General features: G+C 65.6%; 50 protein-coding genes and 1 pseudogene (1 of these 51 only partly in view). 34 read left to right on the forward strand and 17 right to left on the reverse strand.

Annotated elements, in window-relative coordinates:
- Positions 1–136 precede the first annotated feature (136 nt).
- Positions 137–712 carry a 16S rRNA (guanine(966)-N(2))-methyltransferase RsmD gene (gene rsmD, locus EGK63_RS05090; RefSeq protein WP_125900223.1) on the forward strand — a complete coding sequence of 192 codons (576 nt, stop codon included), beginning with the start codon at positions 137–139 and terminating at the stop codon, positions 710–712.
- Here the strand turns inward: rsmD and EGK63_RS05095 are convergent.
- From EGK63_RS05095 to mutL, 3 genes are all read right to left on the reverse strand, one after another.
- The gene (locus EGK63_RS05095) at positions 695–970 is read right to left on the reverse strand and encodes a YjhX family toxin (RefSeq protein WP_125900224.1); all 276 of its coding nucleotides are present in this window, start codon (positions 968–970) and stop codon (positions 695–697) included. The genes rsmD and EGK63_RS05095 overlap by 18 nt on opposite strands.
- A 184-nt stretch (positions 971–1,154) precedes the next feature.
- Entirely contained in the window at positions 1,155–1,625 is a 471-nt protein-coding gene (locus tag EGK63_RS05100; RefSeq protein ID WP_125900225.1) for a low molecular weight protein-tyrosine-phosphatase, read from the reverse strand.
- Positions 1,626–1,661: 36 nt separating this feature from the next.
- Complete coding sequence (gene mutL / locus EGK63_RS05105; protein WP_125900226.1) at positions 1,662–3,584, reverse strand: DNA mismatch repair endonuclease MutL; 1,923 nt, start codon at positions 3,582–3,584, stop codon at positions 1,662–1,664.
- Positions 3,585–3,797: 213 nt separating this feature from the next.
- Here mutL and EGK63_RS05110 point away from each other — a divergent pair, with 213 nt between their 5' ends.
- The 10 genes from EGK63_RS05110 to EGK63_RS05155 all read left to right on the forward strand — a co-directional run bounded on the left by EGK63_RS05110 (position 3,798) and on the right by EGK63_RS05155 (position 14,071).
- On the forward strand, positions 3,798–4,511 hold the full coding sequence (locus EGK63_RS05110; RefSeq protein WP_125900227.1) for a YceI family protein: 714 nt from the start codon (positions 3,798–3,800) through the stop codon (positions 4,509–4,511).
- A 74-nt stretch (positions 4,512–4,585) separates the two neighbouring features.
- Positions 4,586–5,893 (forward strand): YceI family protein, encoded by a 1,308-nt coding sequence (locus EGK63_RS05115; protein ID WP_125900228.1) that lies wholly within the window; start codon positions 4,586–4,588, stop codon positions 5,891–5,893.
- A gap of 217 nt (positions 5,894–6,110) precedes the next feature.
- A complete protein-coding gene (gene serS, locus EGK63_RS05120) occupies positions 6,111–7,586 on the forward strand; it encodes a serine--tRNA ligase (RefSeq protein ID WP_125900229.1) in 1,476 nt (491 codons plus the stop codon).
- Positions 7,586–8,377 (forward strand): 5'/3'-nucleotidase SurE, encoded by a 792-nt coding sequence (gene surE / locus EGK63_RS05125; RefSeq protein WP_125900230.1) that lies wholly within the window; start codon positions 7,586–7,588, stop codon positions 8,375–8,377. The genes serS and surE overlap by 1 nt, the downstream gene beginning before the upstream one ends.
- Complete coding sequence (locus EGK63_RS05130; protein WP_125900231.1) at positions 8,374–9,018, forward strand: protein-L-isoaspartate(D-aspartate) O-methyltransferase; 645 nt, start codon at positions 8,374–8,376, stop codon at positions 9,016–9,018. Before surE ends, EGK63_RS05130 begins: the two co-directional genes overlap by 4 nt.
- A 126-nt stretch (positions 9,019–9,144) precedes the next feature.
- On the forward strand, positions 9,145–10,239 hold the full coding sequence (locus tag EGK63_RS05135) for a peptidoglycan DD-metalloendopeptidase family protein (protein WP_125900232.1): 1,095 nt from the start codon (positions 9,145–9,147) through the stop codon (positions 10,237–10,239).
- 146 nt (positions 10,240–10,385) lie between these two features.
- The gene (gene yajC, locus EGK63_RS05140) at positions 10,386–10,700 is read left to right on the forward strand and encodes a preprotein translocase subunit YajC (RefSeq protein WP_003165259.1); all 315 of its coding nucleotides are present in this window, start codon (positions 10,386–10,388) and stop codon (positions 10,698–10,700) included.
- Between the two features lie 39 nt (positions 10,701–10,739).
- Positions 10,740–12,338 carry a protein translocase subunit SecD gene (secD, locus tag EGK63_RS05145; RefSeq protein ID WP_125900233.1) on the forward strand — a complete coding sequence of 533 codons (1,599 nt, stop codon included), beginning with the start codon at positions 10,740–10,742 and terminating at the stop codon, positions 12,336–12,338.
- Positions 12,338–13,309, forward strand: a complete 972-nt coding sequence (gene secF, locus EGK63_RS05150; RefSeq protein ID WP_125900234.1) for a protein translocase subunit SecF — start codon at positions 12,338–12,340, stop codon at positions 13,307–13,309. Before secD ends, secF begins: the two co-directional genes overlap by 1 nt.
- A gap of 129 nt (positions 13,310–13,438) precedes the next feature.
- Entirely contained in the window at positions 13,439–14,071 is a 633-nt protein-coding gene (locus EGK63_RS05155; protein WP_125900235.1) for a squalene/phytoene synthase family protein, read from the forward strand.
- Here EGK63_RS05155 and EGK63_RS05160 read toward each other — a convergent pair.
- Positions 14,068–14,943, reverse strand: a complete 876-nt coding sequence (locus tag EGK63_RS05160; protein ID WP_125900236.1) for an MBL fold metallo-hydrolase — start codon at positions 14,941–14,943, stop codon at positions 14,068–14,070. The two genes, EGK63_RS05155 and EGK63_RS05160, sit on opposite strands and share 4 nt — an antisense overlap.
- 67 nt (positions 14,944–15,010) lie before the next feature.
- Here EGK63_RS05160 and EGK63_RS05165 point away from each other — a divergent pair, with 67 nt between their 5' ends.
- Together EGK63_RS05165 and EGK63_RS05170 are read left to right on the forward strand one after the other, a co-directional pair.
- Positions 15,011–15,328 (forward strand): helix-turn-helix transcriptional regulator, encoded by a 318-nt coding sequence (locus tag EGK63_RS05165; protein WP_125900237.1) that lies wholly within the window; start codon positions 15,011–15,013, stop codon positions 15,326–15,328.
- Between the two features lie 26 nt (positions 15,329–15,354).
- The gene (locus EGK63_RS05170; protein WP_125900238.1) at positions 15,355–15,888 is read left to right on the forward strand and encodes a rhodanese family protein; all 534 of its coding nucleotides are present in this window, start codon (positions 15,355–15,357) and stop codon (positions 15,886–15,888) included.
- On the opposite strand, the gene EGK63_RS05175 is transcribed toward EGK63_RS05170, so the two are convergent.
- Entirely contained in the window at positions 15,885–16,376 is a 492-nt protein-coding gene (locus EGK63_RS05175; RefSeq protein WP_125900239.1) for a MarR family winged helix-turn-helix transcriptional regulator, read from the reverse strand. The two genes, EGK63_RS05170 and EGK63_RS05175, sit on opposite strands and share 4 nt — an antisense overlap.
- Before the next feature lie 64 nt (positions 16,377–16,440).
- Between EGK63_RS05175 and EGK63_RS05180 the strand changes: the two genes are divergently transcribed.
- Positions 16,441–17,646 carry an MFS transporter gene (locus tag EGK63_RS05180; RefSeq protein ID WP_125900240.1) on the forward strand — a complete coding sequence of 402 codons (1,206 nt, stop codon included), beginning with the start codon at positions 16,441–16,443 and terminating at the stop codon, positions 17,644–17,646.
- Here EGK63_RS05180 and trmFO read toward each other — a convergent pair.
- A complete protein-coding gene (gene trmFO, locus EGK63_RS05185; RefSeq protein WP_125900241.1) occupies positions 17,643–19,049 on the reverse strand; it encodes a methylenetetrahydrofolate--tRNA-(uracil(54)-C(5))-methyltransferase (FADH(2)-oxidizing) TrmFO in 1,407 nt (468 codons plus the stop codon). The two genes, EGK63_RS05180 and trmFO, sit on opposite strands and share 4 nt — an antisense overlap.
- Before the next feature lie 109 nt (positions 19,050–19,158).
- Here trmFO and EGK63_RS05190 point away from each other — a divergent pair, with 109 nt between their 5' ends.
- Together EGK63_RS05190 and EGK63_RS05195 are read left to right on the forward strand one after the other, a co-directional pair.
- The gene (locus EGK63_RS05190) at positions 19,159–20,097 is read left to right on the forward strand and encodes a hypothetical protein (RefSeq protein ID WP_125900242.1); all 939 of its coding nucleotides are present in this window, start codon (positions 19,159–19,161) and stop codon (positions 20,095–20,097) included.
- 21 nt (positions 20,098–20,118) lie between these two features.
- On the forward strand, positions 20,119–21,009 hold the full coding sequence (locus EGK63_RS05195; protein ID WP_125900243.1) for a hypothetical protein: 891 nt from the start codon (positions 20,119–20,121) through the stop codon (positions 21,007–21,009).
- A gap of 205 nt (positions 21,010–21,214) precedes the next feature.
- Here EGK63_RS05195 and uvrA read toward each other — a convergent pair whose 3' ends face one another.
- Entirely contained in the window at positions 21,215–24,154 is a 2,940-nt protein-coding gene (gene uvrA, locus EGK63_RS05200) for an excinuclease ABC subunit UvrA (RefSeq protein WP_125900244.1), read from the reverse strand.
- A gap of 96 nt (positions 24,155–24,250) precedes the next feature.
- On the reverse strand, positions 24,251–24,814 hold the full coding sequence (locus tag EGK63_RS05205) for a group III truncated hemoglobin (protein ID WP_243637582.1): 564 nt from the start codon (positions 24,812–24,814) through the stop codon (positions 24,251–24,253).
- Positions 24,815–24,944: 130 nt separating this feature from the next.
- Between EGK63_RS05205 and EGK63_RS16445 the strand changes: the two genes are divergently transcribed.
- Both EGK63_RS16445 and EGK63_RS05210 read left to right on the forward strand, forming a co-directional pair.
- Positions 24,945–25,082 (forward strand): hypothetical protein, encoded by a 138-nt coding sequence (locus EGK63_RS16445; protein WP_165906539.1) that lies wholly within the window; start codon positions 24,945–24,947, stop codon positions 25,080–25,082.
- Complete coding sequence (locus tag EGK63_RS05210; protein WP_125900245.1) at positions 25,048–26,649, forward strand: ABC-F family ATP-binding cassette domain-containing protein; 1,602 nt, start codon at positions 25,048–25,050, stop codon at positions 26,647–26,649. Before EGK63_RS16445 ends, EGK63_RS05210 begins: the two co-directional genes overlap by 35 nt.
- On the opposite strand, the gene EGK63_RS05215 is transcribed toward EGK63_RS05210, so the two are convergent.
- The 4 genes from EGK63_RS05215 to EGK63_RS05230 are packed head-to-tail and all read right to left on the reverse strand — an operon-like array spanning position 26,622 to position 30,134.
- Positions 26,622–28,223, reverse strand: a complete 1,602-nt coding sequence (locus tag EGK63_RS05215; protein WP_125900246.1) for an EAL domain-containing protein — start codon at positions 28,221–28,223, stop codon at positions 26,622–26,624. The two genes, EGK63_RS05210 and EGK63_RS05215, sit on opposite strands and share 28 nt — an antisense overlap.
- 47 nt (positions 28,224–28,270) lie before the next feature.
- Positions 28,271–28,711: a flagellar basal-body protein FlbY gene (locus tag EGK63_RS05220; RefSeq protein ID WP_125900247.1), complete on the reverse strand. Its 441-nt coding sequence runs from the start codon at positions 28,709–28,711 to the stop codon at positions 28,271–28,273.
- Complete coding sequence (locus EGK63_RS05225) at positions 28,708–29,016, reverse strand: rod-binding protein (protein ID WP_125900248.1); 309 nt, start codon at positions 29,014–29,016, stop codon at positions 28,708–28,710. Before EGK63_RS05225 ends, EGK63_RS05220 begins: the two co-directional genes overlap by 4 nt.
- A complete protein-coding gene (locus EGK63_RS05230) occupies positions 29,016–30,134 on the reverse strand; it encodes a flagellar basal body P-ring protein FlgI (protein ID WP_125900249.1) in 1,119 nt (372 codons plus the stop codon). The genes EGK63_RS05225 and EGK63_RS05230 overlap by 1 nt, the downstream gene beginning before the upstream one ends.
- Positions 30,135–30,318: 184 nt before the next feature.
- Here EGK63_RS05230 and EGK63_RS05235 point away from each other — a divergent pair, with 184 nt between their 5' ends.
- The 4 genes from EGK63_RS05235 (at position 30,319) to gltX (ending at position 33,401) form a co-directional block, all read left to right on the forward strand.
- On the forward strand, positions 30,319–30,747 hold the full coding sequence (locus EGK63_RS05235; protein WP_125900250.1) for a flagellar assembly protein FliX: 429 nt from the start codon (positions 30,319–30,321) through the stop codon (positions 30,745–30,747).
- 187 nt (positions 30,748–30,934) lie between these two features.
- Positions 30,935–31,369 (forward strand): RNA polymerase-binding protein DksA, encoded by a 435-nt coding sequence (dksA, locus tag EGK63_RS05240; RefSeq protein ID WP_125900251.1) that lies wholly within the window; start codon positions 30,935–30,937, stop codon positions 31,367–31,369.
- Between the two features lie 130 nt (positions 31,370–31,499).
- Complete coding sequence (locus tag EGK63_RS05245; protein WP_165906540.1) at positions 31,500–31,874, forward strand: DUF4377 domain-containing protein; 375 nt, start codon at positions 31,500–31,502, stop codon at positions 31,872–31,874.
- Positions 31,875–32,066: 192 nt separating this feature from the next.
- The gene (gene gltX, locus EGK63_RS05250) at positions 32,067–33,401 is read left to right on the forward strand and encodes a glutamate--tRNA ligase (RefSeq protein ID WP_125900253.1); all 1,335 of its coding nucleotides are present in this window, start codon (positions 32,067–32,069) and stop codon (positions 33,399–33,401) included.
- A gap of 76 nt (positions 33,402–33,477) precedes the next feature.
- Here gltX and EGK63_RS05255 read toward each other — a convergent pair whose 3' ends face one another.
- Both EGK63_RS05255 and EGK63_RS05260 read right to left on the reverse strand, forming a co-directional pair.
- A complete protein-coding gene (locus EGK63_RS05255) occupies positions 33,478–33,771 on the reverse strand; it encodes a hypothetical protein (protein ID WP_125900254.1) in 294 nt (97 codons plus the stop codon).
- A gap of 115 nt (positions 33,772–33,886) precedes the next feature.
- On the reverse strand, positions 33,887–34,492 hold the full coding sequence (locus EGK63_RS05260; RefSeq protein ID WP_125900255.1) for a TIGR00730 family Rossman fold protein: 606 nt from the start codon (positions 34,490–34,492) through the stop codon (positions 33,887–33,889).
- Positions 34,493–34,603: 111 nt separating this feature from the next.
- Here EGK63_RS05260 and EGK63_RS05265 point away from each other — a divergent pair, with 111 nt between their 5' ends.
- A complete protein-coding gene (locus tag EGK63_RS05265) occupies positions 34,604–35,398 on the forward strand; it encodes a hypothetical protein (RefSeq protein ID WP_125900256.1) in 795 nt (264 codons plus the stop codon).
- Between the two features lie 100 nt (positions 35,399–35,498).
- Here EGK63_RS05265 and EGK63_RS05270 read toward each other — a convergent pair whose 3' ends face one another.
- Positions 35,499–36,119: a TetR/AcrR family transcriptional regulator gene (locus tag EGK63_RS05270; protein ID WP_125900257.1), complete on the reverse strand. Its 621-nt coding sequence runs from the start codon at positions 36,117–36,119 to the stop codon at positions 35,499–35,501.
- Between the two features lie 62 nt (positions 36,120–36,181).
- On the opposite strand from EGK63_RS05270, the gene EGK63_RS05275 reads away from it, so the two are divergent.
- The 6 genes from EGK63_RS05275 (at position 36,182) to EGK63_RS05300 (ending at position 44,633) form a co-directional block, all read left to right on the forward strand.
- Positions 36,182–36,967 (forward strand): Coq4 family protein, encoded by a 786-nt coding sequence (locus tag EGK63_RS05275; RefSeq protein WP_125900258.1) that lies wholly within the window; start codon positions 36,182–36,184, stop codon positions 36,965–36,967.
- 101 nt (positions 36,968–37,068) lie between these two features.
- Positions 37,069–39,423, forward strand: a complete 2,355-nt coding sequence (locus tag EGK63_RS05280) for an acyl-CoA dehydrogenase (protein WP_125900259.1) — start codon at positions 37,069–37,071, stop codon at positions 39,421–39,423.
- Entirely contained in the window at positions 39,423–40,733 is a 1,311-nt protein-coding gene (locus EGK63_RS05285) for a 3-oxoacyl-ACP reductase (protein ID WP_125900260.1), read from the forward strand. Before EGK63_RS05280 ends, EGK63_RS05285 begins: the two co-directional genes overlap by 1 nt.
- Positions 40,734–40,753: 20 nt before the next feature.
- A complete protein-coding gene (locus tag EGK63_RS05290) occupies positions 40,754–41,620 on the forward strand; it encodes a MaoC/PaaZ C-terminal domain-containing protein (protein WP_207896338.1) in 867 nt (288 codons plus the stop codon).
- On the forward strand, positions 41,620–42,906 hold the full coding sequence (locus EGK63_RS05295; RefSeq protein ID WP_125900261.1) for an acetyl-CoA C-acetyltransferase: 1,287 nt from the start codon (positions 41,620–41,622) through the stop codon (positions 42,904–42,906). The genes EGK63_RS05290 and EGK63_RS05295 overlap by 1 nt, the downstream gene beginning before the upstream one ends.
- Complete coding sequence (locus tag EGK63_RS05300; protein WP_125900262.1) at positions 42,903–44,633, forward strand: AMP-binding protein; 1,731 nt, start codon at positions 42,903–42,905, stop codon at positions 44,631–44,633. Before EGK63_RS05295 ends, EGK63_RS05300 begins: the two co-directional genes overlap by 4 nt.
- Here EGK63_RS05300 and EGK63_RS05305 read toward each other — a convergent pair.
- Both EGK63_RS05305 and EGK63_RS05310 read right to left on the reverse strand, forming a co-directional pair.
- Positions 44,630–45,508, reverse strand: a pseudogene (locus tag EGK63_RS05305) (bile acid:sodium symporter family protein); the annotation flags it as partial. The gene EGK63_RS05300 and the pseudogene EGK63_RS05305 sit on opposite strands and share 4 nt — an antisense overlap.
- Positions 45,509–45,538: 30 nt before the next feature.
- Positions 45,539–47,215 carry an FAD-binding dehydrogenase gene (locus tag EGK63_RS05310; RefSeq protein WP_125900264.1) on the reverse strand — a complete coding sequence of 559 codons (1,677 nt, stop codon included), beginning with the start codon at positions 47,213–47,215 and terminating at the stop codon, positions 45,539–45,541.
- Between the two features lie 310 nt (positions 47,216–47,525).
- Between EGK63_RS05310 and EGK63_RS05315 the strand changes: the two genes are divergently transcribed.
- The 5 genes from EGK63_RS05315 to EGK63_RS05335 form a co-directional block, all read left to right on the forward strand.
- Positions 47,526–50,495: a TonB-dependent receptor gene (locus EGK63_RS05315; protein WP_125900265.1), complete on the forward strand. Its 2,970-nt coding sequence runs from the start codon at positions 47,526–47,528 to the stop codon at positions 50,493–50,495.
- A 173-nt stretch (positions 50,496–50,668) separates the two neighbouring features.
- Positions 50,669–51,145: a protein activator of alkane oxidation PraB gene (locus tag EGK63_RS05320; RefSeq protein WP_125900266.1), complete on the forward strand. Its 477-nt coding sequence runs from the start codon at positions 50,669–50,671 to the stop codon at positions 51,143–51,145.
- Positions 51,146–51,353: 208 nt separating this feature from the next.
- The gene (locus tag EGK63_RS05325; protein ID WP_243637583.1) at positions 51,354–53,525 is read left to right on the forward strand and encodes a TonB-dependent receptor; all 2,172 of its coding nucleotides are present in this window, start codon (positions 51,354–51,356) and stop codon (positions 53,523–53,525) included.
- Between the two features lie 80 nt (positions 53,526–53,605).
- Positions 53,606–54,577, forward strand: coding sequence for a GAF domain-containing protein (locus EGK63_RS05330; protein ID WP_125900268.1), 972 nt, complete (start codon positions 53,606–53,608; stop codon positions 54,575–54,577).
- Positions 54,578–54,725: 148 nt separating this feature from the next.
- Positions 54,726–55,539: the 5' portion of an aldehyde dehydrogenase family protein gene (locus EGK63_RS05335; RefSeq protein WP_125900269.1), read on the forward strand. It continues 704 nt past the right edge of the window; 814 of the gene's 1,518 nt are visible here — the first part of the coding sequence; it begins with the start codon at positions 54,726–54,728; its stop codon lies off the right edge, out of view.

Below are 55,539 nucleotides of genomic sequence, written 5' to 3' on the forward strand. Positions count from 1 at the left end.
AACGCCGACGATCAGCGGACTGCTTCGTGCTTCCTCGACCGCAGTGAAGAAAGGCGAGGGGGGGGAACTTGAGAATCCGGCGTTCGACATGGGGCGACCGTTGCATTGCGCGCGTGCTCGGTCCAGAGGCGGGGCCATGAGAATCGTCGCTGGACAATATCGCGGTCGGGTCATCGTCACGCCCGAGGGACAGAACACGCGGCCGACGTCGGATCGAGCGCGTCAGGCGATCTTCAACGTGCTGGAGCATGCGCCGTGGGCTGAAGGTCTGCATGAGGCCCGGGTGATCGACCTCTACGCCGGTTCGGGCGCGCTGGGGTTCGAGGCGTTGTCGCGCGGGGCGGCCTTCTGCCTGTTCGTGGATACGGACGACGGGGCGCGCGGCGCGATCCGCGAGAATATGGACGCCTATGGCCTGTTCGGCCGGTGTCGGGTGCATCGGCGCAGCGCGACCGATCTGGGGCCGCGCCCCGGTTCGGCGGGCGAGGCCTTCACCCTGGCGTTTCTGGATCCGCCCTACGCCAAGGGCCTGGGCGAGCAGACGCTGGCGCGGCTGCTGGAGGGCGGTTGGCTGGCGCCGGGCGCCATCGTGGTGTTCGAGCGCGGCTCGGACGAGCCTGAGATTGACACGCCCGGCTATGAGCGGTTGGACGCGCGCGACTACGGCGCCGCGCGCGTCCTGTTCCTCAGAGCGTCAGAAGCTTCGACCTGAGGTCCGGTTGTCGGCCCGGCTGCGCAGGCGGCTGAGGCCGTCGCGGTTGACGACGTAGGGGCCGCCGTTTCGAGACTTGATGACGCCCTTGCGCTTCAGGCTGCGCCATTGATCCAGGGTGCAGCCGTCCAGCACCCAGCCTTCGCGGGTAAAGCAGCGGGCGGCCAGGATGCGGCCCTGTTCGTCGCGTTCCAGCAGGATGCGACCGCCCTGGGCGAGGGCGTGGAGCGTGCGTTGCTCCGCACGTGACAGGTTCATGGGATTGAGATTTCCAAGGCATGAGAAGACACGCGCCCGGCGCAACGGGGCGCGGGGCGGGTTCAGGTGGCCTCGGGACGATCAGCGTCCGGGCCTATGCCGTGGCTACAATCTCAAACATGGTTCGATCCCATTAGGGGAAGGGCGGGGCCTTTAACACAGGCGTGTCGCGAGGGCCAGCAGCTCAGATTTCGCGCGCCAGTAACCGGGCGACCAGAGCGCGGGCGCCGGCCGTGACGTAGGCCCAGGTGATGTCGAAACCGTCGTCCTCGCCGAAATAGGGATCGGCCACGGCCTGACCGGCGCGGCCCTCGACGTGATCCAGCAGCAGGGACAGCTCGGCCGTGGCATCGAGCGGGGCGAGGCGGCGCAGGTTGGCCAGATTGTCGTGATCCATCGCCACCAGATGGGTGAAGCGGCGGAAGTCGGCGGGCTTCACCTGACGGCCGCGCAAGGCCGAGATGTCGACGCCGTTTTTCAACGCGACCGCCTGCGCCCGCGGGTCGGGCGGAGAGTCGACGTGCCAGCCGCCCGTGCCTGCAGAATCGGCGACCACATCCAGCTTCAGGCGAAGCGCTGCCTCACGGAAGGCCGCCTCGGCCAGCGGCGAGCGACAGATGTTGCCGAGACAGACGAAGAGGACGGAAGGGGTCATGCCCTCAAGTAGCGAAGCGGTAGGGTGACGAAAAGATCATCGCCGCCCGAACAGCTTTTCCAGATCGTGCAGCTTCAGCTCCACATAGGTCGGGCGGCCGTGGTTGCACTGGCCGGAGTGTGGCGTGGCCTCCATCTGGCGCAGCAGGGCGTTCATCTCGGGCGCCGACAGGACGCGGCCCGAGCGCACCGAGCCGTGGCAGGCCATGGTGCCGCAGACCTCGGCCATACGCTCTTTCAGCGACAGGGCGGCGCCGTGTTCGGACAGGTCGTCGGCGATGTCGCGGATCAGGCCCTGAACGTCGGTGTCGCCCAGCAGGGCGGGCGTTTCGCGCACCAGCACCGCGCCCGCGCCGAACGCTTCGACGACCAGGCCCATCTCGGCCAGTTCCTCGGCCTTGGCGGCGACGCGCTCGGCCTCGGCGGGGTCCAGTTCGACGACTTCGGGCGTCAGCAGGGCCTGACGAGTGACGGCGCCGTCGGCCATCTGGGCCTTCATCCGCTCATAGACCAGTCGTTCGTGCGCGGCGTGCTGATCGACGATGACCAGGCCGTCGCGGGTCTGGGCCACGATGTAGTTGGCGTGCAGCTGCGCCCGCGCGGCGCCCAGCGGGTAATCGATCAGATCGACCGGGGCAGGGGCGCCCGGCGTGATCTGGCCCGCGTGTTCGGCCTGGATCTCGCCCAGGGTGCGGAAGTCGGGAGCAGCGGCTTCCCCGCTCCACGTATGCTCGACGCGGGCGGAGCGTTCGTTGAGGCCCGGCAGGTTCTGGGCGGCGGCGGCCGGTTGCGACCAGCCCTGCCAGCCGCTCCAGCCCGGCGCGGCATTGCTGAACGTCTGCGGCGCGGCCGGGTTGTAGAGGGCCTCGCCCGTATGCGGGCGGAACCCTGACAGGGCGTCGGCGGCGACTGTGGTCGAGGCGCGGTGTCCCGCGGCGTGCAGGGCGTGGCGCAGGGCGCCGACGATCAGGCCGCGCACCAGCGCCGGATCGCGGAAGCGGACCTCCGCCTTGGCCGGGTGGACGTTCACGTCGACATACAGCGGGTCGATGTCGATGAAGAGGGCCGCAGCCGGGTGCCGGTCGCGCGCCAGGAAGTCGGCGTAGGCCCCGCGCAGGGCGCCCTGCAGCAGGCGGTCGCGCACCGGGCGGCCGTTGACGAACAGGAACTGGTGCGCCGCATTGCCGCGTGAATAGGTCGGCAGGCCCGCATAGCCCGACAGGCGCACGCCGTCGCGCTCCTGATCGATCAGCAGGGCGTTGGCTTCGAAGTCGCGGCCCAGCAGGGCGCCGAGGCGTTTCAGCCGTCCCTCGTCGCCGGGGTGTTCGGCGGGCAGGCGCAGGGTCGTCTTGCCGTCGAGACTAAGGGTGAAGGCAACCGCCTCATGCGCCATCGCCTGACGCTTGATCTCTTCGGAGATGGCCATGGCCTCGGCCCGCTCGGACTTCATGAACTTCAGCCGGGCAGGGGTGGCGTAGAAGAGGTCGCGCACCTCGACCCGCGCGCCGTGCGGGCCGGGGAAGGCGGCGGGCGACAGGGGCCGCTGGGCGCCGCCCTCGACGGAGATGGCCCAGGCGTCGTTCTGAGGCTGGCCGGTTTCGGCGCGCGCACGGGTCGTGATGTTCAGGCGAGCGACCGAGCCGATGGAAGGCAGGGCCTCGCCTCGGAAGCCGAGTGTGAAGATGCGCAGCAGGTCCACGTCGCCCGCATCGTCCGGCTCCAGCTTCGACGTGGCGTGGCGTTCGATGGCGACGGGCAGTTCGTCGCGGGGAATGCCCTTGCCGTCGTCGGCGATCAGGATGCGGGTCAGGCCGCCGCCGTCCGCCTGAATCTCGATGCTGCGGGCGTCGGCGTCGATGGCGTTCTCGACCAGTTCCTTGATGGCGCTGGCGGGGCGTTCGACCACCTCGCCGGCGGCGATGCGGTTGACGGTTTCGGGGGGGAGGCGACGGATGGTCATGTGAGTCGCGAGGATAGGCGCCGTCGCCTGCGGACGCACCTCAATCCTTTTTTCGTGAGGTCAAAAGCGGATTTCGTGATCGGGGGGCTTGAAGCGCGCAAATGGCAACTTATACTGTTGCAGTCCGACGGCGCGGCCGGACGGACACTCCACCTGTTTCCGGACTGTCTGTCCAGTTTTCGTTTCAACCGCCTGATTGAGGTTTCCTCTCCCATGAAGATCAAAGCCGCCCTGATCGCCGTTTCGGCCGCCGCCCTGCTGGCCGCCTGCAGCCAGCCCGCCGACACCGCCGGCGCCCCGACGACCGACGCCGCCTCGACTGCCCCGGTGGCGCTGAAGGCCACCTCGGGCGTCTATGTGATGGACCCGACCCACGCCTCGCTGCAGTGGTCGCTGCCGCATAACTCGATCTCGAACTACACGGCGCGCTTCAACAAGTTCGACGCCAAGATCACTCTGGACACCGCCAACCTGGCCAACAGCATGGTTGAGGCGACCATCGATCCGGCCTCGGTCGACGCCAACTATCAGGGCGACTATGTCGGCACCCACGCCGCCACCGGCTTCAAGAGCTGGAGCGAGGACATCGCCAAGAACAAGGTCTTCCTGAACGCCACGGCCTTCCCGCAGATCACCTTCAAGTCGACCAAGGTCGAGCTGACCGGCACGCGCACCGCCAAGGTGACGGGCGACCTGACCTTCCTGGGCGTGACCAAGCCGGTGACGCTGGACGCCACCTTCAACGGCGACCTGGAGAAGCACCCGTTCGTGCCGGCGCCGGCCATCGGCTTCTCGGCTGAAGGCAAGTTCAAGCGCACCGACTTCGGCATGGCGCTGGGCCCGGTCGGGGATGAAGTGACGATCCGTTTCGACGCCGAGTTCATCAAAGAAGTCGCCCCGGCGGCTCCGGCGGCTCCCGCCGCCTGATAGGCTGCGACACGACGAGGGGGCGGGGCCGTTCGGTCCCGCCTCTTCATATTCAGACTGACGCGAGACCTCTCATGACCCGCCGCCGCCCCAGCCGATACAGCGCCGTCGCCATCACCCTGCACTGGTTGATCGCGATCGCCATTCTGTCGATGATCCCGATGGGCTGGTGGATGAGCGACGCCATTGTCGAGCCGGACAGCCAGGCGCTGGCCTATCGCGTCTTCCAGATTCACAAGTCGATCGGCTTCCTGATCCTGGCGCTGACGGTGCTGCGCATCGTGTGGCGGCTGACGCACCCGGTTCCGGCTCTGCCCGGCGCCATGAAGGGGTGGGAGCAGTTCGCCGCGCGGGCGACGCACGCCGCCTTCTACGCCCTGATGCTGGCCTTGCCGCTGACGGGGTGGGCCTATGTCTCGACCGGCTGGGCCGTAGTCACGGACACCCCGCTGGCCGTGGCGACCAGCTGGTTCGGCCTGTTCGCCATTCCGCATCTGCCCTTCATCGAGCATGCTTCCGAAGCCGCCCGCCGCGCGACGGCGTGGATGGCCATGGGCGCGCACAGCAAGCTGGCCTGGGGCGCGATCGTGCTGGTCGCTCTGCACGTCGGAGCGGCGCTGAAGCATCAGTTCTTTGAGCGCGACGGCGTGCTGTCGCACATGATCCCGGTCCTGCCGCATGGCGACGACGCGCATGGCGGCGCGCCCGAGCCGACGCTGGCCGTCCGTTGGGCCGAGCGGCTGGCAGGCGTGGCCTTCGTGGTCGTGATCGGCGCCGCCTTCGGCCTGGCCGCCAAGCCTGCGCCCAAGACGGAAGGGCAGGCGGTCGCCTCGGCGCCTGCCGCTGCGCCTGCGGCCGACGCCGCTGTGGCGCCGGGCACGGCCGCCGCCTGGACCGTGGATAAGGCCGCTTCGAGCATCCAGTTCACCGGAACCCACACGGGCAAGGCCTTCACCGGTCGATTTGAGCAGTGGGACGCGCAAGTCTGGTTCGACCCGGCCGATCTGGCTGGATCGAAAGCCGTGGTGACGGTCCATACCGGTACGGCCAAGACCGGCGACGCCACCCAGGAAGGCAGCCTGCCGGGCGCCGAATGGTTCGACACGGCGACCTATCCGACCGCCCGCTTCGAGGCGACGGCGTTCAAGGCGCTGGGCGGGAACCGCTATGAGGCGACGGGAACCCTGCGGATCAAGGCGACGACGGTCCCGGTCGTCCTGCCCTTCACCTTCGACGAGGCGAACGGGACGGCGACGGTCGCAGGCAAGCTGGAGCTGGACCGCACGGCGCTGAACATGGGCATGGCGTCCGACGCGGGCGGCGACTGGGTGTCTAAGGCCATCGGCGTCGAGATCAAGGTGACGGCGACGCGGGCGGGGTAAGCCTCAGAACCAAAACGCCGTCATCCTCGGGCTTGACCCGAGGATCTAGCTTTCGGCGTCTCGCCGGTCTGGTGTTCGGCGCCTGACCCTCGGGTCAAGCCCGAGGGTGACGAAGAGGAGGGGCGGGGCATGAAACCCGCCTCAGCATTTGCCCGACTCCGCGCGGGGCGCTACAGCCATCGGCTCTCCCTTCCTTGAGCGCCGAAAGAGCGACGCCATGCACGATATCCGAGCCATTCGCGACAATCCCGAAGCCTTCGTTGCGGGCTGGTCGTCGCGCGGCGTGGATGACGCCGCCGATGTCGTCGCGCGCATTCTGGCGCTGGACGTCGACCTGCGCGCCGCCCAGACGCGCGGTCAGGACGCTCTGGCCAGGCGCAACGCCGCCTCCAAAGCCATCGGCGCCGCCATGGGCAAGAAGGACATGGCCGAGGCTGATCGCCTGAAGGCCGAGGTCGAGGCGCTGAAATCTGAGATTAACCAAGCTGGGCTTTACGAGGAGGTTGCTGGCGATCAGTTACGCGACCTGCTGGCCGGTCTCAAGAACCTCGCCGCCGCCGACGTGCCGAACGGCGAGGACGAGAACGACAATGTCGAAGTCCTGAAATGGGGCGAACCCCGCACGACCGGCCTGACCAAAGATCACGCCGATCTGGGCGAGGCTCTGGGCCTGCTCGACTTCGAAGCCGCCGCAAAGATGTCCGGTTCGCGCTTCGCTGTGCTGAAGGGCCAATTGGCGCGTCTGGAGCGCGCCATCGGCCAGTTCATGCTCGACCTGCAGACGGACAAGCACGGGTATCTTGAGGTTAATCCGCCGTATCTCGTCAAAGGTGATGCGATGTTCGGCACGGGGCAGCTTCCGAAATTTAAAGAAGACCTGTTTGCTTCCCCAGTTGTCGATTTTGAAACGACGAACCCTTTCACGTGGGACGATACTCAACACCCCGCGGTTCGGTTCGAAGATGGTGAAACTCAACAACGACTGAACGAAGCGGTAGAGCTAGGCGGCACTTGGACGGCTGGCGGGACGCGGCGAGGTGATGTGCTGGAACACCATGTGAAGGTGCAGCGTGATTTTTATCTCATCCCCACCGCCGAAGTCTCCCTTACCAACCTCGTGCGCGAGCAGATCCTCTCTGAGGACGAGGTCGCCCAGCCCATGCGCCTGACGGCGCTGACGCCGTGCTTTCGGGCCGAGGCCGGGTCGGCGGGGCGCGATACGCGCGGCCTGATCCGCCAGCACCAGTTCTCCAAGGTCGAGATGGTCTCCATCTGCCGCCCCGAGGATTCCGAGGCCGAGCATGAACGCATGACCGGCTGCGCCGAGGCGGTGCTGCAGGCGCTGGAGCTGCCCTATCGCAAGGTGCTGCTGTGCAAGGGCGACATGGGCTTCTCTGCGCAGAAGACCTATGACCTCGAGGTCTGGCTGCCTTCGCAGAACACCTATCGTGAGATCAGCTCCTGCTCGAACTGTGGCGACTTCCAGGCCCGGCGCATGGACGCCCGGTTCAAGCGCGCGGGCGAGAAGAAGACCGAGTTCCTGCACACCCTGAACGGCTCGGGTCTGGCGGTCGGCCGCACCCTGGTCGCGGTGATGGAGAACTATCAGCAGGAAGACGGGACCATCGCGGTTCCGCCCGCCCTGCAGCCCTATATGGGCGGACTCAAGACTGTAGGCGTGGCGTCCAACTGATGCGTATCCTTCTGACCAACGACGACGGCATCGAGGCCGAGGGCCTGGCCTGCCTGGAGAAGATCGCCCGCGCCCTATCGGACGACGTCTGGGTCGTCGCGCCGCAGACCGAGCAGTCGGCCAAGGGGCGGGGCATCACCCTGACCGAGCCGCTGCGCGTCAATCAACTGGGCGACAAGCGGTTCGCCGTGACCGGCACGCCGACCGACTGCGTCATTCTGGCCGTCAACGACATCATGCCTCAGAAGCCCGATCTGGTGCTGTCGGGCGTCAATCGCGGCCACAACGTCGGCGAGGACGTCAGCTATTCCGGCACGGTGGCGGGCGCCCTTCAGGGCATGGCCTTCGGCATCCGCTCCATCGCCCTGTCGCAGTCGCTGGAGCGTTTCCACGACGAGGCGATCGCCCACTGGGAAACGGCCGAAGCCTTTGGTCCCGGCATCGTCGCCCGTCTGCTGGAGCAGAAATGGGAGGAGGGCGTGGTCATGAACGTCAACTTCCCGCGCCTGCCGCCCGAACTGGTCAAGACGGTCGAGGTGACGCGCCAGGGCTTCCGCGACATCGGCGAGATGCACGCCATCCGCCGCACCGACCTGCGCGGCCGCGACTACTACTGGATGGCCTTCCGCGGCGCGCCGCAGGAGCACGCCGACGGCACCGACCTGCGCGCCATGGACGAGGGCCGCATCTCGGTCACGCCGCTGCATATCGACCTGACGCACATGCAGTCGGTCAATGATCTGAAGAAGGTGCTGGGCGGGGCGCCGCCCAAGGGGCCGCAGGAAAAATGAGCCTCAGGGACGACCGCGCGGGCCGATTGATCCTGTCGCTGCGGCGTCAGGGGGTGACGGACGCGCGGGTGTTGAAGGCGATGGAATCCATCGACCGAGCGGTCTTCGTCCATGAGAAATTCCTCGATCAGGCGTGGGAGGATCAGGCCCTGCCGATCGACTGCGCCCAGACGATCAGCCAGCCCTATATCGTCGGCCTGATGACCCAGGCGCTGCAGGTCGGCCCGCGCCACCGGGTGCTCGAGATCGGCACCGGCAGCGGCTATCAGTGCGCGGTCCTCAGCCGGATGGCGCGTTTCGTCTATTCGGTCGAGCGCTACAAGAGTCTCTTAAATGAGGCTGAAAACCGATTGAAAATACTCGGCATCGATAATGTCTTCACTCGCCACGGCGACGGCGGGCAGGGCTGGATGGAGCAGGCGCCGTTCGACCGCATCATGGTCACAGCCGCTTCGCCGCACGAGCCGACGGAGCTGCTGAAACAGTTGAAGCCGGGCGGCGTTCTGGTCGCGCCGGTGGGACGCACCTCGGTGCAGATGCTGAACCGCTACACGGGCCAGCCGGACGGCAGTTTCCAGCGCGAGAGCCTGTGTGAAGTCCGCTTCGTGCCGTTGGTCGAGGGTACGGCGAAAGAGGGTTGAGGAGCGAAATCTCACCGCTCCATTAACCTTTCCGCCCCACTTTCGCGCGGGTTATTGGGTTGGATTTTGCGGCGGACCGGGGCAAACCGGGTTCGAATGCTGGACAAGGTTAATACGGAGAGACGCATGAGCGGCTTCACAGGCTGGATCAGGGCGGCGGTTGTCGTCGGCGGGGCGCTGGCGGTTACAGCGTGTTCGACCTATCCGAGCGAGCCGCGTTATTCGACCCGGCCGACCACGCCGGGCGCCTATCCGCAACAGCCGGGGCAACCCCAGGGCCGGCAGCCCGGCGCCTATCCGAACAATCCCTATTACCAGGGCCCGGCGACACAGCCGCAGCAACCTGCGCCTCCGCCGTACGAGGAAGGGCCGCGTGCTCCGGCCGGCAGCATCGAGGGCGGCGGTCTGCCCCCTCCGGGCGGCCCAGCCTATCCCTCGACCGGCGCCCCGGTCACGGTGACGCCGCCCCCCGCCGCAGGCAATCCCTCGATGCCTGGCGCGACCTATGTGATCCAACCGGGCGACACCATCTCGGGCGTGGGGCGTCGTTTCCGTACGCCGGTGCAGATCCTGATCGACCTGAACGGCCTGGGGCCGCGCGGCGCGATCTCGGCTGGGCAACGCATCATCCTGCCGGACAGCGCGGTGGACGCCGGGACTGATCCTTACGCCATGGGGCCGTCGCCTGTCGGCGTGCGTACGCCGAACAGCGGCGTGGTTCCTCCGCCTCCGCCGCCGCCCAGCGGTAATGCGCCGTTGCCGCCGCCTCGCACGCCCGCTGCGGCGACGCCTGCTTCGCCGGTTCGCACGCCCTCGACGGCGGTCGGTCAACCGCTGGCCCTGCAATGGCCGGTGCGTGGTGACATCCTGCGTCGCTTCGGTCCGGTGGGGATGGGCGAGCGCAACAACGGCATCAACATCGGCGCTTCGGCCGGAACCGAGGTCAAGGCCTCGGCCGACGGCACGGTGGCCTATGTCGGCGATGACATCGTCGGGCAGGGGCTGACGGTTCTGGTCGTTCACCGCGACGGCTGGCGCACAGTCTACGGGCATCTGGGCTCGGCCACGGTGCGGGACGGGGCGCAGGTTCGGGCCGGTCAAGCCATCGGCACGGTGGGTCTGACGGCGGGTGATGGGCGTCCGTCGATCCACTATGAAGTGCGTCAGATGCGCGGCGATGATCCGGTTGCTCTGGACCCGCTGACGGTGCTTCCGCGCTGATTGCGTGAAAAGGCGTGTCCGGGCGGCGACGCCCGGATGCTCTTGTCACTGCGTCGCGTTGCAAATCGGCCCGGCGCGCCCTAGGTTCCGCGCCTTGTTTTTGATGGGCCCCCGATGAAGGCGCGGCCCGCGTCGGGGAGTTTCCAATGACTGCAACCCAAGACGGCGGCCTGATGGCCCTAGTCATCCAGATCGCGCCGATCGTCGCGATCTTCATTCTGTTCTACTTTCTGATGATCCGCCCGCAGCAAAAGCGGATGAAGGCGCATCAGGCCCTGATCGCAGGCGTCAAGCGCGGCGACGAAGTCGTCCTGTCGAACGGCATGGTCGGCAAGGTCACCCGCGTCGAGGACGCCGAGGCCATGGTCGAGATCTCGCAAGGCGTGAACGTCCGCGTGGTCAAGGCGATGATCGCCGAAGTCCGCAATCGCACCGCCATCGCAGCTAACGACAAGGGCTGATAGCCCGGTCCCTGACCTTCGCCCGAAGAGAGCCCTGACATGATTCAGCTTGCGCGCTGGAAAGTCGTCCTGGTCGTGTTGTCGCTCGTCATCGGGCTGCTGCTGGCCTTCCCGAGCATGCTCAGCCAGGAGCAGCGCGATGCGCTGCCCGGTTGGCTGCCCAAGAACGGCCTGAACCTGGGCCTCGATCTGCAGGGCGGTTCATACCTGCTGCTAGAAGTTGACGTGCCGGAGATGCGTGAAAAGCGCCTCACCAACCTGATGGAGGACGTTCGCGTCACGCTCAGGGAAGAGCAGATCAACATCGCGAGCATGCAGCGTGAAGCTGGCGGCGTCGTCGTGACCGTGGCCGAGGGCGCGTCATACGACGCCGCCTTTAACGCCCTGCGCACCATGGCTCAGCAGGGCGCAGGCGCGACCGGCCAGCCGGATCGCGTGGCGACCAAGCTGGGCGGCGGCCGTATCCGCTATGCCTTCACCGATGTGGCTCTGAACAGCATGGGAGCCACGGCAGTCGATCAGTCGATCGAGGTCGTGCGTCGTCGCCTGGACAGCTCGGGCACCAAGGAAATCTCGATCACGCGTCAGGGGGCCGACCGCATTGTGGTTCAGGCCCCGGGCCAGAGCGATCCTGCCGAGTTGGAGCGCCTGGTGGGCCGCACGGCTCAACTGACCTTCCAGATGGTGGATACCTCGCCGACGGGGCTAAACGACGCCCTGGCCGGCCGGGTGCCGCCGGACGCCCAACTGCTGACCGATGACCTTGGCACGCCTTACCTGGTCAAGAAACGCATTCTGGTCTCGGGAGAGAACCTGACCCGCGCCGGCGTCGGAACGGACCAGAACCAGCGTCCCGCCATCGACTTCCAGTTCGACGGTCAAGGCGCCCGCCGCTTCGCTGAAGCCACCGCCCAGAACCTGGGCAAGCCGTTCGCCATCATCCTGGACGGCAAGGTGATCTCAGCACCAACCATCCAGTCGGCCATCACCGGCGGCAGCGGGCAGATCACCGGCAGCTTCACCATCGCTTCGGCTTCGGAGCTTGTGAATCTTCTGAACGGCGGCGCCCTGCCGGCCCCGCTGAACGTTGAAGAACGCCGCGTCGTCACCGCCGAACTGGGCGCTGACGCCGTGTCTGCGGGCATGGTTTCGACCGTCATCGGCTTTATCCTGATCTGCGCCTTCATGATCGGTGCCTATGGCTTCCTGTTCGGCGGCGTTTCGGTGCTGGGTCTGATGCTGAACGGCATCCTGATCATCGCCGCCATGTCGCTGTTCGGCGCGACCCTGACCCTGCCCGGCATCGCCGGTCTGGTGCTGACCTTCGCCGTGGCCGTGGACGCCAACGTGCTGATCTATGAGCGGATGCGCGACGAAGCGCGGGCCGGCCGTTCGGTCATCGCCTCGATGGACGCCGGCTTCAACAAGGCCATGGGCACCATCATTGACGCCAACCTGACCACCTTGGTCGCGGCGCTGATCATGTTCATGTTCGGCGCGGGCCCCGTGCGCGGCTTCGCCTGGACGCTGACCATTGGCGTCTTCACCTCAATGTTCTCCTCGGTGATGGTCGCCCAGGTGCTGCTCGGGTATTGGCTCAAGGCCGCCAAGCCCAAGAAACTGCCGATTGCGGAGTGATGGCGATGCGTGGATGGCCCCTCATCAAACTGCTGCCGCAGAAGACGAACTTCCGGTTCGTCAAATATGCGCCCGCCGCCGGCGTGATCTCGCTGATCCTGTGCGTGGCGGCGATCGTCGGCTGCTTCTATCCAGGTCTGAACCTGGGCATCGACTTCCGCGGCGGCGCCTCGATGGAAGTGTCGAAGCCCGCCGGTCAGGTTCTGGAACTGGATCAGGTGCGCGGCGCCGTCAGCGATCTGGGGCTGGGCGACGTTCAGGTGCAAGGCATCGACAGCGCCTCCAGCGCCATCGTCCGTTTCCAGATTCCTGAAGGCGAAGGTCAGAGCGTTGTCGTCGCGCGGGTCGAGAAGGCGATCGACGACGCCGTGGGCGAGGTGAAATACTCGGGCGTCAGCGTCGTCGGCTCCAAGGTATCGGGTGAGCTGTTTACCAGCGGCCTGTTGGCGCTGGGCGCGGCCATTGTGCTGATGTTCATCTACATCTGGTTCCGGTTCGAGCCGCAGTTCGGCTTCGGCGCCCTGGCCGGACTGGTGCACGACATGGTGTTGACGTTCGGACTGATCGTGCTGTTCCGTTTCGAGTTCAGCCTGAACACCGTCGCGGCTGTCCTGACCGTTATCGGTTATTCGATGAATGATACCGTCGTCGTGTTCGACCGTCTTCGCGAGAACCTGCGCAAGTATAAGACCATGCCGCTGCGCGAGGTCATCGACCTGTCCCTGAACGAGACACTGTCGCGAACCATCATCACTGGCGTCACGGCCGTCGGCGTTCTGGCGGTGCTGGCCCTGTTCGGCGGCGAGGCCCTGTTCGGCTTCTCCATCGTGCTGATGGTCGGCATCATCATCGGCACCTATTCGTCGATCTATGTCGGCGCGCCGATCATCCTGATGTGGGGCGTGAAGCGCGGTGGTTCGGCCGACGAGGACGCTAAGCCGATCAAGTTCGGCATGGCCAGCCGCCCCTAAAAACAGGCGCGCTCGTGCTCCGTTCAAACCCGCTCTTCCAGTCAGGAGGGGCGGGTTTTTACGTTCAGGAAGGGCCGATCCGCTCATCTGGACTTGAGCCGCGAACCGCAATGGTCGATGGCCCTGCACATGAACAGTTCCGTTGATCTCGATGCTCAGGTCCGTGCGGCCGATCCCGACCGCTGGCTGTCCAGCCGGTTCGTCGCTGATGAGCAGATGCGCGCTGACCTGATCGCCCTGTACGCTTTCGAGGCCGAGCTGCTGGCCATACCCACGCGGGTCACTCAACCTCTGCTGGCCGAGATGCGCTATACGTGGTGGGCCGAGCAGATGGACGGTGCGTTCAGCGATGCGCCGCGTGTCGGCCACCCGATCCTGGAGGCTCTGACCGCCGCGGTGACGCGGCACGGCCTGTCACGCGAACCCTTTGACGCTCTGATCCAGGCGCATATCGGCCGAGTGCATGGCGAAGCGCATGATCTGGACGCCTTCTATACTGGGCCGATGCAGGTCGCGGCGCGCATTCTGGCGGGCGAGGGGCATGAGGCGGAGGTCGCCGAGGCGGGCCGTATGCGTGGCCTGGCTCAGACGGGGCGGAATGATGAGGCCAGAAATATGCGCCGGGCGGCGAACACAGCCTTGAAGGGCCTGCCGACGGCCGCCTTTCCAGCCGTGGCGCACGCGACGTTAACGCGGGCGGATGAAGCGGAGCCGTTCAAGCGGCTGCGGCTGTTCTGGGCCGTGCTGAGCGGGCGCGTCTAGACTGAGTTCAACGGCAGCTTGATGAAGCGCTTGCCTGATGCTTCGCTTGGGGGCAGGGCGCCGGCGCGGATGTTTACCTGAAGCGCGGGCAAGATCAGCTGCGGCGCCTTCAATGTGGCGTCTCGCGCCTCGCGTAGGGCGACAAAGGCGGATTCTGAGCAACCGCCGCCGATGTGGATGTTGTCGTTCTTCTGTGCGGCGACCGTTGTTTCCCAGTGAAATTCGGTGCGACCTTCGGGCAGGTAGTCGTGGCCGACGAAGACGCGTGTGTCGTCTGGCAGGCCGAGGATGCGCTGGATCGAACGATACAAGGCGCAGGCGTCGCCGCCTGGGAAATCACAGCGCGCTGTGCCGAAGTCCGGCATGAACAGAGTGTCGCCGACGAAGACCGCATCACCGATTCGATAGCTGACGCAGGCGGGCGTATGACCGGGCGTGTGCAGCACTTCGACCGGGATCGAGCCGAGCATGAAGCGCGCGCCGTCGGCGTATGTCTCGTCGAAGACTGCGCCGTCGGACGTTACGTCCACGGCGTCGAACAGGGCGCCGAAGGTTTTTTGTACGCGTGCGATCCTATCGCCGATGCCGATGGGGGCGCCGGTGCGGGTGCGGATATTATCGGCGCCTGTCAGATGGTCGGCGTGTGCGTGGGTTTCGAGGATGCGCTCAAGCCTCAAGCCGCGCACGGCGAGGACGTCGAGTACTCGCTCCACCGAAGCGGTCGATGTGCGCGCCGTAGCCGGATCATAGTCCAGCACGGGATCGATGATGATCGCCGCATTGGTCGCCGGATCCGAGACCACATAGGTCACGGTGTGGGTGGCCGGATCGAAGAAGCCGAGAACGTCAGGGCGGGCGGGAAGGCGGGTCATGGAGGTCTCCGTTCCTTTCCTAAATATTAGTTATTGCTAATTTAGCAAGATTGAATATATGAGCATCATGATCGATCTCGAAGCCATGGGGCTGGAACGTTTCCAGGCCAGCGCCGGCGACGCCGCGGGCTTGCTGAAGGCGTTGTCCAACGAAAACCGCCTGATGATCCTGTGTCAGATCGGCGAGGGCGAACGTCAGGTGTCCGATCTTCAGCTCGGCCTGTCGCAGTCGGCCCTGTCGCAGCATCTGGCGCGCCTGCGCGAGGACGGGCTGGTCAGCGCGCGCAAGAGCGGCACCGCTGTCTTCTATCGCATCGCCGATCCCGCCGCCCTGAAGGTGATCGGGGTGCTGGCCGAGATCTTTTGCCCGCCTGAGGCGCGTTGAGCGCCGCCTCCCTGACGGAGAATCCGATGAATACGCTAATCTCTTTGTCGCCCGCAGACGTCGCCGCCCGCCTGAAAGCCGGTCAGGCCGTTCTGATCGACGTACGCGAGCCGGACGAGCACGCGCGCGAACACATCGCCGGCGCTGTGGCGGCGCCTTTGTCCGCTTTCGAGGTTGCTGATCTGGGACTCGATCCCGGCAAGGACGTGATCTTCATGTGCCGCAGCGGCAATCGCACGGCCGGCAACTGCGACCGGCTGGCCGCCCGCATCGATGGCCCGGCGCATGTCCTGGCGGGCGGTCTGGATGCGTGGAAGAAGGCGGGCCTGCCGATCGTCGCCGACCGCAAGCAACCGCTGGAGCTGATGCGTCAGGTGCAGATGGCGGCGGGCGGGCTGATCCTGGCGGGCGGGGCGCTGGGCGTCATGGTCCACCCCGGCTTCTGGGGGATCAGCGCCTTTGTCGGGGCGGGCCTGTTCGTAGCGGGGGCGACCGGCTTCTGCGGCATGGCGCGTCTGCTGGCGGTCATGCCCTGGAACCGCCGGATGAAACGGGCCTAGGGCTCCAACGCGCCGATCAGCCGAGCGAGCAGGGCGCTCAGCGCGGCCTGCTCCTCGCGCGACAGGCCGGCCAGCATGGCCTGGCTTTCAGCCATGTGCAGGGGCATCAGGCCGTCGATCAGGTCGAAGCCCTTGGGTGTAAGCCTGACCAACGAGGCGCGGCGGTCGCTGGGGTGGGGCGTGCGCTCGATCAGGCCGGATTTCTGCAGCCGGTCCAGCCGCGCCGTCATGCCGCCGGACGACATCATCGTCGCCTCATAGAGGGCCGTCGGCGTCAGCCCGTCCGGCGAGGGCGCGCGGCGCAGGGTGGCCAGGACATCGAACTCGCCATGCTGCAGCCCATGGCGGGCGTAGAGCGGTGCCTGCCGCTCACGCGTCACCAGAATCGAGGCCTCGTGCAGACGCCCCAGCGTCTCCATCGCCAGCAGGTCGAGGTCGGGACGCGCGACCGCCCATTGGGCGGCGGCGCGAGAAGCGCGATCGGTCATTGTCTTGACATCAAGATACTTGATAGCGAGACAATATCGCCTTTCGCAGCCGGAGTCACCTCGGATGGATCAGTCGAACGCCCCGCAACCGTCGCGCGGCGCGGGTCTGCTGCTGATCGCGGCCATCTTCGCCCTGGCGCTGAACCTGCGCCCGGCGATGGCGGCGGTCGGGCCGCTGCTGGATCTGATCGAAGCGGCGACCGGCATGGATTCGACCACGGCCAGCCTGCTGACCACCCTGCCGGTGGCGATGATCGGCGTCGGCGCTCTGTCGATCCGGCCGCTGCGGCGACGTCTGGGCGAGCGCAAGGGCATCCTGTTGGGCGCGGTGCTCATCGGCCTGGCCTGTCTGGCGCGAGCGGTTTTCGACGGGACGGCCGGGCTGATCGCCAGCGCCGTCGTGGTCGGCGTCGGCGTGGCCTTGATCCAGGCCCTGGCGCCCGTTGTCATCAAGCGGGCCTTCCCGACACGTTTCGGCACGGTCATGGGCGTCTATACGACCGGCATCATGGGCGGGGCGGCCGTGGCGGCGGCGACGGCGGCAGGCTTGGCGGGAGCCGTCGGTTGGGCCGGGGCGCTGGCGCTATGGGCGGTCCCGGCCTTCCTGGCGGCGGTCGTCTGGATCATCGCCGCGCGCGACCCGGCGGCCGAGGAGCCGAACCGCGCCGTGGTAGCTGAAGGAACCCACCCCGAGGTTCCGTTCTGGAAACAGCCCAGGGCGTGGGCGCTGGTTCCGATTCTGGGGCTGGGCACCTCGGCCTATACGCTCGTGCTGGCCTGGCTGCCGCCTTATTACGTCGACATGGGACAGGCGCGCGCGACGGCGGGCTTCCTGCTCAGCGGCATGACGGGCGCCGAGGTCGCGGCGGGCGTGCTGGTGTCCCTGTTCATCGCGCGTTTTCCCGACCGGCGTGGGCCGATGCTGGCGGCCGTGGCTCTGGCGTTGATCGGTCTGGCGGGATTGGTGCTGACCCCCGTCAGTCTGGCGGTTCCGGTCATGCTGTTGCTGGGTCTGGGGATCGGCGCGGTGTTTCCGCTGACCCTGATCCTGGCCATGGATCAGATCGACGATCCGGTGCGCTCAGGCGATCTGCTCGCCTTCGTTCAGGGGGGCGGCTACATCATCGCCAGCCTGTCGCCGCTGGCGGCCGGGCTGCTGCGCGACCGCCTGTCGGACCTCAGCCAGGCCTGGATGCTGATGGGACTGGGCCTCGTCGCCATGGCGGCTATGACCCTGGCCTTCAAGCCTGGCGGCGCGAAGCTGCGTTAGGCCGCCGTGTCGCGCCAGGCCTTCAGAGCGTCCATGGCCCGGATGCTCTGCAGGCGCTTCTTGGCGCGGCCGCGCTCCTTGGGATGGATGCGCTTGCCGTCCTCATCGACCTTGGGCGCCTCCAGCGGCGGCAGCAGGCCGTAGTTGATGTTCATCGGCTGGAACTTCGAACCTTCCAGGTGTCCGCCGGTGATGTGCTCCACCAGGGCGCCCATGGCGGTTTCCGGCGGCGGGGGCGCCAGGTCGCGGCCTAGCGCCTGAGCGGCGGCCAGGCGGCCGGTCAGCAGGCCCATGGCCGCGCTCTCGACATAGCCCTCGACCCCCGTCACCTGGCCGGCGAAACGCAGGCGTGGAAGGGCCTTCAGCCGCATCTGCTTGTCCAGCAGCTTGGGGCTGTTCAGGAAGGTGTTGCGGTGCAGGCCGCCCAGACGCGCGAACTGGGCGTTCTCCAGGCCGGGGATCATGCGGAAGACGTCGGTCTGAGCGCCGTATTTCAGCTTGGTCTGGAAGCCGACCATGTTGAACAGGGTGCCCAGCGCATTGTCCTGGCGCAGTTGGACGATGGCGTAGGGCTTGACCGTCGGATTGTGCTGATTGGTCAGGCCGACCGGCTTCATCGGGCCGTGGCGCAGGGTTTCGCGGCCGCGCTCGGCCATGACCTCGATCGGCAGGCAGCCGTCGAAATAGGGGACGTTCTCCCACTCCTTGAACTCGGCCTTCGGACCGCCCAGCAGGGCGTCGATGAAGGCTTCGTATTGGGCCTTGTCCATCGGGCAGTTGACGTAGGCCGCCGCGTCGCCGCCGGGGCCTTCCTTGTCATAGCGCGACTGGCGCCAGGCCACGTCGAAGTCGATGCTGTCGGCGTGCAGGATCGGCGCGATGGCGTCGAAGAAGCTGAGGCTTTCTTCGCCCGTCGCCTTCAGGATGGCGTCGGCTAGGGCGGGCGAGGTCAGCGGGCCGGTGGCGACGATGACGTTGTCCCAGTCTTCCGGCGGAATGCCCGCGATCTCCTCGCGCACGATGGTCACGAGGGGGTGAGCTTCCAGCTTGGCCGTGACAGCATCCGAGAAGCCGATGCGGTCGACCGCCAGGGCGCCGCCCGCCGGCACTTGATTGGCGTCGCCCGAAGCCATGATCAGGCTGTCCAGCGCCCGCATCTCGGCGTGCAGCAGGCCGACGGCGTTGTACTCCCAATCGTCCGACCGGAAGGAGTTGGAGCAGACCAGCTCGGCCAGGCCCGTGGTGTGGTGGGCGTCGGTGCGCACCTGCTCCGGCTCGTCCCGACGCATTTCGTGCAGGATGACGGGCACGCCCGCTTGGGCGATCTGCCAGGCCGCTTCGGATCCGGCGAGACCTCCGCCGATGACGTGGACGGGACGGGGAGAGGAGGACGTGTTCGACATGGCGGCCTAATAGCCGTCCGCCGTGGTCCTGTCATGCACCTGTGCGGCGTCATGCGGGCGGGGTGTCGTGGCGGCGGTTTCCCCCTATAGAAAACGGCGGAGGCTGTTCATGACCCAGGGATTCTTGATAGGCGATGCGCTGACGGACGGATTTCGTCTGATCGGGCGCAAACCGCTCAACGTGATGGCCTGGGGGATTCTGCTGACCCTGCCGGTGTTGCTGTCGGCGTTACTGGTCATCGACATGATCGCTTCGATCGGCGTCGATGCGATGGCCGCTGAGGAGCCGGGACCAGAGGCGTTCGCCGCCATCATGCGGGTACAGGCGCTCTCGGGGCTGCTGAATCTGTCGCAGATGTGCATCTATGTGCTGGTGATCGCGGCGGTCTGCCGGGCGGTGCTGTGGCCTGGACGGGCGCCGGGCCGCATTTTCGATCTTCGAGTCGGCATGGACGAGGCGCGGGTGGCGGTGGCCTGTGTGGCCATCATGATCGGTTGCTACGGAGTTCTGTTCGTCATCCTGCTGCTGGCCTTCGCCTTTGGCGCGGCGCTGTGGATGGTGTCCGAGGCCGCGGCGATGAGCCTGGGCGTCATTGTCGGTCTGGGGGGCCTGGTCGGCGTGGCCTGGGCGGCGCTGAGGGCGTCGATGATCATCCCGGCCAGCGTGGGGCTGAAGGACTTCGCCTTTGTCGACGGCTGGCGTTTGACGAAGGGACGAGTCGCGCCGTTGCTGGGGCTGGCCGTAACGACGTTTCTGCTGGCTGTGCTCGTTCAGGTCCTGATTGTGACGATCGTCGCTGTCGTAGTGTTTGCGATCAGCATTCCCTTCTGGTCGCAATTGCTTGCCTGGGTTGAGGGGATGGCGGCCGGTGCGGCGCCGCAGCTCAACGCCGGCGTCGTCATGGCTGTGAGCCTGGCCCTGTTTCCCGTGATTGCGGCCTACTATGGTGTGATCACCGTGATCATGACCGCGCCCTGGGTTTCGGCCTGTCGTCAGATGCTGGATGCGAAGGCACGGGACGAAACTTCCGTCGCCGCGTTAAGCTGAACAGGAATCGTGAGGAGCAGCATGAGTTTCAACGCCACCGAATCCGCCTTTGAGGGCTTCCGTCTGGCGCGCCGCGCGCCGCTGGCCATCCTGGCCTGGGCCGCAGCCTATGTGATCTTTTTCGCCGTCTTCTTCGCTGTCGCGGGCGGCAGTCTGATCAACGTCGTCACCTTGGCTGAACAACTCCAGCAGAGCGCCGAGCCGTCGATGGAGGAGATGGCGACCATAATGCGGGCCTATGGGGCGCTGATGTTCCTGGCCTTGCCCCTGTCGATGTTGTTCAGCGCCGTGCTGAGCACGGGGGTGGCTCGCGCCGTCATTCGTTCCGAGGACGGCCGTTTCGGCTATCTGCGTCTGGGCCTGGATGAACTGCGGATTCTGGCGGCGATGCTGGCGGTTGGATTGCTGATGCTGGGTGTGACGGCGGGCGGCATGGGCGTGGCCGGCGTGCTGGGCGGCCTGGCTGCGGAGACCAGCGCACCGGTGTTGATCCTGCCGGCGGTGCTGGTTGGGTTGGCGACGGTCGGCGTCTCGATTTGGCTAGCCGTTCGTCTGAGTCTGGTTGTGCCGATCAGCTTCGCCGAGCGAAGGATCGCCCTTAAGGAAAGCTGGGTCATGAGCAAGGGGCGCTTCTGGCCGCTGCTGGGCATGGCGGTGTTGGCGGGCGTCATGTCCATGCTGGTGGGACTGCTGGGCTCCATTGTCATCGCGCCGCTGAATCTGATCTTCGGCGGTCTGGAGAGTCTGGCGGGGGCGGAGACGACCAATGTCGCCACGCTGCTCGTGAAGTTCTGGCCAGCTCTGTTGGTGTGGGGCGTGGTCAACGCCCTGCTGTCGGCGGCGCAGGCGGCTATCATCTATGCGCCGTTCTCGGCCGCCTATCTGGGCATCAAGGGCGTGCCGCAGACTTGATCGGACGCCGCCGTTGGAAATGAAAACGCCGCGCTCCGACAGGGGCGCGGCGTTTCTTTTGGATCTGACCATCACACTCCGCTCATCCCGGCGGACGCCGGGATCCAGTGCTTTGGCTTCAGGGCGCGGCGCCTGACTCACAGATTGCCGACTGGCGCTCTCACTGGGCCCCGGCGTCCGCCGGGGTGAGCGGATTGGAAGTAGTTCAGGCGCTCTTGCGGGCCTTGGCGCGCTTAGACGGAGCGGAATCGGCGGTCAGGGCGGCGACGCGGCCCTTGCGGCGTTCTTCGTGCCGGTCCAGCACCTCCTTCAGGTAACGGCCGGTCCAGCTGGCGGGGTTCTCGGCGACCTGTTCCGGCGTACCGACGGCGACGATCTCGCCCCCGCCGTCGCCGCCTTCGGGGCCGAAGTCCAGCAGGTGGTCGGCCACCTTGATGACGTCGAGGTTGTGCTCGATCACCACGATGGTGTTGCCGTTCTCGACCAACTCCTGAAGCACCTCCAGCAGCTTGCGCGTGTCCTCGAAATGCAGGCCGGTCGTCGGCTCGTCCAGGATGTAGAGCGTCTTGCCGGTCGCCCGTTTCGACAGTTCCTTCGACAGCTTTACCCGCTGCGCCTCGCCGCCGGACAGGGTGGTGGCGGGCTGGCCGACCTTGACGTAGCCGAGGCCTACGCGCTCCAGCGTCAGCATCTTGTCGCGGATCGACGGCACGGCATTGAAGAAGCGCGCCGCCTCTTCAACCGTCATATCCAGAACGTCAGATATGCTCTTGCCTTTGAATACGATTTCCAGCGTCTCGCGGTTGTAACGCTTGCCCTTGCAGACGTCGCAGGTGACGTAGACGTCGGGCAGGAAGTGCATCTCGATCTTAATGACGCCGTCGCCCTGACAGGCCTCGCAGCGGCCGCCCTTGACGTTGAAGCTGAAGCGGCCGGGGCCATAGCCGCGCGCCTTGGCCTCGGGCAGGCCCGCGTACCAGTCGCGGATGGGCCCAAAGGCGCCGGTGTAGGTCGCCGGGTTCGAGCGCGGGGTGCGGCCGATCGGCGACTGGTCGATGTCGATGACCTTGTCGAAATGCTCCAGCCCCTCGATGCGGTCGAAGGGAGCGGGGGCGTCGGACGCATTGTTCAGACGCCGCGCGGCGGCCTTGTAGAGCGTCTCGATGGTGAAGGTCGACTTGCCGCCGCCCGAGACGCCGGTAATGCAGGTGAAGACGCCGACCGGGATCTCGCCCGTGACGTTCTTCAGGTTGTTGCCTGTGGCGCCCGAGACCTTGAGCATCCGCTTGCGGTCGATCGGGCGGCGGCCTTCGGGCGGCAGTTCGATCTCGCGCGCGCCGGTCAGATACTGGCCGGTCAGAGAGTTGGGGTTGGCCATGACCTCGGCGGGCGTGCCCTCAGCGCAGACCGTGCCGCCGTGGACCCCGGCGGCCGGACCCATGTCGATGACATAGTCGGCCGTCAGAATGGCTTCCTCATCGTGCTCGACCACCAGCACCGAGTTGCCGAGATCACGCAGCCCCTTCAGGCTGTCCAGCAGACGGGTGTTGTCGCGCTGGTGCAGGCCGATGGACGGTTCGTCCAGAACATAGAGGACGCCAGTCAGGCCCGATCCGATCTGCGACGCCAGCCGGATGCGCTGGCTCTCGCCGCCCGACAGGGTGCCGGAACTGCGCGACAGGTTTAGATAGTCCAGCCCGACGTTGTTCAGGAAACGCAGCCGGTCGGTGATCTCTTTCAGGATGCGCCGGGCGATCTCGATCTGCTTTTCGGTCAGAGCGTCTTCCAGCGTCGAGAACCACAGGAAGGCCTTGGAGATCGACAGGTTGGAGATGTCGGCGATGTCTTCGCCCCCAACCTTGACCGCCAGCGCCTCGGGCTTCAGGCGCTTGCCGCCGCAGACCTCGCACGGCGTTTCGGACTGATAGCGGCCCAGCTCCTCGCGCACCCAGGCGCTGTCGGTCTCGCGCCAGCGGCGCTCAAGGTTCGGCAGCACGCCCTCGAACGGCTTGGAGACCTCGTATTTGCGGGCGTTGTCGTCATAGACGAACTTGATCTTGTCGCCGCCCGAGCCGCGCAGGATGACGCTCTGCGCCTTCTCCGGCAGGTCGCGCCACGCCTTGTCCATCGAGAAGCCGTAGTGCAGGGCCAGCGACTGCAGCGTCTGCGTATAGAGGGGCGAGGGGCCGCGCGCCCACGGCGCCACCGCGCCCTTGTGCAAGGTCTTGTCGCGGTCGGGGATCACCAGGTCGGCGTCGAAAGCCAGCTTGACCCCCAGGCCGTCACAGGCCGGACAGGCGCCGAAGGGGTTGTTGAACGAGAACAGCCGAGGCTCGATCTCGCTGATGGTGAAGCCCGAAACGGGGCAGGCGAACTTTTCGGAGAAGACGATCCGGCGCGGCTCTTCGCCTTCGGGCGCGCTGGCCCATTCCGCCGTGGCGATCCCCTCAGCCAGACCCAGTGCGGTCTGGATGCTGTCGGCGTATCTTGGCTCAAGACCTTCTTTAGTTACAATGCGATCGACGACGATATCGATGTCATGCTTGAATTTTTTGTCGAGCGCGGGGGCGTCCTCGATGGCGTAGAACTCGCCGTCGATCTTCAGCCGCTGGAAGCCCTGCCGCTGCCACTCGGCCATTTCCTTCTTGTACTCGCCCTTGCGGCCGCGAACGACCGGGGCCAGGAGCAGGATACGCTCGCCGTCGGGCAGGGCGGTCAGCTTGTCGACCATCTGGCTGACGGTCTGGCTCTCGATCGGCAGGCCGGTGGCGGGCGAATAGGGAATACCCACGCGCGCCCAAAGCAAGCGCATGTAGTCGTGGATTTCCGTGACCGTGCCGACGGTCGAGCGCGGGTTCTTCGACGTCGTCTTCTGCTCGATGGAGATGGCCGGGGACAGGCCCTCGATCAGGTCCACGTCCGGCTTGCCCATCAGCTCCAGGAACTGGCGCGCATAGGCCGACAGGCTTTCGACATAGCGGCGCTGGCCCTCGGCATAGATGGTGTCGAACGCCAACGAGGATTTGCCCGACCCGGACAGGCCGGTCATGACCACCAGCTGCTCGCGCGGAATGTCGAGATCGACGCCTTTGAGGTTGTGCTCGCGGGCGCCGCGAACGCGAATGAAGTTGTGCTTTTCGGTCATGGAATCCGGGAACGCGGAAGACCCCGGAACGGTCCGGGGCGACGACGCTATATGGGGATCAATTCGCCGGAAACAGCAAGAACAATATGAGAACTTCTAGTCTGCTTCAGGCGTCCACGGCGTTTCCGGGCGGCGGTAGCGTTCACCGGGACCGACCAGGACGCCGTTGGCGTTGGCGACGCCCAGCTCAAGGCTTTCGGCGATGCGGTGCGCGCGGACGATGAAGTGTTCGGCGGCGACGGGCGGGCATAGTTCGCGGGCGGTGGCTTCGAACAGCCCCAGCCAGCGGTCGAAATGGCGGGCGTCGACGGGCAGGGGCAGGTGTTTCGGCATGGGCCGCCCCTGATAGACGCCGGTCGACAGGGCGACCGACGACCAGAACAGCTTCATCTGCTCCAGATGCGGACCCCAGTCGTCGATGCGGGCGTCGAAGATCGGGCCGATGACGTCGTCTTCGCGCACCTTGGCGTAGAAGCCCTCGACCAGGGCGTCGATCATGGCTTCGTCGATACCGGTCTCGGCGCGGATGCGGGCGACGGCGGCTTCGCGACGGGCGGCGGCTTCGGCTCGATCCGGTGCGGGACGATCGATGCGGAAGGCGACGGGACGGTCGGGCGTGCTCATGTCGGGAAGATAGGAGGCGACGACGACGAAGGCCATGACGCCGATTGTCCAAGGCGGCGGTTCTCGCTGCATTGCGAAAGCTGCGCCGCAAATTGGGGGTTGCGTTACGAAACGTCCGTCCCCATCCTTCACTCGGCCAACGTATCAGTGAGGAGGCGCGACGATCATGATCAGCACCCTGGAAATCGGTTTCGCCCTTTCCATGCCGCTGCTCGTGTTCGCCTATGTCCTCGCTCAACCCAAGCCCAAACCAGTCCGCATCCGCGCTCGTGACGCTCAACAGCGTCGCGGCCCGCACGCCTGACGGCAGAGGCCTCTTCGACAATCTGACGCTCGCCTTCGGGCGCGAACGCACGGCCGTCGTGGGTCGCAACGGCGTGGGCAAGACCACGCTGCTGCGCCTTGTCGCCGGTCTGAGCGCGCCTGCTGAAGGCGCGCTCACACGCGCCGGAACCGTCGGTTGGCTGGCGCAGGCGCAGACTCCGGCTGATGATGAGACGGTCGCCGATACGCTGGGCGTCGCTGCGCCTCTGGCCGTTCTGCGCCGAGTGCTGGCGGGGGACGGTTCGCTGGATGACATGGCCGAGGCGGACTGGACGCTGGAAGAGCGGATGCAGGCGGCTCTGGCCGAGGTCGGTTTGGCCGAACTGGCGTTGGACCGCCGTACGGCGGACCTCAGCGGCGGCGAACAGACGCGGCTGCGGCTGGCGGGTCTGAAGCTGGCCGCGCCGGACCTGCTGGTGCTGGACGAGCCGACCAACCATCTGGACATTGACGCCCGCGCCATGATCGCCGATGTCGTGGCCGATTGGCCGGGCGGGGTGGTGCTGGTCAGCCACGACCGCGCCTTGCTGCGCCGCGTGGATCGCATTGTGGAGCTTTCCGGTCTGGGCGCGCGAGTTCATGGCGGCGGCTGGGATCTGTACGTCGAGCGCCGCGACGCCGAGCGAGCCGCCGCCGAGCGAGATCTGGAGCAGGCCGAACGCGCCGTCGGCCGGGTTCAACGCGAGAACCAGGCCGCGATGGAGCGTCAAGCGAGGCGCGACCGGGCGGGCAAGGCGGCGCGCGCCAACAGCTCCGATCCCAAGATACTGCTCGACGCTCAGGCCCAGCGGGCCGAGGAGAGCGGCGCGCGCGGCCAACGTCTGGCCGAACGCAAGCGTCAGGCGGTCGAGGCGGAATTGGCCGAGGCGCGCGAGCGTGTCGAACGCGTGCGTCACATGGCGCTGGCCATGCCGTCGACGGGCCTGCCTGGCGGGCGCACGGTGCTGAACCTGAGTGATGCGGTCGTGACGGCCAATGACGGACGCCGCTTGCTGGGGCCGCTTTCGCTGCGCCTGACCGGGCCGGAGCGCGTCGCCGTGGTCGGTCCCAACGGAGCGGGCAAGACGACGCTGTTGAAGCTGATTGCGGGTCTGACCGAGCCGTCGGCGGGGGCGATTGAGCGTCCGGTCCGCGCGGCTCTGCTGGATCAGCAGGCGGCGATGCTGAAACCGGACGAAACCCTCGTCGAGGCTTGGCTGCGGCTGAATCCGCAAGGGACGCCGAACGCGGCGAGAGCGGCGCTGGCGCGCTTTCTGTTCCGCAATATGCAGGCGGACCGACGTGTGGGCGAGCTGTCCGGCGGCGAACGGCTTCGCGCGGCCCTGGCCTGCGTCATGACCGGAACGGAGCCGCCGCAGTTGCTGGTGCTGGACGAACCCACCAACCATCTGGACATCGATTCCGTCGAAGCGGTGGAGGCGGCCCTGTCAGGCTATGACGGCGCTCTGGTGGTGGTCAGCCACGACGCAGACTTTCTGGCGAATCTGGGCGTCGACCGGACCCTTGTGCTGAAGGGCGGTCAGCTCCAGCCCTCGACCACGCCCTGACGGCGGCCGCGGATCGCGGGGGTGTTCAGCGTGGTGCGCGGCTCGGCCTCGGCCCGACCGAACAGCCAGCCCTGACCGTGGGTGACGCCTAGGTCGCGCAGGGCGTCAGCGACCTGATCCGTCTCGATCATCTCGGCGATGGTCTCCAGGTCCAGCGAGCCGCACAGCTCGACCAGGTGGGCGACCAGGGTGCGGGTGCGGGCGTCGATGTCGATATCGCGCACCAGGGCGCCGTCGATCTTCACCGCATCCACCGACAGGCCGCGCAGATAGTCGAATGAGGCCGAGCCTGCCCCGAAATCGTCGATGCAGACCTTGATCCCCGCGTTGCGCAGGGCGCCCAGACGGCGGTCGGCGGCGGCCAGATCGGCCAGGGCGGCGGTCTCTGTCACCTCGACCATCAGACGGCGGCGATCATCGGGCGCCGAGGCGGTCATCTTCAGCAGGGCGGCGACATAGGCGTCATTGGCCAGAGACGCGCCCGAGACGTTGACGGCGATCTTCAGCAGGCCGCCGCCCGGCTCGCGCAGGCGCCGCACCGCCTTCTCGGCCACGGCCAGGTCGAAGCCTTCGATCAGGGCTAGTTCCTCGGCCATCCGGATGGCGGCGGCTGGGCCGGATCCCTTGCCGAAGCGGGCCAGCGCCTCGAAGTGATGCACGGCCCGCGTCTTCAGGTCGACGATGGGTTGATAATAGAGGGCGAACTCGCGGTCGCGCACGATGCTGCGGAAGCGTTCGGCGTCCTTCAGCGTGCGTTGCAGGGAGTCGGCGAAGGATAGTTCAGGCTGATCCATCCCGCCCTCCTTCAAACAGCCTTCGATAGCGAAACGCATGGCGCGCAGGGCCGAGGCGGCGTCGCCGCCCAGGGCGCTCTGGGTGGCGATGGCGGACAGGGCCAGACCCTCGGCCTGACCGGCCTTCTGCATTTCCGCCGCCAGGTCTCGCGTATCGTCCAGGTTGCGGATCAGGGCATAGCGATCAGGCGTCAACTGACCTGCGCTGGCGCCGTCGTGAGAGGCGGCGTTCAGGGTCGCGCCGATACGGCTGTGGACCCGCTCCAGCGTGGCTGGGTCGACGCCTTGCAGGCCGTTTACGTCGATGAAGGCGAGAGCCAGCCGCTGCAGGGCGCCTGTCTCGCCGCCCGACAGGCCGGCGCGGGCATGGTTGAGGAAGCCTTCGGCGTCTCTGATCGGGGCGCCGACAGGAAGGGGCGTGTCCTCGACGACAAAGGGCTCGCCTTCATAGGACAGGGCGCAGGACTGCGCCGGGGCGATGTCGGGCAAGGCGAAGGCGCGCAGGGTGGCGCGGCGCATCCGGCCGTCGCCGCAGTCGACCAGCACCTCGGCGGCCGGACTGCGCTGACCGGGACGAAGCGCTCCCAGCAGATTCTGAAGAGCCGTCGCGCTGTTGATCGACAGGCGGTCGCTGAGGGGATGACCGACCCAGGCGGCTGTCTGCTGGCCCGCGACGGCGCCTGAACCCAGGGCGAAGCGCACCACGCCATGCTGATCGACTTCAATCAGGGCGTCGGCGGCGGCGAAGGCCAGGCCCAGAAGGCGCGGGGTCAGGGTCATGCCAAAGCCATAGGACGTGGGCTGTTAAGGAATGGCGACGGTTGGCCTCAGGCGGTGCGGTTCAACGCCACAGCCCGCCCGTCGCCCTGCATGGCCTGGCCCGAAGCGCCATAGCCCACGCCCTGTGCGCGGGCGCCCGCCACCTCCGCAGCGATGGTGCGGACCAGGCCTTCGGAGACTTGGCGCGCCGCTTCCACGGTCACGGCGTGCTCGGCCAGCACCGCTTCAAAGGCCTCGGTCGCCTTGATCAGGGCGTGACGATCAGCCTCCGGCGCGACGGCGATGGCGGCGGGATTGGCCTTCACCTGGGCGGATTCGCGACGATAGAGATTGGCCATCTCCTGCGTCTGGGCCATCCCCTCGTTCAGATCCTGGGCGCGATGGGCGCGCAGCGCCTCCATTTCCAACGACAGGCGCTCGGTCAGGTCGCGGGTCAGGCGCGTCAGGTGTTGCACGCGCAGAGCGGCGGTTTCGACATCGGCGGTCATGCGCCTTGCTCCTGCATCTTGATCATCTGGGCCAGGACGCTGTCGGCCAGGCCGACGCCGCCGGCCTTCACCGTCTGCTGGGCCATGGCGTCGACCAGGAAGCCGCGCCAGGCGGCCTCGCCGGCGCCGCCGCCAAAGGGCGCTTCGGTGCTCAGGCCCTCGAACATGGGCTTCATCATCTGCGACAGGAAGCTGGCCTCGAAGGCTTCGGCCGTACGGCGCATGGCCTTCTGGTTCTCAGACAGGGCCGGACTGGCGGTGGCATTGGCGCGCAGCAGGTCGGGAGAGACGGCGAGGGGGCTCATCAGATCACCTCGATTTCGGCCTGAAGGGCGCCGGCGGCCTTGATGGCCTGCAGGATGCTGATCATGTCGCGCGGGCTGACGCCCAGGGCGTTCAGGCCGTTGACCAGGGTGGACAGGGAAGTCGAGCCGCCCACGATCCGCATCTGACGGCCGGTCTCTTCCGAAATGCTGATGTCCGACTGGGGCACGACGACGGTCTGGCCGCCACGGCTGAACGGCTCGGGCTGGCTGACCAGAGGGGTCTCCTGGACCGAGACCGTCAGGTTGCCCTGGGCCACGGCGACGGTCGAGATGCGGACGGCCTCGCCCATGACGATGACGCCGTTGACCTCGTCGATAATGACCTTGGCCGGGGAATCGATCTGGACCGGCAGGTTCTCGACCCGGCTGAGGAAGCCGGCCATGCCGAAGTTCTGGGGCGCGCGGATGGCGACCACGGTGCCGTTTTCAGCGAAGGCGCTCTGGGGGTAGGTCTGGTTGATGGCGGCGGCGATGCGCTGGGCCGTGGTGAAGTCCGGATTACGCAGGTTCAGGCGCACCACCGGCATGGAGCCGAGGTCGAAGCCGGTCTCGCGCTCGACCACGCCGCCCGAGGCGATGCGGCCCGCCGTGGGAACGCCGCGGGTGATCGAGGAGCCCGAGCCGCCCGAGGCCGAGACGGCGCCGGTCTGAACCGAACCTTGCGACACAGCGTAGATTTCGCCGTCAGCGCCCTGCAGAGCCGTGACCAGCAGCGTGCCGCCCAGCAGGCTCTTGGCGTCGCCCATGGCCGAGACGCTGACGTCCAACCGCGAACCCGGCGTGGCGAAGGGCGGCAGTTCCGCCGTGACCATGACGGCGGCCACGTTCTTGGTGTTCAGGTTGGCGCCGCGGATGTTGACGCCCTGGCGCTCCATCATTCCCTCCAGCGACTGTCGGGTGAAGGGGGAGTTGCGGACGCTGTCGCCCGTGCCGTTCAGGCCGACCACCAGGCCGTATCCGACCAACTGGTTCGAGCGGACGCCCTCGATGGAGACGATGTCCTTGATGCGCGATTGGGCCTCGGCCGCGCCCGGCTGTGCGGCGAGAACCAGGGCCGCGATGGCCGGGCCGATAAGGGCGGTAAGCAACTTCTGCATACGACAGACGTCCCTGCGTGAGCGTTCGCGATTAACCATGCGAGGATCGTGCCGAAGGAAAACGTCAGTGAATTCAACATTGATCGATTTTGGGTCCGACGCCTGGCGGCAGGTTTTGCCGGGCCGTTAACCAAGACTTCAGCCCCTGAGGGCATGGTGCGAGGCGTAGAAGGAGACGTCTTGCATGAAGGTCACCGGACCCTTGGGCGCCGCTTCGACGCCGACCACGCGACCCGCTGCACGTGCTGCGGGCGGTTTCGCCTTGCCGACGACCGGGGGCGCGGCCTCTGCGGCGCAGGCCGGCGCGACCTCATCCGCGTCAGGCGTCGCGAGCGCTGCGGCTTTGATGGCGTTGCAGGGCGTGGAAGACCCGATGGAGCGCCGCCGTCGCGCCATTCGCCGGGGTTCGGGTCTGCTGGATCGACTGGACGAGCTGAAGCTGGCGCTGCTGGGCGGTCAGGACGGGGCGGCGGCTCTGGGGCGTCTGGCCCGTGACCTGCGCGAAAAACGCGATGAGGACGCTGAGCCGGGCCTGAAAGCTGTGCTGGACCAGATCGACCTGCGCGCTTCGGTGGAATTGGCAAAAGCGGAAATAAGCCGGTCGCGCGCTTGAAGGCGTTGAAACTTCGGCTGAACCCCGGATTTCCGGGGCTTTGTGAGGATAATTCGCCACACTGCCCCTGCGGAAGCGCAGCTTAGCCATATCACGGACTCGCGAACGCCATTGCCGCGACTCTTGCGCTTGCCTATACGGCCCATGCGCCGCAGGGGGGCGCGATTAGGGAATGAGTGTGAGTGCGATGACCGCATTGGCCTCTGTAGTGTCCGGGGATACGGCTGTTTATCGGCCGACCGACGACGAACCGTTCATGAACGAACGGCAGGTCGCCTATTTCAAGACCAAGCTCTTGTCCTGGAAAGACGACATTCTTCGCGAGTCGAAGGGCACCGTCACCAATCTGAAAGCCGAGACCGAGAACCACCCAGACTTGGTGGACCGGGCCTCGTCGGAATCCGATCGCGCGCTGGAGCTTCGGACTCGCGACCGGCAACGCAAGCTGATCTCCAAGATCGACGACGCGCTGCGCCGGATCGAGGACGGCACCTACGGCTACTGCGAGGATACCGGCGAGCCGATCGGTCTGGGCCGCCTGGAGGCTCGCCCGACGGCGACCTTGTCGGTAGAGGCTCAGGAGCGGCATGAACGTCGTGAGCGGGTTCACCGAGACGACTGAAGCGATGCAAACTTTCGTCAAATGACGAAAAGTTCGGGTTTGCTCCAAGCTTGAGCCATTTTGCCCTGCGATAAGCGCGACGACGGCGCTGATCTGCCGTCGTTGTTCTTAATCTATGCAAGGATGTTTCATGACCCGTACGTCCGCCTCTCTTTCGGCTGTCGCCTTGTTGGCGCTGGGGGCCTGCGCTCAGACGCCAGCTGTCGATCCCGCGCCGCTGGTTCCCGCGAGCAAGGGCGGCGTTGTGGAGAAGGTTGTCTACGTGGCCTCTGAAATGCGCTCATGCATGGCGGGCGTGGCGCGGATGACCTGCCTGCAGGTGCGTGAGACCGAGAGCGGACCCTGGGAACTGCACTATTTCGGCTACGAAGGCTTCGAGCACAAGCCGGGCGTGGAATACCGCCTGCGTGTTCGCGGCACGCCGGTCGCCAATCCCCCGGCGGGCGCGTCCTCGATTCGCTGGTCGCTGATCGAGATTCTGGACCAGAAGCCGGCGCAGAACTGATCAGGGGTTCCGGTCGCGTTTCTCTTGACTTCGAGGGGGACGTGATCGACCTAGACGCTTATCGGAACGGCGTCGCGCCTGCACAGGTGCGACGCCTTTTCGACGTTTTCAGAGACTGGACGCTCTGCCCGGATCATCATGATCTGTGGCGGGCCGCCCGGCCGCCTTCGCTTTCAGGCTCGCAGGATCCTCATGTCCGTCAAGGTTCGTTTCGCTCCGTCTCCCACGGGTAAGCTGCACGTCGGCAATGTCCGCACGGCTCTGGTGAACTGGCTGTTCGCCAAGGGGCAGGGCGGCGCCTTCGTGCTGCGCATCGACGACACCGACCTCGTCCGTTCGACCCAGGAGTCGGAAGACAACATCGAGATCGACCTGAAGTGGCTCGGCCTGACCTGGGACGAACGCTACAACCAGTCCAAGCGGTTCGACCGCTATGAAGAGGCTGCCGCCAAGCTGAAGGCCGATGGCCGCCTCTACCCCTGCTATGAAACCGCCGACGAGCTGGACCGCCGCCGCAAGGTGCAGCTGTCGCGCGGTCTGCCGCCCATCTATGACCGCGCCGCCCTGTCGCTGACCGACGCCGAGAAGGCCGCGCTGGAGGCCGAAGGCCGCCGCCCGCACTGGCGCTTCAAGCTGGAAGGCAAGCGTGTCGCCTGGGAAGACTTGGCGCGCGGCCACGCCGAGGTGGACACCGCCTCCATGTCAGACCCGGTGCTGATCCGCGAGGACGGCCTGTTCCTCTATACGCTGCCGTCGGTCGTCGACGACATCGACATGGAGATCACCCACATCATCCGGGGCGAGGACCACGTCACCAACACCGGCGCCCAGATCGAGATCTTCGAGGCGCTGGGGGCCAAGGTTCCCGGCTTCGCCCATATGCCGCTGCTGGTCGGCGCCGATGGCACGGCTCTGTCCAAGCGACTGGGTTCGCTGGCCATCATGGACATGCGCGCCGACGGCTATGAGCCGATCGCCATCACCAGCCACCTGGGCAAGATCGGCACCTCGGACAATCTGGAGGTCGCCGCTTCGCTGCAGGATCTGGGCGAGGCCTTCGCCTTCTCCAAGATGGGCCGTTCGCCCGCCCGCTATGACACGGCCGATCTGGATCGCCTGAACGCCCAGGCGGTGCACGGGATCGACTACGCCGCCGCCCAGCCGCGCCTGGAAACCCTGGGCGTCGATCTGGGCGAGACCTTCTGGAACACGGTGAAGGGCAACCTCAGCAAGTTCGGCGACGTCGTTGAGATGGCGAAGATCGTTACGGGGCCGGTGACGCCGGTGATCGAGGACGCCGCCTTCGCCGCCGCGGCTCTGGAACTGCTGCCCGAAACCATCGACGCCGACGCCTGGTCGGCCTGGACCTCGGCGGTGAAGGACAAGACCGGCGCCAAGGGCAAGGGTCTGTTCATGCCGCTCCGTCTGATCCTGACGGGTCAGGCGCACGGACCGGACATGGCGGCCATGATCCCGCTGATCGGGCGCGAACGTATGATCCAGCGCCTGAAGGGCGAAACCGCCTGACGGTCCGCCCAAGGGATAGAAGAAAGGCCGCCCTCGTCATGAAGGCGGCCTTTTTCATTCAGGACTGAAGTCGGGATCAGCCCGCGTTGCAGGCGGCGATTTCTTCTGCGCTCAGGGCCTGGCCCTTGTAGGAGAAGCTGGTCACCGGGCCGATCTTGGCGACCACGCGACGGCAGGCGCGCGTCGCGGGCTGGTTGGAGCCGCCGGTGGCGGTGCAGGCGTCGCCTTCGCAGCGCCAGGTGGCGCCGTCGACGATCACGCGGCCGGTCGGGGCCTTGGCGGCGTCAGCCAGGGTGGCGCTGGTGGCCGGGGCCTGGGCGAGGGCAGGGGCGGCCGCGAACAGGACGGCGGCGGCGAGAAGAGCACGCATGAACAGTCTCCGATAAGGGTAGGGCGCACGCCCAGCACCGCTATAGTCCGTTCTTTTAGAAAACTGTCAATGCGGCTTTCTGTCGAGGGATCGGCGGTTACTGACCTACGTTTACTTACCGACGATCATGTTTCAAGTGGGGCGTGTCCTGAGCTGATTTCATGGCTTCGATCGCGCCTTCGACGGAATCGACGCTGACATAGGCCTCCAGGAAGCTGGGCGGGGTCATGCCCTTGGCCACCGTATGCTCGATCAGGGTGAAGAAGCCGTCCCAGAAACCATCCAGATTCAAGAAGATGACCGGCTTGGCGTGCAGGTCCAACCGTTTCCACGACAGCAGTTCGACCACTTCCTCCAGGGTGCCGACGCCGCCCGGGGCGACGACGAAGACGTCGGATTCGTCGTACATCAGTTGTTTGCGTTCGTGCATGGAGGTGACGACGATCGTCTCCACATCGTCGAACAGGCGCTCGCGGCTGCGCAGGAAGGCGGGCATGATGCCGACGACGCGACCGCCGGCTTCATGCGCTGCGCGAGCCGAGGCGCCCATAAGGCCCACGCCGCCGCCGCCATAGACGAAGCGCCAGCCCGCCTCGGCCGTCGCCTTGCCGAATTCCGCGGCAGCCTGGATGTAGCGCGGGTCGGTTCCGTCAGACGAGCCGCAGAACAGGCAGACGGATTGGCCTTCGAAGGGGGCGATGTTGACGGAGGGCAAGGACATGGAGTGTTTGACGACCTTCACGATTAGAGCGCCAGCACTAACCGGCTGGCCTGTATGACGCCACAACCTATAGTGACGCGCGGCAGGATGGAACGAGCGAAGGAGGGCGGGATGAAGGCGAAAGCGACGGGACTGCAGGGTTTGGGCCTGGGGCTGGCCGCGTGTCTCGGTCTTGTCGCCGCCGGCTGCGGCGCGCCTTCGTCGGTGCAAGAAGAACCGACCGAAACCGAGCAGGAAAGCTGGGCCGCTGCTCCGCATATCGACAGGGTAACGACACAGAGGTCTGGCTTTCTGATCAGCGGTCAGGCGCCGCCCGGTTCACGGGTGGTCCTGAGCAGCGCTGTTGGCGCCGCCATGGCTGCGGGCGCGGATGCGAGAGGACGCTTTGAACTGCCTGTGGGGGCGGAGGCGGTTGGTTATGTTCTGACGCCGGAAATCCAGATCGGCCAGACGCCTGTCCCGGGGGCTGAACGGCTTCTGCTGGCGGGGGAGGGCGCCGTGGTCGGGGCCTTGCTGATTGATGGCGGAGCGAGCCGTCGATTGACGGAAGGCCCCAGCCTGGACGCGGTCGACGGCGACGGGCGCGGACTGCTGCTTTCGGGACGGTCTGACCCTGGGCGAAGAATCGAAGTGCGTAGCGAAGGCGAAACGGTCGTCGCCGTGGCGGATGAGGCTGGTTTCTGGGTTGCACCGCTGTCACGTGTCAGCGACCGCGAAGCGCATATCGAAGTGGGTGATGATCGTTACATTTACCCAGGGCCGGGACCGGCGACAGGGCGCGCCGAACGTGCAGCGCAGGGCTGGCGGGTCACGCGCGTGCTCTCGGGCGCAGCGCGACAGACGAGCTGGTTTCCGGACACGACCAAGGCGGCTCCGCTGACAGAAACGTCGTTAACGCCGCATTAACCAAGCTGGGTGATCTACGGAGCGTCTTCTTTTTGTGAGGACACCCACCATCACCGAATGACTTCAAGCCCGGCGCCTGGCGTCGGGCTCTCTTTTTCGGTCATGTGCGCGGGTGCATGGTCAAGAAGGCCGGCAGGAGGCTGGCCACGACCTGACGGCTGGCTCCATCGGATTGGCCCAGCATCTCGCGCAGCGGATCGCCGATCAGCGCCTCGCCGAACGCGCTCAATGCGATGAAGAGCACGGCCGAACCAATGGTCTCGTCCGCCTGTTCGCCGCTGAGGCCGATCTTTTCCTTGATGGCCATGACCAGATTCTGAACCGCTTCACGCACGGGCTCCAAGTGCGACAGGTCGCCGGACAGGGCGATCCACGCGGCCAGTCGTCCAGCGCCGCCAGTCGAGAAGGCGTCGAAAACGGCGTTGATGAGTTCAAGCGGCGCGCCTTCGTCGGTTCGCAAGCGAGCGACGGCGGCGTCCAGTGCGTCGCTGAGGTCCGCCACCATCGAGCCCATGAGCGCTGATTGAAGGCCTGCAGCTGAACCGAAGTGGTGGATCAGGTTCGCATGGGTGACGCCGATCTCTCCCGCAACAGCCGCCAAGGTCACGGCGTTTGGTCCCCCTGACAACAAAAGATCACGGGCTGAGGCCAGGGCTTCGCGTCGCGCTTCTTCGGGAGAGCGCCGTCTGCGACGAGGTTTGTCGGCGATTTTAATTGACATTTGTGTAAATGACATCCATGTAGATAACGTGTCTTACGAGTCGTCCAAGGAGACTGCAAGCCATGGTCGCGACAGCGCTTGATGATAATGCTGGCATATTCGGCGTTCGCGAACCCTCTCGTACGCTAACCCGTCGAGTTCAGCCCATCCGCGCCGCCCGCGCCATACGGCGACTGGTGGCGGACAAGGATGATACCGAACAGGTGTTCGAAATCATGAACGCCTTGGCGGGGCGATCTGTTGACTGGGGTTACGCCAAGTTGATGAGCACGTCAGAGGGCGGGCTTCAGGCCTATCGGCGGCAGGAATTGGCAGACCGTCTTCAGGACCGGGACTGGCTGAAGGCGCTCCCAGCGGGCAGCGTCGGCGCTGCGTATCTGGATTTCGTCGTGGCTCAAGACCTGTCCGCCTATGGACTGGCGGATGAAAGCCGCAAAGTGGCGGACAGTGAGATCGAAGCCGCCCATCCGCGCGCCTGGTACGCGCGTCGTCTGCGTGACGTGCACGATATCTGGCACGTTCTGACCGGCTATCGGACTGACGCCTTGGGTGAAGCCTGCGTGGTGGCTTTTTCACTGCCGCAGACTCGCAGTTCAGGATTTGGCCTGATTGCGGCGGCGATCGCCGTGCAGTTCGCGCGCGCTCGCACCGGCTATCCTTGCGCCCGCGCGGTGTTCAGGGCGTGGCGCGACGGACGTCGTGCAGCTTGGCTGCCGGGGCAGGATTACGAGGCCTTGCTGGCTGAACCGCTGGACCAGGCGCGTCGCCGCCTGCGCATCTCTACGCCTTACATCTATGAGCGCGTGCCGCGCGACGTCTGCAACGCCTACCTGGGCGGCAAGGGCTGAAAGACTGCGTTCGGGGAGCGTGGTCGGGGCGGCCGCGTTTCCTCGAAAGTAGTGAACTGAAGAGCGCCTGCGCGACGTGGTTCGCAGGGAGGGATGACATCATGTTGATAGGGATCACGGTCGCCACTGTCGTGGCGGTCTTTATGACCCTGGTCTTCGCACCTGTACGCAGAAGCTTGTTGTCGCGCCCGGCGATGGGGGCCTTTCGTCGCATCATGCCGCGCATGAGCGCAACCGAGCAGGCGGCGATCGAGTCCGGCAACGTCTGGTGGGACGCGGAGTTGTTCTCCGGCCGGCCGGATTGGAAGCGGCTGCTGGCGACGCCTGCGCCGCGACTGACTGACGACGAGCAGGCTTTCCTCGACGTCGAGACCGAAAGACTGTGCGATCTGTCCAGCGATTGGGACAGTACGTCGGTGTGGCAGGATTTGCCGCCCGACGCCTGGACCTATGCACGGGAGAAGGGCTTCCTGGGCATGATCATTCCCGAGGCTTACGGCGGTCTGGGCTTCTCGGCTTATGCGCACAGCCAGGTGATCCAGAAGCTATCGACGCGTTGCTCGGCGGCGGCGGTGTCCGTGATGGTGCCCAATTCCCTGGGGCCGGCTGAACTGCTGCTTCACTACGGCACGGAAGAACAGAAGAGTTATTATCTGCCGCGCCTGGCGCGCGGTGACGAGATTCCGTGCTTCGCCCTGACCAACCCGTTTGCAGGCTCCGACGCCGCCTCGATCACCGACACGGGCGTGGTCTGCAAGGCTATGTGGGAGGGACGCGAGACCCTGGGTTTCCGCATCACCTGGCGAAAACGTTACATCACCCTGGCCCCCATCGCGACGGTGATCGGTCTAGCCTTCCGCGCGGTCGATCCGGACGGGCTGCTGGGCGAAGGCGAGGAGCCGGGGATTACCTGCGTGCTGATCCCGCGCGAGCATCCGGGGGTGCGGATCGGGCGTCGTCACTGGCCGTTGAACGCCGTCTTCCAGAATGGGCCGATCGAGGGTGACGATGTCTTCGTGCCGATGGAGATGGTCATCGGCGGGCGCAAACAGGTCGGCAACGGATGGCGGATGCTGATGGAGTGTCTAGCGGCGGGTCGCGCCATCTCCCTGCCGTCCTCGAACGTAGGAATGTCCAAGCTGGCCGTCGGCATGGTCGGCGCCTATGTCGCCATTCGACGCCAGTTCAACCAGCCGATCGGCGCCTTCGAGGGCGTGCAGGAGGCCCTGGCCCGGATGGCTGGACACCTCTACGCTACGGATGCCGTGCGGCGGCTGGCCGCGACTGCGCTGGACCAGGGCGAGAAGCCCTCGGTCGTCTCGGCCATCGCCAAATACCACGTGACTGAACGCGCCCGGATCATCGTCAATGACGGTATGGACGTGATCGGCGGCAAGGGCGTCTGCATGGGGCCGAGCAACTTCCTGGCTCGCGCTTATCAGCAGATCCCGATCGCTATTACGGTCGAGGGCGCGAATATCATGACTCGCACCCTGATCATCTACGGCCAGGGCGCGATTCGCTGTCATCCTTACGTCCTGCCGTTGATGCGGACAGCCGAGGCGCAGGATCTGAAGGCCTTCGACCGAAACCTCTTCGGTTATGTGGGCTTTGTACTTGGCACTATGGCGCGCGCGGTCGGGTTCAGCCTCACGGGCGGAGCACTGATCTCGGCGCCGGGCGACGCAGCGCCGGAGCTTAGGCGCTACTATAAGCAGGCAGTGCGGCTTTCGACTCTGCTGGCGCTGGCGTCGGATATCTCGATGGCTACGGTCGGTGGCGCGCTGAAGCGCAAGGGCGCGCTGACCGGACGGCTGGGCGATATCCTATCCCAGCTCTTCATCCTGTCGTCCACGTTGAAGCGGTTTGAGGACGAAGGGCGTCCGGCGGAAGATCTGCCCTTTGTGCATTGGGCGGCACAGGATGCGCTGAACCGTGCGGCGACCGCGTGGCGGGAACTGCTGACCAATCACCCGAGCCGAGGCGCGGCCCTGTTCCTGAAATTGGCGGGGACGCCGTTCGGTCTGAAGGCGCCGACGCCCGGCGACGCCTGTGCGGCCGAGGTTGCGGGATTGATACAGCGCCACGGCCCCGCGAGGGATCGTCTGGTGGCCGGATCGTGGAGCGCCAGTCTGGAGGTCGATCCCATCGCCGCCGTTCTGGTCGCCTTCGACCTGTACCCGCAAGTGGAGGCTGTGGAGGCGCGGCTGAAACCGGCGATCAAGGGCGGGCGCTTGTCGCGTGCGCCGCAGGATCTGACCCAACTGGACGCCTGGGCGAGCGAGGCCCAGGCGCAAGGCCTGATCGACGCCGAGGAAAAGGCTCTGATCGCGCGCTACGCCGAGGTCGCGACCCAGGCGATTCAGGTCGATGATTTCCCACAGGACTTCGGCCTGGCTGAAGGTTTGGCGCGGCGCGAGGCGGCATTGGCTGGCAAGGGGCGCAAGGCCGCCTGATGTCGGACCGCTACCTGGACTTCGCCAACAGCGGGATAGGCGGATGGCTGACGGGAGCGCTGGGCCTGCCGCGTCCTTTGCCGCTGCGTCGTCGAGTAGAGGGCGGCGCGACACCCGTGGGGCCGTTGCTGCTGGGCGGGAGCATGCGTCTGTCGTCGCTATCGCACCGACTGGCCGAGCGGTGGGGCGTCGAGCTTCACGCGGCAGCTAGAGAAGATGAGCGCTACGGCGGACTGATCTTCGACGCTTCAGACATCGCTGATATGGCAGGCGCGGCGGATCTCTATCGTTTTTTCCATGAAACGGTGCGCCGACTTGGGCCTTGCGGACGCATGGTGGTGATCGGCCGCCCCCCTGAAAGCATGGTCGATGCCGAAGGCGAGGCTGTGCAACGCGGGCTGGAAGGCTTCGTCCGATCGTTGGCCAAGGAAGCGCGTGATGGCGTGACCGCGCAGTTGCTGCGGATCGCGCCGGGTGCGGAAGAGGCGGCGTCGTCCAGCCTGGGCTTCTTCCTGTCGCCGCGTTCGGCCTATGTCTCTGGACAGGTGGTGGCGATCGGGGCGGCGGCCCCTGTCCAGATGTTCGCCGAGCGAAGACGCGTTCTGATCACCGGCGCGTCACGTGGGATCGGCGAGGCCATGGTGCGGTTGTTTACGACCGAAGGCTATGCCGTGACGGCGCTCGATGCGCCGGAAGCAGAGACTGACCTACGTGCGCTGGTCATCCAGATCGGCGCTGAGGCGCTGAGCCTCGACATCACTGCGGTCGATGCGGTGGAGCGATTGATCCATTCCGCGCGGACCGCGGGCGGATATGACGCCGTGATCCACAACGCCGGAATCACGCGCGACCGCACCCTGGCGCGGATGTCCGAGGCCGAGTGGGACGGCGTCATGGCGGTCAATCTTGGCGCGCCCCTGGCTTTGACGCGGGCGTTGCTGGGGGCTGGGCTGGTCCGGCCAAACGGGCGGATCGTGGCGGTGTCCTCGCTCAGCGGTATTGCGGGGAACAAGGGCCAAGCCAACTACGCCTTGTCTAAGGCGGGCTGGATCGGCGCGGTGCGGCGTCTGGCGGTCGAGGCGGGCGCCGGGATCACCATCAACGCCGTCGCGCCGGGTTTCATCGAGACCCGCATGACGGCCTCCATCCCCTTCGCCATTCGCGAGGCGGGACGGCGAATGAATAGCCTGGGACAGGGCGGCCAGCCGGTCGACGTGGCTGAGACTGCACTGTGGCTGGCTGAACCGGACAACGGCGGGGTGAATGGGGCCGTGGTTCGTGTCTGCGGTCAGAGCTTGCTGGGGGCCTGACGAATGCGGCGGATGGAAAGATGAGGGGAGCGGCGTCGCCGATCACCGTACTGCAGATGGCGGGCGGAGCGGCGCGCGGGCTGCTGCGTGGCGAAACGAAGACGCGTGACTTGCCGGGTGCTTGGCTGAGGGCGAACGACATACGGCTGGATGCCGATGCGATCGCCGACTACGGTCGGTTGTGCGGCTTTCAGGAAGGGCAGGGCGTACCGTTGACCTGGCCGCATATCCTGGCCTTTCCAATGCATTTGCGCTTGATGATGCGGCCGGATTTTCCGTTCCCGCTGGCGGGCCTGGTGCATCTGCATAATCGTATCCGCCAGCGCGCGCGTCTGACGCCAGGCGAAACCTTAAGCCTCGATACAAGTTTCGGTTGCTTGATGACGCACGAACGGGGCCAAGCGTTCAGCATCCTGACCGCCGCGCATCGAGATGGTGTGGTCGTGTGGGAGGGGCAGAGCGTTTATCTGAAACGCGGCGGCCAGGGACGAGGCTTGGCGGCCCCGGCGATGCGAGCGGCGTCTGAGATGGCGTGCGACCAGGCCTGGCGAGTCCCAGCTGATCTAGGACGCCGCTACGCCGGTGTATCGGGCGACGCCAACCCCATCCACACCTCGGCGCTGGGCGCGCGGCTGTTCGGCTTTCCGCGCGCCATCGCTCACGGCATGTGGACCAAGGCGCGGGCGCTGGCCGTCTTGACCCCGCCGAGGGGCCTTGATGCGGCGGAGATCGAAGTTTCTTTCCGCTCGCCCTTGCTGCTTCCTGGTGAGGCGGTGTTTTTTGTCACGCCTGATCGCCGCGATTTCGAGGTGCGTGATCCGACAGGCGAGCGCGTTCATCTGCGAGGGCGGCTGAACGTTCTCGCGTCATCGGAGATTACCGTCTGATGCTGACCCTGTCTGCGCCGCGCCGTGTCGCCATCGTCGGCGCCAATCGCATTCCCTTCGCCCGATCGAACACGGCTTACGCCGAGGCGTCGAACCAGGACATGCTGACGGCGGCGTTGCAGGGGCTAGTCGATCGCTTTGATCTGCATGGGCTGCGGCTGGGCGAGGTGGCGGCGGGCGCGGTGCTGAAGCTCTCGCGTGATATCGCTCTGACGCGTGAAAGCGTGCTGGGTACGACCTTGGGTCACGACACGCCCGCCTATGACGTCCAGCAGGCCTGCGGCACAGGTCTGGAAGCCGCCATACTGGTCGCCAACAAGATCGCCTTGGGCCAGATCGAGGTCGGGATCGCGGGCGGAGTGGACACGACATCGGATGCGCCCATCGCTCTGAATGAAGGCTTTCGGCAGGCGTTGCTGGCCGCCAATCGCGAGAAGACCGCGTTGGGACGGTTGAAGGCCTTGTCACGCGCAGGCTTGACCGCGCCCTTTCAGCCCGAACCGCCGCGCAACGCCGAGCCGCGCACGGGTTTGTCTATGGGCGAGCATTGCGAGCTGATGGCCAAACACTGGGCCATCCCGCGTGAGGCGCAGGACGCTCTGGCGATCCGCAGCCACCGCAATATGGCGGCGGCCTATGAGACGGGGCTGTTCGACGAGATGATCACGCCGTTCAACGGCCTTAAGCGTGACAACAACCTGCGACCCGACATCGATCCGGCCAGGGTCGCAGCGATGAAGCCGGTCTTCGACCGTGAGAACGGCACGCTGACGGCGGCCAACTCCACGCCGCTGACGGACGGCGCCGCGACGGTATTGCTGGCCAGCGAAGACTGGGCGCGGGCGCGGGGCCTGCCAGTCCTTGCCTGGATGAGAGCGGGTGAGACGGCGGCTGTGGACTTCGTAAAGGGCGACGAAGGCCTGCTGATGGCGCCCGCCTACGCCGTGCCCCGGATGCTGGCCAAGCTGGGGCTGACGCTTCAGGACTTCGACTTCTATGAGATCCATGAGGCCTTCGCCGCCCAGGTGCTGTGCACGCTGAAAGCCTGGGAAAGCGACGACTATGCACGCACTCGGCTGGAGCTCGATCGGGCGCCCGGCGCCATCGATCGGGAGCGGCTGAACATCCACGGCTCGTCCCTGGCGGCGGGGCATCCGTTCGCGGCGACGGGCGGACGCATCCTGGGCAATCTGGCGCATATGCTGAACCGGGCAGGCGAGGGGCGCGGCCTGATCTCCATCTGCGCCGCCGGGGGGCAGGGCGTCGTCGCCGTGATCGAGAAATGAGCGCGACGCTGGATGCGGCGCAGACTGACGCCGATCGCCTGTGGGCCGAGCGGTTCTGGACGCGCGCCTATCGACCCGACGTGCCGGCGACAATCGACGCCGAACTGGCGCAATGGTCTTCGGTCGGTGATCTGTTCGCGGCGGACGCTCGGAAATATGCGGACCGGGTCGGCTTCGTCAGCATGGGGTCGGGCGTGACCTACGGCCGGGCGTTGTCGGAAGCGCGGGCTTTTGCGGCCGGGTTGCAGGACAAGGGCGTGCAGCCGGGCGACCGGGTGGCGCTGATGATGCCGAATTGCCTGCAGTATCCGGTGGCGCTGTTCGGCGTGCTGTTCGCCGGGGCGGTGGTGGTCAATGTCAACCCGCTCTACACCCCGCGTGAGCTGCGGCATCAGCTCAAGGACAGCGGCGCGGTCGCCATCGTCGCGATGGAAATGTTCGCCGCCACTCTGGAACAGGCGCTGGAGGGGACAGACGTCCGCCATGTCATCGTCACGGCCATGGGCGACATGATGGGGCGGGTGAAGGGGACGGCGATCACCGCCCTGTTGCGCCATGTCGAAAAGCTGGTTCCCAAGTCGCGGATTGCTCAGGCGGAGCGCTGGCCCGCCGTGATGCGTCGGGCGCGGCGCCTGACGCTGAAAACGGTCGAGACGAAGCCGGAAGACCTCGCTTTCCTTCAATATACGGGGGGCACGTCCGGGGTGGCCAAGGGCGCCATGCTGACCCATCGGAACATCATCGCCAATGTCCTGCAGGGGCGCGCCTGGATCATGGCCCAGATCCCGCAGGATCAGGTGGTCGGCAACGTCACCATGCTGCCGCTCTATCATATCTTCTCCCTGACGGCGAACCTGCTGATGTTCGTGGGCGTGGGCGGGCGCAACATCCTGATCGCCAATCCGCGCGACGCGAAGCGGGTGGAATGGGTGCTGAGAAAAGAGCGGTTCGCGGCCTTCACCGGCCTGAACACCCTGTTCGCCGGCCTGCTGAAGAATGACGCCTTCCGCGATCGCGATTTCTCCGATCTGCGCCTGACCGTGGCCGGGGGCATGGCGACCCAGGCGTCGGTCGCCGAGGCCTGGCAGTCCGTGACCGGGGCCCCGCTGATTGAAGGTTACGGCCTGACCGAAACCTCGCCGGTGGTCTGCATCGGCTATGTGGATATCGAGCGGCCCGAGACGATGGGCTTCGACGGCACGGTCGGCCTGCCTGTGCCTTCGACCGAGGTGCGGATGCGGCGGGACGACGGAAGCTGGTGCGGGGTCGACGAGCCGGGTGAGCTGTGCGTGCGCGGCCCCCAGGTCATGCGCGGCTACTGGAACCGGCCAGAGGAGACGACCAAGGTTCTGTCGCCCGAAGGCTGGCTGGCGACAGGCGATGTCGGGGTGATGCAGGCGGACGGCCGGGTGCGGCTGGTCGACCGTATCAAGGACATGATCCTGGTGTCCGGCTTCAACGTCTATCCAAATGAAATCGAGGACGTGGTGGCGGCTCACCCTCTGGTGGACGAGGTGGCGGCCGTGGGCGTGCCCGACCCGATTCAAGGCGAGCGGATCAAGGTGATCATCGTGCCGCGCTCTCCCGAGCTGACAGAGGCGATGATCATCGCCCACTGCCGCGAGCGGTTGACCGCCTATAAGGTTCCCCGCATCATCGTCTTCCGCGACGAGCCCCTGCCCAAGACCAATGTGGGCAAGGTGCTGCGCCGTGAACTGCGGGATTAGGCGGCTTCGGTCTTCCCGCGTGTGATCAGGAAGCCGAAGGCCGCCGCCAGCGGGAACATCAGCACGCCGTAGACGGCGCCGGGCAGGGTCATCTCGGGGCTGTTCAGCACGGATTGGGCGATGACGATGGCCAGGGTGGCATTGTGCAGCCCGACCTCGAATGCGCTCGCGACGGCCTGCGGGCGCTCGATCTTCAGCAGGCGCGGTACGCCGTATCCGACGGCCAGACTCAACAGGCAGAAGGCCACGGTGACGCCGGCCAGATTGCCGATCTGGCTCATCAGCACCTCGAAGCTGGACGCCGTCGCGCCGAGGATGACCAGCACCAGGATCAGGATGGAGGCCAGACGCACAGGCTTGTCCATCATGGCGGCGAACGACGGCCGCCATCCGCGTACCAGCATCCCCAGCGCGACCGGCGCCAGCACGATCATGAAGACCTCGACCGTTTTCTTGAACTGCAGGCCGACGTGCAGGTCGCCGGGCTGGAAGTAGGCGATCGCCAGATTGACCACGACGGGCAGGGTGACGACGGCGATAACCGAATTGATCGCCGTCAGGCTGATGTTCAGGGCCACGTCGCCGCGGAACAGGTGGCTGTAGAGGTTGGCCGTCGTCCCGCCTGGAGAGGCCGCCAGCAACATCATCCCGACCGCCAGCACCGGCGGCAGGCGGAACAGCAGCACCAGGCCGAAACAGAGGGCCGGCAGCAACAGCAACTGGCAGGCCAGGGCCACCCCTGCCGCCTTGGGCCGTTTGGCCACGCGTGCGAAGTCGGCGGGTGTCAGCCCTAATCCCAGGCCGAACATGATGATGCCCAGCGCCACGGGCAGGCCGATGGTGGCCAGTGCGGAATCCATGCGTCGATTCTCCCCTAGCGCCGGGTATCGGCGCGGTTGTCCCTCTTAATCAGCGCCCGCCAATGCGCGCCCCGCCGCCCGTCCCGAGAAAATACATCCGCCCAGGAAGGTGCCCTCCAACGCATTGTAACCATGTAATCCGCCGCCGCCGAAGCCCGCCGCTTCACCTGCGGCGTAGAGTCCCTCCAGCGGCGTTCCATCTGGCGTCAGCACGCGGCTGGATAGATCGGTCTGCAACCCGCCCAGCGACTTGCGGGTCAGGATATGCAGCTTGACCCCGATTAGCGGCCCGGCCGACGGGTCCAGCACCCTGTGCGGCGCTGATGTGCGCGCCCAGCGGTCGCCGCGATAGCGCCGACTGTTGTGAATGCCCTGAACTTGCGCATCCTTGGCGTAGGGATTGGCCATCTGGGCGTCGCGGTCCTCGATCTGGGCGCGGATCAGGGCCGGGTCCAGCAGCGGCTGCTCCGTCAGATCGTTCATTCGGCCGACCAGGGTCTCCAGGTCGTCGGCGACCACGAAATCGGCGCCCTTGTCGCGGAAAGCGGCGACTTCTCGCGGCGCGCCCTTGCCGAGACGCGAACGCAGCACGCCCAGAAGATTACGGTTGGTGATGTCCTGGTTCTGCTCCGAGCCGGACAGGGCGAATTCCTTGGCCAGCATGGCTTCGGTGACGATGAACCAGGAGTGGTCGTGCTGGATCAGATCGGGCGTGGTGCGCAGATACTTCAGCGTGGCCATGGTGTCATAGCCAGGCAGGGCTGGGAAGGGCAGGCGCCGCCCCAGGGCGTCGAACCACAACGGTGATGGTCCCGGCAGGATGCGGATCGCATGGTCGGGCCAGATCGGCGCCCAGTTCCGTACGCCTTCAACGTAGTGCCACATACGATCCCGGTTCACGAGCCGGGCGCCGGCTGCGCCGGCGATGTCCAGCATGCGCCCGTCCACATAGTCGGGTACGCCGGTGATCATGTGATCTGGCGGCGCGCCTAGGCGCTCAGGCCAATGGCGTCGCACCATCTCATGATTGCCGCCGATGCCTCCGGTCGCGAGAATCACGGCGTCGGCCTTCAGGGTGAAGTTTCCAACGACATCGCGGCTGGACGGCGCCCCACGCGGCGAATCGTCGCTCGCCAGAATCGCGCCGGATACGCCAGTCACGCGACCGCATTCGACTCGCAACTGGTCGACGCGATGACGATGGTGGAAGGTCAGACGACCCGCCTTGGCCGCTTCTCTTGCCCGATGAGCGAAGGGTTCGGATACGCCGGTTCCCGTGCCCCAGGCGACATGGAAGCGCGGGACGGAATTGCCGTGGCCGAACGCCTTGCCTGCGCCGCGCTCGGCCCAACCAACCATGGGTGTCAGTTTGATATCGTGCCGCCTCAGCCAGTCGCGCTTTTCGCCTGCTGCGAACTCCACATAGGCACGGCCCCAGCGCATCGCCCATTCATCCTCAGCCTGAGGGCCGTCCAGGCGATCCCATCCAGCACTGCCTCGCCAGTCGCGCCAGGCCAGATCCAGGCAGTCGCGCACGCCCAACCGGCGCTGTTCCGGCGAATTGACCAGAAACAGTCCGCCGAAGGACCAGAAAGCCTGACCGCCTAGGTTCGCCGCGTTCTCCTGATCGACCAGAGCGACCCTGCGTCCCGTTCGAGTCAGTTCATGGGCCGCAACCAGACCCGCCAAGCCGCCGCCAACGACGATGACGTCTGCATCCATTGGTTCACCCAAGAATAGTCAAAGCGCATCTCATAAACTAACAATAATGTAAGTACAATGGATTTGGCGTAGAGAATGCGGGCCCTGAGTGCGCATTGCAGCGCGAAATACAAGTTTCGCGAGTGCGAAAACTTACCCTACGTCATCGCACATTGGTGTAAGTAGTGTATTGACAGGGCGGTGAATAGATGGATCGTTGGGCTTCAATCCTGTGACGTTCCGCCCAGTCTCAGGATGATACATCACAGGGCGGGGGAAACATGTCGGTGCGTCTGGGGAAGGGCGTCCGATGTCTGGGGAGGTACGTTTCATGGCTTTAGCGGCCTGTAATCGCGCGCGTCTGGCTGTCACCGCGTCCGTTTTCACTCTTGTCGTCGCTGCGGGGCCTGCATTGGCTCAGGACGCCGCGCCGTCTCAAGAGGCGACTACGGTGGGCGACATCATCGTTACAGCCCAGAAGCGCGAGCAATCGATTCAGGACGTGCCGATCGCCGTAACGGCTCTCTCGGCCGAAAATCTTGACGCCATGAAGATCGAGGGCGGGTCGGAATTGATGCGGGCGATCCCGAACGTCAGTTTCTCCAAGGCCAACTTCTCCATGTACAACTTCTCGATCCGCGGGGTCGGGACTAAGGCGATTTCGGCCAGTAGCGACCCGGCCGTGGCGGTCAGTTTCAACAACACGCCCCTGATCCGAAACCGTCTGTTCGAGCAGGAGTATCTGGATGTGAACCGCGTCGAGGTGCTGCGCGGTCCGCAGGGTACGCTATATGGCCGAAACGCCACCGGCGGCGTGGTCAACATGATCCCAAACCTGCCGGGCTTTGACTTCGAGGGTTTCGTCAAGGGCGAGGCGGGCAACTATGACACCCGGCGCATGTCGGCCATGGTCAATGTGCCGATCACCGACACCTTCGCCGTTCGTCTGGCCGGGTCGGCGACCAAGCGCGACGGGTTCGACTACAACAGCTTCAACGATACCCAGGTGAACGACCGCGACATGTGGTCGACGCGCTTTTCGGCCTTGTGGGAACCGACGGACCGCTTCCGCACCAGCTTGATCTGGGAGCATTTCGAGGAAGACGATCAGCGTTCCCGCACAGGCAAGCAGTTGTGTACGCGGGATCCGGGGCCGACGCGCGTGGGTGCGGTCAATATTACTTCCGACCTGATCCGTAACCGGCTGAGCCAGGGGTGTTTGCCCGGCTCGCTCTATGATGACGCGGCCTATGGCGCGCCGAACGGCGGCGCGTTCGCCCATATTTTTCTAGCTTCCCTGTCCTTTGGTCGGGATGCCTCGGGCAAAACTATCGTGGGTGTGCCCTTGGGCACCGATCCCTATGCGGGTCTGACCCAGTCACGAAATCTGCGCGAGATCGCGACCAGCTATGATCCGATCTTCCGGGTGAAGAACGACGTCGCTCAATTCAATATGGAGTTCGACCTAACCGACCGGCTGAAGCTGATTTCTCAAACGGCCTATGCCGAAGACGCCTACTATTCCGCGCAGGATTACAATCGATTTGTCTCTAACCCGATTTTTAACAGCACTGATGGTCAGAGAGATCCGTTTGGCCAACCAATTGTAGGCCCGTCGCAGCTTCCTGGCGGGTATTACACAGATCCTCAGTTGGGCACTTCCAACCGAATGATATCCACGGACCTAAGCAAATCTGACAATCGCCAATGGTCACAGGAAATTCGATTGCAGTCAGATTTTGATGGAAGGTTTAATTTCAACCTAGGAGCTAACTATTTAGATTTCATGTCTCAAGACGATTATTATGTATTCAATAACGTTTTTACGTTCTTGGCGGAATATTACTATAACGTTAATGTCGATAATCATTACTCGATGGGCAGGCAGCCGCTTCTTTGTACGCCTCAGACGAATAAGGAGTGTGTCTATGTCGATCCGACGCCTATCAGTCAGTTGGCAGGCGACGGGCATAACTATTTCCGCAGCAAGAATGTTGTTCATACACGTTCCTGGGCGGTCTTCGGCGAGGGGTATTGGGATCTGACGTCTGACCTGCGGCTGACGGCGGGGTTGCGTTACACCGATGATCGTAAGATCAGCACGCCCTATCCGAGCCAGCTCCTTCTGGGTGCGGATCGCGGCAACCCGGGACCGTCATCGGGCGGTTATGTCAGTCGTGGTTATCCGGCGCTGCCGGACGTCAAGCAACAATGGGGCGCCCTGACCGGGCGACTGGTGCTGGACTGGAAGCCGGTGACGCCCTTTACGGACGACACCCTGATCTACGCCTCCTACGCTCGGGGCTATAAGGGCGGCGGCGCTAACCCGCCTCGCGTCGACATCAATCCGTCGGTCATCCAGTATCAGCCGCTGGCCGAGTTGTTTGAGCCGGAATACGTCAACGCTTTTGAGATCGGAACGAAGAACTCCTTCTACGATGGAAGGGTGCGGTTGAATCTGACCGCCTTCTATTACGACTATACCGACTATCAGGTATCGCAGATCGTCGATCGTATCTCGCTGAACGAGAACTTCGATGCGCGCATGATGGGGTTGGAGTTGGAAACGGTGTTCCAGCCGACCCCTAACCTGCGCTTGGATGCGAACATCGGCTATCTGGACACCAAGATCGGCGATGGCGAAGGCTCCATCGACGTCATGAACCGAACCCAGGGCAATCCCGACTGGATGGTGCTGCGGCCTTGGCTGCAGGTGCCGTCGAACTGTATCGCGCCGACCAAGCACGTCGAAAAAATCCTAGGCACGGCGTTTCATGAGAATACCAAGACGCTCGCGCTTCAGGCGCTGTGCGGCGGTTCGCTTCGCACGGGGACGTTTGATCCCAACTACACCTCCAGCGTTCCCTTCTGGCGTCTGTTCGGCATCACCTACGATCCATTCAAGGATGCGCCGAACGGGGGGCGTGGTTTTGAGGCGGATCTCAGCGGCAATGAACTGCCCAATGCGCCGAACATCACCGCCAATATCGGCGCCCAGTACACATTCTTCCTTGGGGATTGGGATCTGACGCTGCGCGGCGATTACTACTATCAGGGAAGTAGTTATGCTCGTGTCTATAATACGGAATATGATCGCCTGAAGGCATGGAATAATATGAATATCAACGTTACGCTTGAAAATATGTCGAGTGGCATAGTTTTCCAAGCGTACGTCAAGAATCTGTTTGATGATACGCCAATCACGGACGCCTTCACGAACAGTGATGATACTGGTTTGACGACAAACGTTTTCACGCTTGATCCTAGATTGATAGCAGTAAGCGTAAGTAGGAGATTCTGAGTTCAAATCCTGCGCCGCCACCTGAAATAAGGTGGCGGCGTTTTTTGTGATGACTTATCAAATTTGGAGTGAATAATTTAATATTAATCATATTTAGAATTTGACTTACATTGTATTCAATTGTCTTTTGTTTGCGCCGCCATTATCTGGTGGAATATTTGGGAGGAGATGATATGTTTAAAGCTGCTTCTATTGCTTCGGCCGCCGTTCTCGCCATCGCGGGCTTTGCGGCTCCAGCCATGGCGCAATCGATCAGCCCAGCCGGTACGTCGTTTGTCTTGTCGGGCACCCTGAACCTTCAGCAGTCGACGACTGTCCACTGTGACGTATCGCTGAACGGGACTGTGGCTGCTGACGGCAGCTCGGCCACCATCACCGGCGGCAGCTTCAGCCCAGGCGACTGGCAGTGCGGCCTGCTGGTCTCGCCGTCGGGCTTCCCCTGGACGATTACACCCACCGGAGGTGGTTCGATCACCATCACCAATATCGGCGCCAGCTCGATCCTGGGCAGCTGCAATGGCGTCATCACGACGAACTGGAACAATGCAACCAGCAGCGTGACTTTCAATGGCTCCACCATTCCTGGCTCGCCGAACCAGTGCATCATTACCGGCACGCTGACGAGCACGCCGGGCCTGACCATTTCCTGATCATGCCTGATGGTGCGGTCGTCTTTTCCATGACTGCATCGTTTCCGACGCCGGGAGTTCGCAAGAGCTCCCGGCGTTTCTTTGATTTGCGCACTGACAGTTCAGCAAACGGCGTCGTCTGTAAGGGCTAGGCCCGTGGCTTAATTTGACTTAGCTGTCAGGCGAGACGTCGCGTACGACGGAGTATCGCATGCTGTTGTGGCTGCCCTTGGTCAGTCTGGCCGCTATGGGGCAGGCGGATGTCGCGCAGGCGGCGAAGGCCCGCACTCCTATGGCGAGCGCCGCAGCCGATCAGGCCATGCGCCAGAACCTGGAAGAGCCGGTCAGGGTCGATGACGTGGAGGTTCGCGGCCGTCGCGGCGCGGCCCAGGTTCCGCCTGAGATCGAGTTGGGCGGCGCAGAGATCGACGCCCTGGGCGCCTGGGACATCAGCGAGGTGCTGCAGCGCTTGGGCGAGACGCATGGCGTCGGTGAAGCGCCTCTGGTGATCATCAACGGCAAGCGCGTGGCCAATTCCGGCGCCTTCACGGGCTTTCCGCCGGACGCGCTGTTGCGGGCAGAGGTGCTGCCCGCGGAGGCGGCTGCCCTCTATGGCGGCGCGCCTGGTCAGAGGGTAGTGAATCTGGTCCTGCAACGACAGTTCCAGAGCCATGACGGCCGGGCGACGGGCGGGCGCCCGACACAGGGCGGGATGTCGTCATTGTCCGCCGATCTGCGTCGCTCTGCGATTGAAGGCGAGCGGACCCTTCAGTTCGGCGCTCGCGTTTCTCGCGACACCGCCTTGCGCGCCGACGAACGTGACCGGGAGGGGGGCGAGGGCTTGATGGACGGCGCGATAACGTTGCGGCCTCGCGTGGACATGGCTGCCTTGAATCTCAGCGCGACGCGTCCGCTCGGCGATTGGTCGACCGTTTTCAGCCTGAACGGTCAGGCCCGGGAAAGCCCGTCGCGCATACGTTTCGGCGATGAGGTCGTTGACAGCATGCGTCGCAATGAAAGCATGGGCGCGGCCGTCGGGCTAAGCGGAAAGGCGCTGGGATGGCAGGTTCAGATGAACATAACCGGCCAGGCGTCGCGCGCTCGCGAGAGCGGATTCGGCGATATGCGAAGCGAAAACCGCATGGCAGGGGTTAGCGGATCAGCCGGCCGCGCGCTGATTGAGCTGCCGACCGGGGCGTTGGTTGCAAATCTTAGCGGCAATCTCCTCGCCAACCAATCGACTGTCGAACGAGACCAGGGGCGAACGACAAGTCGCTTTGAGACGCGAGAGGCCAGGGGATCCCTAGCGTTTCCTCTGGCGAAAACCGGGATCCAAGGCGGCGTGTTGCGTGGCGTAGGCGATCTGCTTGCGACGGTCGGCGGCGGCGTTCGGGATACAGGCGCGGGATCTGGCGACGAGATAAACGCGGCCTTGACCTGGATACCGCGACAGAAGGTGCGCCTGAACGGTCTATGGTCCTCAGCCAACGACAGTATTTCTGACAATCTGAGGTCCGAACCTCTGTATCACGACACGCCCCGCGTGGTGTTCGATTTCCGCACCGGTCAGGCGGTGGAGGTCGTGCCGATCATGGGCGGCAATCCTGATCTGCAGCAACCGCGCGCGGAGCGCCTTTCGCTGACGGCGGCACTGGGGCCGTTCACGCGGTGGAGCCTGTCCGCCAATCTGGGCTATCAGCGCGACAAGACGATGAACGGGGTCGGCTCCCTGCCGGACCTGACGGAGGATGTCGAAGCCGCCTTTCCCGAGCGGTTCCGCCGCGATAGCGACGGACGATTGGTCAGCGTTGACTATCGCCCCCTGAACCTGGGTTCCAGCTTGACGGAAGGCTTGACCGGCAGTTTGAATTTCAACCTTCCGCGTCCTTCCAGGCCCGCTGCGGGCGAAGCGGCCGTGCTTAGGGTGACGCTGAACTACAGCTATGGTTTGCGCAGTACGCTGTCGCTGGCCGCCGGGCTGCCTGAACTGGACCGGTTGCGGGGGGACGGAGGCGGCGTGTCCAGGCAGGACGCGCGCTTGATGATCGATGCGCGGAAAGGGCGCTGGGGGATGAACGCCTCGGCCCGCTGGCAGGACGGCTATCGCACGCGACGGTTGAGCGGGACGGATGGACCTGAAGACTTGCTGTTGGAGCCGTTCACGGCCGTGGACCTGAAGCTCAACTTCCAGATGACGTCCGCTCGTCCGGCAGCGGGCGGCCAAGGCGACGGGCCGCGCCGTCGGAGCGGCGGTCTGCAGGTGAACCTGGAGGTCGCGAACCTGTTCGATGAAAGGCCGAAGGCGCGGCTGGGCGACGGCGGACCGGCGCCCGGTTACGGTCGCGACTTTCAGGATCCGATCGGTCGCACGGTTCGTCTGAGCCTGCAGCGGCGCTTCTGAGCCGTTGAACATAGGTCGCATTGACGTTCTGATGTCGCGGGCGTTTGATCGGCTGTCCCTGACCCTGGGAGGCTGCGGCCATGGGCGATAGAGTGCGACATGAACACGCCAGCCTGATCCGTCAGGCGCTGGATGACGAGGGGGCCGGAGCGCGCTCGGCCCTGGCGGCGTCGTGGCGTCGGTCCGTGACCCTGTACGGCCTGGACCCCAGCGAACATGGCGAGGTCGAGACGATCACCGAGCAGCAGCTGCGCGAGGCGCGGCAGGCGATGGAGCCGATGACGCGCGCGGCCGAAGGCGTGCTGGACCGGCTGTTTCTGGCCGTCGGCGGGGTGGGGTGCTGCGTTCTGCTGACCAATGCCGAGGGCGTACCGGTCGAGCGACGCGGGGCTGTGGCCGACGACGACACCTTCCACCGCTGGGGCCTGTGGCCCGGCGCCGTCTGGTCCGAGGCGGTCGAGGGCACCAACGGCATCGGCACGGCCCTGGCCGAGCATCGCGCCGTGACCATCCATCGCGAACAGCATTTCCACGCCCGCAACACCGGGCTGAGCTGCATCACCCACCCCATCCATGACCATATGGGACGGCTGGCCGGGGCGCTGGACGTTTCATCGTGCCGGGCTGACGCGACCGAGGCTATCCTGGGGCTGATCTCGGCGGCGGTGGCCGATGCCGCGCGGGCGATCGAGGCCCAGACTTTCCGCCAGGTCTTCGCCGATGCGCGCATCGTGCTGGCGGGCGGGGCCAGCGAGCGCAATGCGGCGGCCCTGCTGGCGGTGGATCGGGACGATCTGGTGATCGGCGCCACGCGGGCGGCGCGGTTGTCCCTGTCGATCACCGACGAGCGGATCGCGGCCCAGTTGCCCGCCTCCGACCTGTTGACGCCGGGCGGGGCGGAGATCGACTTGCTGGAGGCTGAGCGAGGGGCGGTGCGCCGCGCCCTGGCCCGGACCGGGGGCAATGTCTCGGCGGCGGCGCGGGCCCTGGGCGTCAGCCGGGCCACCCTGCACCGCAAGCTGCACCGTCTGGGCCTGATCAACCTGAACTGACCGATCGCGACGGAAACTGTCGCAAGTCTGCGACAGGTGTGCGCCGCACCATCCGGGCGGCGTCTGGAACAGGCCGCCGGGCCGACCGACCTTGCTTCAAACGACGCCGACAATCGGCGCCCAAGGAAACCGCAAGGAGGCCGTTCCCATGACCAAACCCGAATTCGTCCGCGCCGTGACGCCGAAATACAAGGCGCGCTACGACAACTTCATCGGCGGCCAGTGGGTCGCCCCGGTCAACGGCCGCTATTTCGAGAACACCTCCCCAGTGAACGGCCGCGTCCTGTGCGAGGTGGCTCGCTCGGACGCGGCCGACGTCGAACTGGCGCTGGACGCCGCCCACGCGGCCAGGGACGGCTGGGGCAAGACCAGCGTCGCCCAGCGAGCGCTGATCCTGAACCGCGTCGCCGACCGCATGGAGCAGAACCTGCAGGCCATCGCCGAGGCCGAGACCTGGGACAACGGCAAGCCGGTGCGCGAGACCATGGCCGCCGACATCCCGCTGGCCATCGACCATTTCCGCTATTTCGCGGGCTGCATCCGGGCGCAGGAAGGCGGCATTTCGGAGCTGGATAACGACACGGTCGCCTATCACTTCCACGAGCCGCTGGGCGTGGTCGGCCAGATCATTCCGTGGAACTTCCCCATCCTGATGGCGGCGTGGAAGATCGCCCCGGCGCTGGCGGCGGGCAACTGCATCGTGCTGAAGCCGGCCGAGCAGACCCCGGCCTCCATCCTGCTGCTGGCTGAACTGATCCAGGACATCCTGCCGCCAGGCGTGCTCAACATCGTCTCCGGCACGGGGATCGAGGTCGGCGAGCCGCTGGCCACCAATCCGCGCATCGCCAAGATCGCCTTCACCGGCTCGACCGCCGTCGGCCAGAAGATCATGGAATACGCCACCCAGAACATCATTCCCGTGACGCTGGAGTTGGGCGGCAAGTCGCCGAACATCTTCTTCA

The sequence above is a fragment of the Brevundimonas sp. 357 genome (assembly GCF_003938605.1).
Classification (GTDB): Bacteria; Pseudomonadota; Alphaproteobacteria; order Caulobacterales; family Caulobacteraceae; genus Brevundimonas.

What these genes read in the sequence shown, in the direction of transcription:
- secF (WP_125900234.1), top strand. Translation starts at nt 12,338, where the DNA reads ATGGCGATGCGTGGATGGCCCCTCATCAAACTGCTGCCGCAGAAGACG.
- trmFO (WP_125900241.1), bottom strand. Translation starts at nt 19,049, where the DNA reads ATGTCGAACACGTCCTCCTCTCCCCGTCCCGTCCACGTCATCGGCGGA.
- gltX (WP_125900253.1), top strand. Translation starts at nt 32,067, where the DNA reads ATGTCCGTCAAGGTTCGTTTCGCTCCGTCTCCCACGGGTAAGCTGCAC.
- EGK63_RS05310 (WP_125900264.1), bottom strand. Translation starts at nt 47,215, where the DNA reads ATGGATGCAGACGTCATCGTCGTTGGCGGCGGCTTGGCGGGTCTGGTT.
- EGK63_RS05130 (WP_125900231.1), top strand. Translation starts at nt 8,374, where the DNA reads ATGAGCCTCAGGGACGACCGCGCGGGCCGATTGATCCTGTCGCTGCGG.
- EGK63_RS05160 (WP_125900236.1), bottom strand. Translation starts at nt 14,943, where the DNA reads ATGACCCGCCTTCCCGCCCGCCCTGACGTTCTCGGCTTCTTCGATCCG.
- mutL (WP_125900226.1), bottom strand. Translation starts at nt 3,584, where the DNA reads ATGACCATCCGTCGCCTCCCCCCCGAAACCGTCAACCGCATCGCCGCC.
- EGK63_RS05175 (WP_125900239.1), bottom strand. Translation starts at nt 16,376, where the DNA reads ATGACCGATCGCGCTTCTCGCGCCGCCGCCCAATGGGCGGTCGCGCGT.
- EGK63_RS05275 (WP_125900258.1), top strand. Translation starts at nt 36,182, where the DNA reads ATGGTCGCGACAGCGCTTGATGATAATGCTGGCATATTCGGCGTTCGC.
- EGK63_RS05280 (WP_125900259.1), top strand. Translation starts at nt 37,069, where the DNA reads ATGTTGATAGGGATCACGGTCGCCACTGTCGTGGCGGTCTTTATGACC.
- EGK63_RS05235 (WP_125900250.1), top strand. Translation starts at nt 30,319, where the DNA reads ATGAAGGTCACCGGACCCTTGGGCGCCGCTTCGACGCCGACCACGCGA.
- EGK63_RS05225 (WP_125900248.1), bottom strand. Translation starts at nt 29,016, where the DNA reads ATGAGCCCCCTCGCCGTCTCTCCCGACCTGCTGCGCGCCAATGCCACC.
- EGK63_RS05320 (WP_125900266.1), top strand. Translation starts at nt 50,669, where the DNA reads ATGTTTAAAGCTGCTTCTATTGCTTCGGCCGCCGTTCTCGCCATCGCG.
- secD (WP_125900233.1), top strand. Translation starts at nt 10,740, where the DNA reads ATGATTCAGCTTGCGCGCTGGAAAGTCGTCCTGGTCGTGTTGTCGCTC.
- EGK63_RS05110 (WP_125900227.1), top strand. Translation starts at nt 3,798, where the DNA reads ATGAAGATCAAAGCCGCCCTGATCGCCGTTTCGGCCGCCGCCCTGCTG.
- EGK63_RS05220 (WP_125900247.1), bottom strand. Translation starts at nt 28,711, where the DNA reads ATGACCGCCGATGTCGAAACCGCCGCTCTGCGCGTGCAACACCTGACG.
- EGK63_RS05195 (WP_125900243.1), top strand. Translation starts at nt 20,119, where the DNA reads ATGAGTTTCAACGCCACCGAATCCGCCTTTGAGGGCTTCCGTCTGGCG.
- rsmD (WP_125900223.1), top strand. Translation starts at nt 137, where the DNA reads ATGAGAATCGTCGCTGGACAATATCGCGGTCGGGTCATCGTCACGCCC.
- EGK63_RS16445 (WP_165906539.1), top strand. Translation starts at nt 24,945, where the DNA reads ATGATCAGCACCCTGGAAATCGGTTTCGCCCTTTCCATGCCGCTGCTC.
- EGK63_RS05155 (WP_125900235.1), top strand. Translation starts at nt 13,439, where the DNA reads ATGAACAGTTCCGTTGATCTCGATGCTCAGGTCCGTGCGGCCGATCCC.
- EGK63_RS05215 (WP_125900246.1), bottom strand. Translation starts at nt 28,223, where the DNA reads ATGACCCTGACCCCGCGCCTTCTGGGCCTGGCCTTCGCCGCCGCCGAC.
- EGK63_RS05205 (WP_243637582.1), bottom strand. Translation starts at nt 24,814, where the DNA reads ATGGCCTTCGTCGTCGTCGCCTCCTATCTTCCCGACATGAGCACGCCC.
- EGK63_RS05245 (WP_165906540.1), top strand. Translation starts at nt 31,500, where the DNA reads ATGACCCGTACGTCCGCCTCTCTTTCGGCTGTCGCCTTGTTGGCGCTG.
- EGK63_RS05265 (WP_125900256.1), top strand. Translation starts at nt 34,604, where the DNA reads ATGAAGGCGAAAGCGACGGGACTGCAGGGTTTGGGCCTGGGGCTGGCC.
- EGK63_RS05270 (WP_125900257.1), bottom strand. Translation starts at nt 36,119, where the DNA reads ATGTCAATTAAAATCGCCGACAAACCTCGTCGCAGACGGCGCTCTCCC.
- uvrA (WP_125900244.1), bottom strand. Translation starts at nt 24,154, where the DNA reads ATGACCGAAAAGCACAACTTCATTCGCGTTCGCGGCGCCCGCGAGCAC.
- EGK63_RS05180 (WP_125900240.1), top strand. Translation starts at nt 16,441, where the DNA reads ATGGATCAGTCGAACGCCCCGCAACCGTCGCGCGGCGCGGGTCTGCTG.
- surE (WP_125900230.1), top strand. Translation starts at nt 7,586, where the DNA reads ATGCGTATCCTTCTGACCAACGACGACGGCATCGAGGCCGAGGGCCTG.
- EGK63_RS05330 (WP_125900268.1), top strand. Translation starts at nt 53,606, where the DNA reads ATGGGCGATAGAGTGCGACATGAACACGCCAGCCTGATCCGTCAGGCG.
- EGK63_RS05230 (WP_125900249.1), bottom strand. Translation starts at nt 30,134, where the DNA reads ATGCAGAAGTTGCTTACCGCCCTTATCGGCCCGGCCATCGCGGCCCTG.
- EGK63_RS05300 (WP_125900262.1), top strand. Translation starts at nt 42,903, where the DNA reads ATGAGCGCGACGCTGGATGCGGCGCAGACTGACGCCGATCGCCTGTGG.
- EGK63_RS05095 (WP_125900224.1), bottom strand. Translation starts at nt 970, where the DNA reads ATGAACCTGTCACGTGCGGAGCAACGCACGCTCCACGCCCTCGCCCAG.
- EGK63_RS05135 (WP_125900232.1), top strand. Translation starts at nt 9,145, where the DNA reads ATGAGCGGCTTCACAGGCTGGATCAGGGCGGCGGTTGTCGTCGGCGGG.
- EGK63_RS05295 (WP_125900261.1), top strand. Translation starts at nt 41,620, where the DNA reads ATGCTGACCCTGTCTGCGCCGCGCCGTGTCGCCATCGTCGGCGCCAAT.
- EGK63_RS05170 (WP_125900238.1), top strand. Translation starts at nt 15,355, where the DNA reads ATGAATACGCTAATCTCTTTGTCGCCCGCAGACGTCGCCGCCCGCCTG.
- EGK63_RS05285 (WP_125900260.1), top strand. Translation starts at nt 39,423, where the DNA reads ATGTCGGACCGCTACCTGGACTTCGCCAACAGCGGGATAGGCGGATGG.
- dksA (WP_125900251.1), top strand. Translation starts at nt 30,935, where the DNA reads ATGACCGCATTGGCCTCTGTAGTGTCCGGGGATACGGCTGTTTATCGG.
- serS (WP_125900229.1), top strand. Translation starts at nt 6,111, where the DNA reads ATGCACGATATCCGAGCCATTCGCGACAATCCCGAAGCCTTCGTTGCG.
- yajC (WP_003165259.1), top strand. Translation starts at nt 10,386, where the DNA reads ATGACTGCAACCCAAGACGGCGGCCTGATGGCCCTAGTCATCCAGATC.
- EGK63_RS05255 (WP_125900254.1), bottom strand. Translation starts at nt 33,771, where the DNA reads ATGCGTGCTCTTCTCGCCGCCGCCGTCCTGTTCGCGGCCGCCCCTGCC.
- EGK63_RS05290 (WP_207896338.1), top strand. Translation starts at nt 40,754, where the DNA reads ATGAGGGGAGCGGCGTCGCCGATCACCGTACTGCAGATGGCGGGCGGA.
- EGK63_RS05165 (WP_125900237.1), top strand. Translation starts at nt 15,011, where the DNA reads ATGATCGATCTCGAAGCCATGGGGCTGGAACGTTTCCAGGCCAGCGCC.
- EGK63_RS05115 (WP_125900228.1), top strand. Translation starts at nt 4,586, where the DNA reads ATGACCCGCCGCCGCCCCAGCCGATACAGCGCCGTCGCCATCACCCTG.
- EGK63_RS05315 (WP_125900265.1), top strand. Translation starts at nt 47,526, where the DNA reads ATGGCTTTAGCGGCCTGTAATCGCGCGCGTCTGGCTGTCACCGCGTCC.
- EGK63_RS05190 (WP_125900242.1), top strand. Translation starts at nt 19,159, where the DNA reads ATGACCCAGGGATTCTTGATAGGCGATGCGCTGACGGACGGATTTCGT.
- EGK63_RS05100 (WP_125900225.1), bottom strand. Translation starts at nt 1,625, where the DNA reads ATGACCCCTTCCGTCCTCTTCGTCTGTCTCGGCAACATCTGTCGCTCG.
- EGK63_RS05260 (WP_125900255.1), bottom strand. Translation starts at nt 34,492, where the DNA reads ATGTCCTTGCCCTCCGTCAACATCGCCCCCTTCGAAGGCCAATCCGTC.